This is a genomic window from Vibrio sp. T11.5, assembly GCF_027587155.1.
Classification (GTDB): domain Bacteria; phylum Pseudomonadota; class Gammaproteobacteria; order Enterobacterales; family Vibrionaceae; genus Vibrio; species Vibrio neptunius.
In genome coordinates this window covers 230,685-288,355 of sequence record NZ_JAPPTP010000004.1, presented here as the reverse complement: position 1 = coordinate 288,355, position 57,671 = coordinate 230,685, and the positions used below count along the sequence as shown (strand labels likewise).

Below are 57,671 nucleotides of genomic sequence, written 5' to 3'. Positions count from 1 at the left end.
ACAAGTGGTGCCTGATTTATCGACGATAAACCCTGGGAAATCCGTACCGTAGTTGTATTGACCCGTCTTTTCGTTACCACCCGGGCCTGTGCCTGTCGCTTGAGCGTGGTTTATGCCTTCCCAATGTTTCAGCACTTCGCCTGTAGTGGCATCAACCAAGTAAAATGGGCGTCTTGGTACTTTTGCTGCAACAAAGAAGTCTACCATGTAGACGACTTTTGCGGTTTGAGAGTCATCAAGCCACACCATCAGCTTAGTTTTAGAATTTTCGAACGGTGCATCTGAAGCGCCAAGAGAGTGCTTCTTAAACGCATTTTTCGCTGCTGCGATAGCTTGTTTCTCGTCCAGAGCGGGAGCGACTGTTGACAAGTCACCACTGATTCCCTGTGCCATCACGCCGTAAACTTCACTCTGGCTGCTTTTGGTCTGAGTGGCAACCACAGAGGTGTTAAACACTGGTAGGCCCATGTGTGTCTGTTGATAACGAACTTTGACTTTACCATTCGGCAAAACGACGCGTTTCACTTCAGCGAAGCCAGTTTCCAACGGAACGACGCTGTTTGACTGAGCTTTAAGTGCTTGTTGTAGTAATGCATCACTGTCTACTTTAACCATCTCTGCGGCCGTCACTGGTAGGCTAGCTCCTAATCCAGCGGCAATCAGCCAGAGCATTTGACGTTGTTTCATCATACTTTCCTGTTATTGGTATAAAAATCCTTCTCCCCAACGACTCAATAGGAAGTGTCACTGCGATAGCTCGCATCAATAACATGGATGATGACAGTGCAATCAAGCAAGCCACATACAAAAATAGTATCCGAGTAGTGGCAACAAAAATTCACACAAAACACTCATTAAATTCGTGAATAATGAAAAAGCGATCAATTTGTAACCAGAAAAACAATGAGATAGTGACTAATGACATTTTTGTGCAATAAAAACATGACACATTTCTATCATTATTCATACGTGACAATCAGTCACATTTTTTCTTTTTATTTCATAAATTTACAGAACGTCAGATACAATAAAGGCCCCGCCTAACGCGGAGCCCTTGTCAATAGAATTAATTATAGTCAGATTAGCGAGTTAGCGTATAGCAACACTCTAAGTCATAGTCGTCACCATTTTTCGCGGTATACTCTTTCTGCTCAGTACAGGCACGAGGTTTGCCTTTTTCATCCCCTTTGACCAAGCTGATCCAGTGTCGCATTGCAGAAATCTCACTGCTGTCTTGGGGAAACATGGTGCAGGTTTCCAGTTGGATATCTTCAATGTCTATCAGCTCGACACAGCCTGTCCCTTTGTGCTTACCAAATGTCAGCTCAACATGGCTACCTGTACCATCTCGGAATAGGATGGATTCTGGGTTCTCTTTTTCACCAGTGTAAGCAACAAAATGTTTAGGATGCTTCAAACCACTGTGGCTGCCATCTTTGAAATACGCCATCACGTGACGATAGTCGATAACGTAGGCGGTCACGTCTTTGTGTGATCCACTCTCAAGCGGGAACAAGCGATCTAACAATTGTTTCGCCTTTACTTGCTTTTCAATGGTGTGATTAGCATTCATATTTTCTACCGCGAAGACTGCTTCAGCGATAAATGGCTTGTCTTGTTTTTGGATGTCTGTTTTATCGAAAGTAAGCATATTCATAGTGTTTCCCTCGCGGATATTTCACAACTTTCCTGTCCTAGAGCAAATATTTCAAACTTGCGTTTAACTGATTGCAGTTTTGTGACTTTGCTTACTTTGTATACTAGTGAATTTTTAACTACAATTTCACAACAAAAATTTTACAATGTGAATTTTACAAAATGATGCTGTCAAAAAGTCTAATCCGTCAGTCCCACTTTTTAGGGACTAAGATTCGAAACCTGAGGAAACGCAACCATCTGACAATGGAAGATCTGTCAGCGCGATGCATTCGGGTCAACCCAGAATACGCTCCTTCCGTTTCCTACCTGTCTATGATTGAGCGGGGCAAGCGTGTACCAAGCATTGATATGTTGGAAGTCATTGCCGAAGTATTCCAGAAAGACCCGACATGGTTTCTGGATGATGAGCCCGAGCAAGCAGATATCACGCCCGATAAAGGAAACAGAGGTGGCATCAGTGGAATGGCCCTTGAACCCAGCTTTCTATTCTCGAATGAGATTTTACAAATCGCCATTCCAGAAATGCTCTCTCAGACCGGAATTACTGGACGCCAGTTTGCCCATTTATTGATCCGTGCCCATCAGGAAAGCAACCAAAACCATTTTCCTGATCTGGAACGTGCGGCAGAAGAAGTGGGATTAAAGCGGCTCAACTTATCTGCTGAAGATCTTATGGATATTGCACGTAGCATGGGGTTAACCATTCGCTGGGTGTCACGTCCACCGCAAGATATTGTCGATGAGCTTGGCATGAGCGCTAAACAAATCGTGACTTCTTTCTTCGAACCGCCTGGCTTTATCTATTTAAATGAGATTTTAAAACAATACCCAACCCGCTTAAAATACGATTTGGCTGTCTATATAGGTCACTGTGTCCTGCACAGTAAAGAGGGATTAAAGAGCGTCCTATCGGTTGGTCACACCAATAGCTGGGAAGAACATCACCAAACCGCCCCCAGCTCAGATCTGAACTCTCAGGATATATTGCAAGCTTGGCGAGATTTTGAATCCAGTTTTTTCGCTGGTGCTCTTTTGTGTCCAAAAGTTCCATTCAGGCAGCTTCTCGATCGCAGTGGCTATGAGATTGATGTTCACCTCAAGGCGGGCGTCTCCCCTTCTGTTGCCATGCGCCGCATGACTGTGGTCTCACCTTACCCACACTGGCACTACTTTGATGCCTATGGCCAGAACAAGTTAAAAGCCGTATATCGAGGTAATGGGATCCCCCTGCCGTGGGGAAACATGCGCAAAGTGAACGACCCTTGTCAGCACTGGGCAGTGTTTAGAAGACTGTCGGAGCCGCAGAGTGGTAGCTCAGCGCAAATCTCCATCCTTAACGTCGGTGATGAGCCAAGGATCTACTGCTGTGAATCCGTCAACATGACAGACCCTGCGGGGAATAACCGGGTTCTCTGTGCTGGCATCGATTTAAACCCAGCGATCGATGCTCAGGGGGGAGACTCTCGACGTATAGCTGAGGAACTCAAGTCTTTATGTGTCGATAACGGAGGCAGTGCGTCTATTCCTAGACATATACAGAAAGAGTTCACCACAATAGCAAAAATTTTGAACATTAATTGGATAGAGCGTGGTATTCAAAGTGATGCCAGAGTTATCTGCTCAAGAGGAGCGGTCTGCCCGAGAAAACCGAGCTGCTACAATGGCTGTCAGGACAAGGTGCCGATGTGATTTTCACAACCTAAAAAGAAAAAAAGCCAATCACAATGAGCGTGATTGGCTATATATGAATGTGAACAAAAATAAGGTTCACTAACAACGTCAGTTGGCTAGGTGACCCTCGGCTTATTAAGGGTCAATCTCTATAAAGCATTAAGTGTGCCAACTTTATTTATCAATAAAAACGCTTGTTTTTGCTCATTTCTGCATCAGATGCATGAAAACTACACGCATAATCCATTTTCAAATCGCATTCAATTGCAAAATGCGAATATCAAACTATTGCAATTTGCAAGTACACAACAATTTCCCCACTGAATTCAGTCGCTTTAGTCGGCGAGTATCGTCTTAATAAACCGCGGGTGTCATCGCCGATTACCCGACCTGCCCCCCTTCAGAAAATAGTAAGTTGCTAAAGATGGTATCGGTACATCAATCACATTGAATTTCGCAGTGGGATGAATAGCTAGTGCTTGATTAGGGATGTCACCTAATTCAGTTCGGTGAGAGAAATGCTATTTCTGGCGAAATACCCAGACAGGGCCAATCAGAAGAAAGAAAAGATCGTCAAAGAACGACGGTTTTTTGCCTTCGATCTTATGCCCAATGAACTGTAGCATCCACAATACGGCAAACAAGACGAGCGAGACGAGCAAAACAGGGGCCTGAAGGATCTCTAACGACCAAATCAAAGAAATACACGCGAGTGTAAAACCGAGCATCATAAGAAACACACTCAGCGACAGTTTAAAGTAGAAAACCATCACAGGTAACATAGCAACCCACACCCAGTTGAGGGTGTAACCCAACAAAGATATCGGTGGAATTGACCAAATTAAGCCGACAATGGATAGAAAAATGCCCGGTACCGCCACTTTATGGATTTTCTGATTGACTAGATTTTGATGGCTTTCGCCATAATCGCTTAACCATTGGCTCAAATCCCGCATCTTTATCCCTCTGAATCATGACCTTATAATATTGTCTATAGCACGAAACGTGAATAAGCGCCGAGACACATTCAAAGATTCGTGACTAAGATCCGCTAGGCTAAGCTTGTCGCCGTTTCTCTTCGTACATTCTGATATCAGCAAGCTTGAGCATCTCATCAACATCTTTAAACTCTGGGCGGTATAGGGCAAAACCAATGCTGACTTGAATATCGATCAGGTGCTGTTCAAAGATGACTGGCTGATGGCAAATGGCTTTCTGCAGTTCAATGTTTATCACATCAACATCTTCGCTAGAGGACATTCTTGGCAGCATAATTAAGAACTCATCGCCACCTATTCGGGCCACAACATCCGAGGCTCGGAGTACGCTTTTGATCCTCTCCGCCACGGCGATTAATACCTTGTCCCCTGCCGCGTGACCATAGGTATCATTGACTAACTTAAACTTATCAAGGTCAACATTGAGGATCGCAAATGCCTCACCTTTGAAAGAATCTGAGATGGCATCAAAATGTGCTTGGAGGGTATACATGAAATAACGTCGGTTAGGTAACGACGTTAACTCGTCATGGAGGGCAAGCCGGTCTGCTGCTTGATAGAGACGGAAAATAGCCCAAAAAGCCATCAGCAAAGCAATGACCATAGGATAACCGAGCAAGCGAACGGCATGGACTCTGTACCACTCACTGTGTTGGAGTAAATCATCCTTAGTAGAAGCCGCGATTCTCCAACTTCCGTATGGGAAATGCACGGTTTCGGTTGCGAAAGCATCATCAAATGTCTTCTGTACCCCATAGAAAACCGCTCCATTCGCCCCTGAACTATTTGTTCCGCGCATGGCAAAATTGTATTTAAAGGAAAACGCTTCAACACCTGCGTCTGCGAATAAGGTTTCTAGTGAGATGACGACGCTACAGACTCCCCAGTAATCGCGGTTATAGAGCGGATCGGTAAATATCGGTATGCGCGCTACCAATGCCCTTCCCCCCTGAACCAAATTGACAGGGCCAGCGATAAAGATTTCCTGCACCGCGCGCGCTTTTTTTATCGTCCGCCATTGGCTAGGTACGGTCCGGTAATCAAGACCGAGTGCTTTCTCATTACCCTCCAATGGATAGATGTATTTGATGACATCGTCAGGTGCTAAACCGATGACAGTCACGTGATTCGCTTTACGCATAATGCTGGATGCAAGCAAATCCCAACCTGAATATTCGAAATTCGGATTGGACGCGACCAACGCCGATATGTCGTCAACAGCAAAGATGTCGTACACGATGGCGGACTCCAGCTCTGAGCGAACGATAGACAACTCTTCCTTAGCACGGTCCAACAAGCTATCTCTCAAAAAACTCTTCTGACTGCGGTCAATCGACTCGATAAGTCCGACAGCGAAAGATAACATTGTAAAAGCCAGCAAGAACACTGACCACCGATTGCTAAAGCGATATTTCATTCCACCCCCACATAAGCTCATCAAAAAATAACGTTTGCAAGACCGATGAGCATTTCTACCTCTATACCTAGCTCGTTAGAGGTATATAATTGTCATTATGGCTGCTATTTTAGCATTTATATAAAAACTACATTAACTTAACTGAATTTTTATCGATTAAAGTTGAAATAATCAATAAGAGGATGAATATTGGATTTGTTTGACGCCTTACCTTTTGATCAGAGATGGATAGACCTGCCTAACGGTCGTTTGCTGTGGATCCAAGATTTCATGTCGCGGGCAGAAGCGGACGCTTTAATGTTAGGCCTCAAGCGAAATACGCCTTGGTCACAACAACAAATCCAACTGTTTGGTCGAGCAGTGATGCAACCACGTCTACAGGCGTGGTATGGCGACAAATCATACACTTACTCCGGCCTAACCATGCCTCCAATGCCAATGGATAGTAGGCTGAACGCGATCAAATCTCGATGTGAAAAAATAGCCAACCAAACGTTCAACTCAGTGCTGATCAACTTGTACCGTGACGGACAAGACTCCATGGGTGCACATCAAGACAATGAGCCCGAGCTCGGATCCAACCCTACTATCGCATCACTTAGCTTAGGTGCCACACGCAGATTTATACTCAAACATAACCAAACAGGTCAAAACCATAAACTAGAGCTATCCCACGGTAGCTTGCTGATCATGGCCGGTGAAATGCAGCACTACTGGAAACACAGTATACCTAAAACACGCCAACAAAAAGATGAGAGGATTAACCTGACTTTCAGGATGCTTTACTGATTATTCAGGCAACTTTAAAGCTTTTGCTTTGTAACCACTTAGGTAGCAGTACACAGACAATGTTGGCCACAATAATCAAGCTCAAGCCAAGAACTTGGTATGCACTGTATCGTTCGTCATAAAACATCACCTGCCAAACTGCGGTGAAGAGTAAGTTGGTAAAAATCAAAGGCGCTAGTTGGGAGCCTGATTCAGCAAGCTTATAAGCTTTGGAGCGAAACACTTGCGTATTAATAATCAGTAAGGCCAAAATCCCTAGAACAGTAACGATAAGCCAAGGACTTGTGTTTGACGCCTGGTACATAACATGATCGTTCACCAAACTAAACGCGAGCAAAGGCATGATAACAACTGAGGCGAAAAGAAACGTCCACAAATTGATTTCAAATGCATTCAGCCGACTTTTACTAATACGATAGAGGCTGAGTTGAGAGCCGGCATTAAAAACACCAGCGGCAAGACCCACTAACAATTCCCCCCTGAAACTAAAACCACTGACGTCCCCAGCGAGCAAAACTACACCAACAAACGTACTTAACAGTCCGAGAACGTTTACCGGGCGAATTCGAGTTGAAAATATTAGCTTTTCTAACACGGGAATAAACAGTGGCCCCGTACCAAACAACACCACACTTTCTACCAGTGTCAGATGTTGAAGTGAGTAGATAAAACAGACCTGGCACGCACCGATACACAGAGCTCTTATCCACAAAGGCACTTGTTCGCTTCGATCAGGCCATCTTACTTCCTTGCCAATAAACATCAAAATAAGCACCATAGCAGGCAGAATAAAGCGCAGAAAGCTGAGCAAGTTAGCATCAAAATGCTCGCTGAGAAATTTGGAAAACAGTCCCGTTAGTGACAAACTGAATGTTGAAGACAACATGAATAAAACTGGGTACAACTGATTTGGCATAACTCCTCCCTATTTGTCACTCAGTGTAGGAGTTCGACGCTGAAATAAAAAACGAGTAATATTTACAGGTTGAGTAAGAAAAACTTACATATGAAGAAACTAGCACCACTCAAATCCATCTACTCCTTCATTGCTGTCGCCGAAACAGGCAGTATGACGGAAGCCGCCCATCAGTTGAGCGTCAGTCACTCCGCTGTTAGCCAAGCGATTAAATCACTCGAAACCCAAATTGGTCAGGCTCTGTTTCTACGAGCTGGACGTAACGTCGTTCTTAACGCTGCAGGCCGAAGGTATTACAAACAAGTGGCTCCAGCGATAGAACAAATCGTCACAGCAACACAACAGCTCATTGATGAGAAACAAAGCCAGCGATTAACTCTCAACATGGTCAACTCATTGGCGATGCATTGGTGGATACCGCGAGTGAATCGCTTCAATCTATTTGCGCCTCATCTGGATATTCGAATTTCGAATTTGATTGGCAGTTTTGTGATGGAAAGCGAAGGAGTCGATGTGGCCATTATTCATGGTAGAACCGATGACTGGCCAGACTACTATTGTGAACTGTTGGCGCGTGATGAACTCGTGATGGTGGCTAGCCCAGAGCTGGTGGATACAGACACCACACCAGAGTATCTTCTCGAACACTATCCCGCCATTATTGCCGCCAATGACAGGCGAAAGTACGATTGGCAGGTTTGGTGTCAGAGCCTCCAATTGCCAGAACCCAACTCGGTAAACAATCTGCGTTTTTCAGCCTCTATACAGGCAGTCCAAGCCACTATCCGCAAACTGGGTGTTTTTGTCACTCACCGCCAGTTCATCCGTGACGATGTATTGCATGGGTCATTGGTCGAAGTTGGTGAACCCGTCCTGAATCCACATCAAGATTTTTATTTCGCGTGTCAGCGAGAAAAACTCAAAAATGAACACGTTCTTACTCTGCGAAACTGGCTACGCAAAGAGTTCAGCTGTTAGTCGTTTTATAGAACGTTTTATTATAAGGAGTGCTTGAGATACATTATTTTTGTCAAATTACTCATAAGGTTAAAATGATAAAACCATTAACAAGAACAAGGTTTGATTATTAATTACAGTAACTTATCTAAGCACCTACGTTCAAACACAGCGATTTGCCGTTGCTCACATGAGCAACAGAATACATATAATTGATTGATATTGCTAAATTTCTTTTTCTAATACCTTAGTCCAGCCTGTATTTTTTCTTCTAGACTTTAATAGCCTAATTATAAATCTTGAGGCAAAGGGATAAATGGCGGGATTTGCAGGACAACATTTAGAAGAGATGGCCGACCTACGCTCAGCTCGGAAGAGCAAAGCGGTACTTCTATGTTCGCTCATTTCGTTGGTTGTGCTGGTCTACTACGGGGTCGTCCATATTGCTGACCAAAACTACTGGTTCGCTGCGCTAAACCTACTGTGTGTGGGTATTTTGAGCGTCAATCTGTGGTATTTGAAACTTAATCCGACAACAAATGCCTCTGAACTGATACTTTCAGGTGTTTTATTGTTTCACGCCACGATGCTACTGCTGTACGGAGCTAACATATCAGATCGCCTTCTCTGGCTTTATCCCATTTTAACTGCAGTGATTTTTGTCTGCGAGTTCCGCGCAGGCCTATTACTCAGCGGAACGTTTTACGTCCTGACGGCGTTAGCCTGCCTGTTCACCAACGTTATCCCAATACCCGTAAATCTATCGGTCGATCGGTTTCTGCTTAGCCTGTTTGCGCTGTGCTTGCTTTGCAATACATCGTCATATTTTTACGCCAAAGTAGTCAATTACATTCAATCTCTTTACAAAGAAGGGATCGAAGACCTTGCTTATCGTGATCAACTGACTGGCCTTGCGAATCGCTGGAGCTTCGAAAACTGGGCTTTGGAAAAACTGGCTGAAGTGAGTGATAGCCAAGCAATTACCGCAATGGTGTTTCTTGATATCGACAACTTCAAAACCATCAATGATACCTATGGGCATGAGGTGGGCGATCGTGTGCTTCAACACTTTGCCAAGCGATTAAAAAACAACATCCGCTCTAAGGATAGAAAAACAAAGAAACATGATTATTCTATCGCTCGCTACGCTGGCGATGAATTCGTTTTGTTACTTTATGATGTGCGTAGCACTAAAGACCTTAACGGTATATTAGATCGTATCTGCCATCTGTTCGAAGATAGCTATCAGAGCACAGAAAGGATCAATAAACTGACAGTTAGCGTCGGCGTAGCCATTTTCCCTGAGGATGGTGATTCACTGCCAGAATTAACGCGCTGTGCCGATAAAGCCATGTACGCAGCGAAACACGGTGGAAAAAACCAATACCGCTATTATCAAGGTGAACATTCTGGTGCGGGCGCAGTCACCTCGCTCGACGTTTCCGACACGGAGAAGGTGACACCGATAAATAAGTTTAGCGGGTCATAAACATTAGCCACAAACAGAAAGCCATCACAACTAACATCCAAGCAGCATAACGAGCAGAGTTTGGTTTGTCTTTCTTGGGCACAACAATAGGTTTCATCGCCGTGTCTTTTGCTGCTTTTGCAGCGGTGGACAGTGTTCGGCGCTGTGCCATTTGGTCACGCCGAGCTTGCGCTTTATTCGCTACTTTACCAAATCGGTGTAACTGCTCAGCAGTAAGCTCTTGATTTGGATCGTAACGAGCATTTGGGTCTCTCTGTTTGGGTACAACAGCCATCATCGACCTCCTCTCGAAGCGGTTCTGCCATAATTTAAGTATAGTCAACCATGTAAATGATAAATTTATTTATTACTTAGCAATCATTCGGGATTTCCGAACCGTTTATCTACTAAGCTATAAAATTAGCTGAGATTTACAGCATTTCAATGATTAATTTAAGCAAAGTGTTTGCCAAGTTTTTAGGGTTGGCTAACCAGTTTTCAGGGAAAATGGTACTCAATGAAAAAAGACGCTGTAAACGAGAGCAGTAACGATCCGAGCCCAATTCACATCTCATTTAGCGATGGTAGCTATGACGTGTACACCCTGTACACGCCACAGTAGGCTGAAATCGGGGGTCTATAAATACTCACACAGATACGCAGTAGCGACCGATACTTGGAGATCAAAAGACGAGTCTCCTGCGACGTCAAACGACTCTCCTTGCGAATAGGTCGTCCAAACCTCATCGCCTGCACGTTTAACCGTCAAACTGCCTTTCACTACCGTCATACATTCTGGTGCAGCGGTTTCAAAAGTGTACTCTCCAGGGGCCATCACACCTACACTTGATTTATCGCCTTGCTGCTCAAAACCTAACGACTGAACATTTCCTTCAAAATAGCAGTTTGCTTGAATCATGTATCCTCCATGAAAATTGCGCGTTGTTTTCGTTATCTAGTTGTTGTTTTTATCGGATTGATTCGGCCCAATCAAGTCCTGAACGGTTTTACATGCTAGGCGATGCATTTACAAAGTGATATAAAAACAGTGGGTTGCCGTATAAACATCCAAAAGCTAGGAGAATGCTCGATGTCTAAGGAAGAATCCAAGATCCCTACCAACAGAATATCTCGTTTTGGTCAGATAGCTTCACTGGCAACAAAAGTTGGTTCCAATGTCGTTGCCGAGGGAACAAAACAATGGTTGAAAGGCAATAAGCTCACCAAACAGGAGCTGCTGCTGACACCTAAAAATATTAAGCGCTTGGCCGATCAACTTGCCCATCTCCGCGGTGCCGCAATGAAAGTAGGCCAAATGTTGTCAATGGATGCTGGTGATATTCTGTCACCCGAATTGGCTGATATTCTAGCTCGTCTGCGTTCAGACGCGAATCCCATGTTGGCAAAACAACTCGGTCAAGTCATGACTGACGGCTTAGGTAGCGATTGGAAATCTCGATTTCTCTCTTTCAATTTCAAACCTATAGCCAGTGCCTCCATCGGACAAGTTCACTTTGCACATACAGACGCAGGTGAGCCGCTGGCTGTCAAAGTTCAGTACCCAGGCATTAAACAAAGTATTGATAGCGATGTCGATAATGTCGCCACACTGCTCAACGTGGTCGGCCTAATACCCAAAAATGTCGATATAGGTGGCCTATTAACCCAAGCAAAAGCCCAGCTGCACGACGAAGCCAATTATACTCGGGAGGCAACGCTGCTCGAAACGTATCGACATCATCTCGCCGATGATTGCCGTTTTGTTGTCCCTAGGGTTTACCAAGACATCAGCTCCGAAACCATACTGGCGATGTCGTACCTTGAGGGTCAGCCTATCGAGACACTCTCTGAACACAACCAAACCACTCGCGACGAAGTCATGACCGCTTTGCTGTCTCTCTTGTTTCGTGAGCTGTTTGAGTTCAAACTTGTTCAAACCGACCCCAATTTCGCTAACTACTTGTATCTCTCTGAGAGTAAGCAAATTGCCTTACTGGACTTTGGGGCAACCAGAACATACAGCAACGTCATCAGCGAGGGATACCGTCACGCCTTTAAAGCCGTGATCCAAGGAGACAATCAAGCGCTGGACTCCGCACTGGCACAAATTGGCTTCTTTAGCCAAGACATCAAAGCCGAACAAAAAAACGCCATTCTGAATTTAGTCACACAGGCTTGCGAGCCGATGTTATACGAGGGTGATTACGATTTTGGCAATAGTGATTTATCAACGCGATTGAGGGAAGCTGGAACCGTGTTAAGCATGGAAGAAAACTACTGGCATACCCCTCCAGCAGACGCACTGTTTCTCCATCGTAAGATTGGCGGGCTATACTTACTAGCGGCAAGATTGAATACGAGAGTGAATGTTAAGGCACTGGTGAAACCTTACATTGACTCAAATTGACCGTGCATTTTTTGGGCTGAAGATCAAATTTATCATTGATAATGAAGATCAATAACTAAACTCTTACACCATAGCGGACGAAATAAAGGTAAACTTTAGTATTGGTTTCGCTGATCAGAGCAGTTTAATGTGGCGTTAAATAAAACGACCAATGCACCTAAGTTGAGAAAGCGCTCTTACATGCAAAAAGAAGCTTTTCTAAAACTGTCCTTCGCAACGCTATTCGTGACATTGGCGGTCGCTTTCGCGGCCCTTCTTTTCTTCAGCTATAACGATTACGTTCATCCGAAAAATGTCTATGGACGCTGGATAGAGATAGGCACGCCCGGATACAATACTGAGGTTCTTACCTTTAACGAACGAGGCGTCTATCGCAATGACCGTCTGATCACGACCACTTTCGATTTTGATGGCAAGGTCATCACTGTAACCACTGGCGGGGGTATTTCGATTTACCAAATCGCTGGTACGTTTAAATCACCGCAACTTCGCCGCTTGGAGCCTAACAGCCCAACTCAGCGCTTTATCAAAGCAGGTTACGAAGACACCGTAGATATGGGTGGTGGCGGCTCCGCCAAAAATCGTCGAGCTGCGTTGTCTGAACACTTCAGTAACAAAAAATAAACAGGCCACTGTTTGATTAACGACTTTGTAGTCATCTAGTCGTGAAGACAAATCAAGCTTATACGACAATGTCGGTAGTTTGCATGCCGACAAGCCCTTATACTTATCTCCATAATTTTAACAGTAAGACCCAATAAATGAATGAGTTAGTTGCTTTACTGCCACAGAACCTTGTCACTGCCCTGCAAAGCTGGGATACCAACGTTCTGTTCATCACTGCCGCAAGTTTGGTTGCTTGGATCGCATGGCGCATTATCTACGGCCGGCTAGAGATTCTCGTCAACAAAACCCAGTTCTACTGGGACGATCTGACTTTACACGCCCTCAAAACACCCATCAGTACATTGATTTGGTGTTGGCCTGCGACAATTTCGCTCGGGTTCATCTTACAAGACTACATGGGCTCAAAGCAGAACTGGCTGGGTACGCTAAAACTTCTGTTAGTGATCGCGATCTTTGTCTGGATCACTATGCGACTGATTAACAATGTGGAAGAGTATGTTTTAAAACAGAAATCTCGTGATGAAACCACCGTTCAGGCCATCGCTAAAGTCTCAAGATTATTCTTTATCATCATAGGTGTTCTGACCATCATGCAGGCCTTTGGCCTCAGTCTATCAGGCTTACTCACCTTTGGTGGTGTTGGCGGCTTGGTTGTCGGTTTAGCCGCCAAAGACCTTCTCTCCAACTTCTTTGGCGGTATGATGATTTACTTCGACCGCCCGTTTAAAGTCGGAGACTGGATCCGCTCTCCAGATCGCCAGATAGAAGGCACAGTAGAACGTATCGGGTGGCGAATGACGATTATCCGTACGTTTGACAAACGTCCGTTATATGTCCCTAACTCCGTCTTTAGTAGCATAGTCGTTGAAAACCCATCACGAATGCTAAACCGAAGAATTAAAGAGACCATTGGCGTTCGCTACGATGATGGCGAAAAGGTTGCTCAAATCGTAAAAGAGATCAAAGCAATGTTGAGAAATCACCCAGATATTGACACCAAACAAACGCTTATCGTCAATTTCAATGCATTTGGCCCATCATCACTGCAAATGCTGGTGTATACCTTTACCAAAACTGTTAACTGGATTCGCTACCATGAAGTCAAAGAAGATGTTCTATTAAAAATAATGTCTATCATCCACCAGCATGACGCTGACATCGCCTACCCGACTCAAACTCTAAAGTTTGAGCCACCAATTGCAGGCGAAGATTCACACACTGATGTTTAACCTATGACTTGATAACCTAAGTTATACAAATCACTGTGGTCACCATTTACTAGAGACGATCATGACTAAGACGATAACCGAGCAGATCAATGCTTCATTGGGTATTGAGGACATTTATATTTCTATTCGAATTAATGATAGCAACACTAGTGATGTCATATCGAATATGCCGGATAAATATAAAGAAATTTATTACTCTAAGGAATATCAACATATAGACGATACCTTTGACTATGCAGAGGTTGAACAGACAAAGGTTCGTTTCCCTAATTTCCTTGGTGATTATTATTCAAAGTATATTGCGAAAATGGAATCACACGGATTTTACAATTTATTTTGTTTTTCTTTTGTATCTGACAGTAAGCTTATTTCCTGTATTATTACAGTTCCTTGGAAGCCTGTTGACAATCAAAAGCATTTTGAACAGTTTCGAGAGGTAACTCTCAATGGCATACAAAGTATATTAGAAGATTTCAAAAAGATTAAAGTGGTTAAAAAGATAGACCTAGATAGACACTAAGATATCCAACCCAAGCTTATTGCTTTCACGGCGGCGTCAATAGTCTTGTTAGCAATAAGTTTTTCTCTTACATTCTTTAGGTTACTATGAACTGTTGATAGCTTGTATCCTGTTAGCTTTGATATTTCCTCTGCACTCAGTCCATCTTTAGCCAACGACAAGCATGCTAACTCACCATAGTTCGGCTTTTGAATCTGTTTGTCGCTAAAAAGTGTCTTTTGAACCGCCATTGGGTTCAAAACCATGCCTGAAAATTTTATATCATCGTTGGTTAATGATAAATCTGATATATATTTATTAATCATTTCCTTCGAAAAACCAATTACTTTATCATCAATAGCATTGCGATATATAAAAGTATCTCTTTGACTAAAGCTGCCCACCACATAGGATATTTTCACTGACCCGAGTGTAGACGCTCTTGCATACAAATTATTAATACCAAACTTATCATTAATTACATCATTAAAAGCAGTTTCTTTGTCATTTCTTGTTTCTCTACACATGAAAAGGCCGTGATGATGATTGTTAATCATTGGATCTAAATCTGACCAACCTTCATTGCGATAACTCTCTTTGACGTAGTAAGGTAAATTTGACATCACTGAAACACTTGAACGAGTTTCAATATATAAGCTAAACAGGTCGATATTGACCGTTCTCTTCAAATACTCAAAATCGGATTTTATATCTGAGTCTCTTTTAATTGAGAGGTCATTATTTGAACTCGATAACATTTTCTCAATCCACTTACTGTTTACGTCACTAGTTATCTAAATCAACCCTAATTATAGGGTAACCATTAAGCCATTATTTTTGTATTGTTATTGGACAGCAGCTCTCGTAAGGCGTTGTATTTAAGCCAATTAGTATTCTCGTTAATGATGACGGCTACCCCTCACACAGTGAGGGGTATTTTTTCATCATGATTGAACTATGGGCTCCCTTTCGATGGGATCGTTAGCATGCTCCGCATGCCAATAGAGCCAGATCATTGAGATACATACGATAAAACAGAAGCTAAACAACCAATTAGCGCCTAACCATTCGATCATCATACCACCAAGCAAAGGCCCAAAAGCAAAACCTAATGTATACAGGGCGGTTGCACCAAAATACGAGCCACGTAAATGTGATGGCGCAAGGCGGTCAATTTGAACGTTGATGGTTGGAAAGGTTACCACTTCTCCTAAACTGATGATAAAACTAGCGACAGCCCAACCCATAGCGACATCTTTTGGTGACACAATGAAAGCCAATTGCCCAATCGCTATCAGAATCATCCCTATACGAGTACGTGTAAAAAGCGGTAGTTTCTCCATCAGTTTAAGCAAAGGAAACTGAAACAGAACAATCGTTGCTGTATTGATAAACAGCAGCATAGCGATCAAAGTAGCCGAATCCTCAATGCCACTTCTCACTATCACTTGAGGTACTGACGATTCTAGCTGTGCGTATACAAACATCAACATCAGATTCGCTACCATCAGTAACACAAAGATTCTATCCTGGCTGATCACTTTAAGGGTTTGACGAAAGTTAGGTAGCTGAGAACGATCCGGTTGTTTAAATTTACCTTTTCTTTCAATACCGAATAGAATCCAAAAACAGTAAACTAGATGAGTAAACCCCGTCACCATAAACAGGTTTTGAGGATTGGAGAGCGCTAAAGTAACTCCGGCAAGCGGCCCTATCGCACCACCAATATTGAGTAAGAAATAACGCGCATTGAGCGCAAGTTCTCTGTCTTTTAAATCATCCAGAGAATCCCCCAATACTGCTTTAGCAGGTCCATCAATCAGCGGCTGCATTAGACCTGTGAACAGAATCAAAATGTAGAAATGCCAAACGTCACTGGCTAACGCAATGCCATTGTATGCAAAAAAAGCAATGATACAGCCAATCGACATCAACCACTTTCGACCAAACTTATCTGAAAGATACCCTGAATAGAGGCCAGTAATCGAACCTATTAAAGCTGAAGCCGCAAGCATTGAGCCTACCTCGATTGCGGACGTTCCATAATCCCGATAAAGGAAAACAATCAAAAATGGCCAAGCCATAAAGTAACTGGTTCTCGCGATAAGTACACCAATCAGTACCGTCCATACAGAAAAGTTGAAACGCTTAACCCTTTGCCATTGAAATAAACTCTGTTCTTTGTCCATTGGCACACTCCTTAACTGATCGGCTTGTTGCATATGCGTTCGATCGAGTATATTAATTTTCAGCCCAAAAGACAGTGTTAGTTATACAATTAATAAAAAAGCCCATAATCAGTGGGCTCTCATGTAAATAGCAATAAAATTTAGATAGTTATAGCGTGTTATTTTGCAAACTAAAGCCCCTTTTAGCGACCCTTTCTTCAAAGTTTTCCCACCAGAATGATGTACTGATGTCGTGATTAAGCTCTAATGTCTCTCCAACCATGGGAGTGACTAAATTTGCGCCTTGACCATTCGCTTCTTCGATAAGATCCATCATAGGTTCATCCCACTTGTGAGCAAACAGTTCAAAAGTAGACCAATGCACTGGGAAGAGCTTTTCCGCTCCTAAATCAATAAAGGCTTGCATCGTATGACGAGCTTGCATGTGACCCCAGTTCTCAACTGGGAAACCGCTGCCATTCTTCACATTCGCCGCAACTTCAATAAATGCCATGTCAAAAGGCCCCAGTCTGTCACCTATTTCTTTAAAATGTGAATCATAAGCAGAATCTCCACTGTAAAAAAGCGATCCAGATTGCCCCTTAATAGACCAAGAAGCCCAAAGCGTGCTATTTGAATCAAAGCCTGTTCTTCCGGAGTTATGATTAGCAGGAGTTGCAGTTAATATCACACCATTGATAGATGTCGATTCCCACCAATCAAGTTCTTTAATTTTATCTGGGCTCACTCCCCAGCGTTCAAGGTGCCTACCGACTGCGAGTGGCACCATAAACACCACCTCTTTATCGGCATAATAGCGGATAGTCGATTCTTCCAAATGATCGTAGTGATCATGAGAGATAACGATGGCATCTGGAAGAGGCAATTCATTACGCTCGATCGGCGCTTTGACGTTGCGAGAAAATAGTTTCTTCGCAATCCAAGGTGAAGCATATTCAAACACAGGATCAATCAGAATTCGTGTACGATCGATATCAATGAAAAGGCTTGAATGGCCTAGCCAGGTCACCCGTATTTCTTCGCTACGCCGAGCCAACTTCTCAGTATCAATAGACGCATGAGGCAAGCTAGAACTGGGCTTTAATGATTTTCTTTCAAAGAAAAACTTCCACATGACCGCAGACATACTTTCGGGGCTTGGCACGTTAGGCATTCGAACTATGGCCTTACCATCCTGAAACTGTTTTGAGTTTACAATGCGTTCAGCTCTTAAGCTTTCGCTTTGTTGCAACTCAACGTCACTCTTTGCTTTAAGGAGTTGACTGAACCCCATAACACCGAGTGCTGAAATTACCGATGCTTTGATCATATTGCTCATTTTCATGACCTACTGGCTACCCAAGAAAGTAAACGATGGTGTATACTTTAGTCACTGCAGCATTAAAAGTAAACACCATCGTTTACTTTAAGTACTTTGAGATACGTGCATGATTAAACGAAGCGATATAAAACAAGAAGATATCATCAGATCCGCCATTGAAGTTTTTTCTCAAAAAGGCTTTGAGCAAGCCAGTATGGAAGGTATTTCCAAACACGCGGGAGTTTCCAAACGCACGTTATACAAATACTACCCAAACAAGGATGCGCTATTTGAAGTCATTGTAGGAAAGCTAATGTGTCGCTTTGATGAACAATGTGAGCTTAAATTTGAACCTTCTGTTTCAGTTATAGAGCAGCTCGTTGACATCACAGTCAATAAAATGTGTTACATCAACACAGAAGATTTCCAAATGACTGCGCGCTTGGTTATGGCCGAGTGCATTCGTTGTTCTCATACGTCACAACTGTTGATGAAGCAGTTTGCAGCTATCGAAGATTCCTACGGTTTGAATCAATGGGCTCAAGAAGGAATTGATGCCGGTGTGCTTGAAATCGACGATATACCGATGGCCATCGAGCAATTTATAGGCAGCATCAAGGCGATCGTATTTTGGCCACAATTGTTAGGTCACCAACCACCGGCAAGTAGCGAACAACTAAAATCCACTGTTGAATATGCTGCTCACACCTTTGTGGCCAGACATCAAAAATAATAGCTTTCCTTCAGACAAGGGCACTCACAAGAGCTCTTGTCTACCTAACCTCTTCTCAGACTCATGTCAGCCACCTCAAAGCCAACTCACAAGAATAAAATAAAGTAAATAGCAAAAGCTGAGCGTTCTTATATATAAGAAACCCAAAACCGACAACTGTTTCTATTTTGAGAAAACCAGATAAATAGAAAATATAAATGAGATAAATCTATTCAATAGTACAAAGAGTACGCGCTCAAACAAACAATCCAATCACTATCTAAGTCGCTATTTATTAGGAATAATTTAGAAATTTTCTTGTTCACAGAAAATACGCCACCAGTCTTAATATTGAGCCACCTTATATCATTGCAACCTATATAAAGATGTTATAAAAATGCGCCTTGCTATTTTCAAATAAAACCCTACGGAAATTACATGTATTTCAGGAGCTCACAATGAGTGAACGAGGAAGGATACGTATTACCAATTATCACGGTAAAATCTTTTATCGTTTGATTGACTGTTTGGTAATATTAGGTGCGTTGTATATTGCGATAAAAGCTAACGCCCATACTGTTACCTTAGGTTACGTCTCTGCGGGATTGATGGGGGTCATCATCTACTCTTTCATCGCTGAAAGCTTAGATATATACAGCCACTGGCGCACCGCAAAACTTCGTTCACTTGCGCTTTACACTTCGTTCTGTTGGTTCTCGACCGTTGGCGGGCTTACGTTACTCAGTTATTTTTCAAAAACGGGTCCAGACTTCTCAAGACTGATCATAGGGTGTTGGATCGTTTCCACTTTTGCCGCCTTACTTATATGGCGGGCTTTTGCGTTTACGGCCCTTTATTATCTTCATCAACGCGGTGTGCATACAAAGAAAGCAGCCATCATTGGCTTAACTCCTCAAGGTTTAGAATTATCGAAAAACTTGAATAGCCATCCAGAGTTGGGGATACAACTCACTGGTTTTTATGATGATAGAGAACCGAAAAGACTGTCCAGCGACCTACCTATATTGGGCACAATTAAAGATGCAATCGCGTTGGCCAAAAACGGTGAAGTACAAAACATCTATATCGCGTTACCTATGCAGGCACAAAAGCGTATTTCAGATATCTTAGAAGCCTTTTCGGACAGCACTGTTAATACCTACGTTGTACCAGACTTTTTTACCTTTAACTTGCTTCATTCTCGCTGGTATACCATTGGTGATGTAAACGCTTTCAGCATATTCGACACGCCATTTAATGGTTTATCTACCTGGCTTAAGCGTTTAGAAGACCTTGTTCTAAGCAGCCTGATACTCATCTTGATAAGCCCGATACTTCTTGCTGTTGCTATCGGAGTTAAAATCTCTTCTCCAGGACCGATTGTATTCAAACAGCTCAGATATGGCTTGGATGGCAAGCCAATCAAAGTGTGGAAGTTTCGCAGTATGAAGGTGATGGACAACGGTGAAAAAGTTGCTCAAGCCACAAAGAATGACCCTAGAGTGACCAAATTTGGTGCCTTTATACGCCGAACATCACTGGATGAATTGCCACAGTTTATTAATGTACTCCAAGGCCGAATGTCTATCGTTGGGCCGCGCCCTCACGCAGTGGCGCACAACGAAGAATACCGAACAATTGTTAACCGTTACATGTTACGTCACAAGGTAAAACCTGGCATCACAGGCTGGGCTCAGGTTAACGGTTGGCGTGGTGAAACTAATACCATCGACAAGATGGAAAAGCGTGTCCAATTCGATCTCGACTATATCCACAGATGGTCACTATGGTTCGACCTTAAGATCGTTTTCCTCACTGTTTTCAAAGGTTTTGTTGGCAAAAACGCCTATTAAGTCATGGACATGATTTTATTATGAATAGATTCAACACATTCATCTCATCCACTAGCTCAGTGCTGACGCTTGTGGTTGCTTATTCAGCCCATGCGGCCCCAACACCAGTGCCGATTGAAACCGAATCAGGCATCGCAATCGTACCTTATCTGAACCTCTACAGCGGCCATAACAACAACGTCGCTAAAGAAGAGTTCAATGAAACCAGCTCTTGGTTTGCAGTCTATGAACCTGGCGTGGGCTTTGAACTGGAAAATGGCAAGCAAAAACACAACTTAGGCTATCGCATTCAACGCGGTGAATTCTTCAGCTCTCAACGTGACAACTATACCGATCATTTTCTTGATCTTACGAGTTATTGGGAAGTCAATTCGAGAAATGCACTCGACCTACGCTATAGCGTAGCCAAAACGCACGAAAATCGTGGTGATAATGATACGACGACCAACCTAGACTACAACAAATATGTCTCAAACTCGTTCAATATTGGCTATCGCTATGGCAGCACTGAAGCAAAAGGCCAAATTGAGACCAATTTGGGCTGGGGTGATTTGTCGTACAAAAATAACCGAGACGTCACTCGCTATCAGGATTGGGATGAAGGTCGATTCAGCACCGCATTCTTCTACAAGGCGTTGCCAAAAACTGCTTTATTAGCTCAATACGCCGTCAATGACCGAAGCTACAACGAAGTCGCATTGGGCTCTAGCGAACGTGATAGCCTGCACCATTTCATTTATCTAGGTACATCATGGGATGCGACAGGTAAACTTCGTGGGAGCGTTAAACTGGGCTATCAGAACAAGGATTTTGACGCACCACAACGAGAGAGTTTTAACTCATTCTCTTGGGATATTGACGTTGCTTATATGTTGAGAAGCTATTCAGCTGTGGAGTTTAAAACCAGTCGTAAGTCGACAGACCCGAATGGCTTGGGCGGTGCGATCGACAACTCCATTTACAATGCAAATTGGTCACATAACTGGTCACAAATTGTCTCTACCCACGCAGAACTTTCCTATCTGTCTGAGGACTATACAGACAGCGTGCGAAAAGACGACACGTCGAAAGCCAGTGTTTACCTCGATTATGACTTTCGCCGCTGGCTGACATTCAAAGGCGGTGTGTCTTACGAATCACGTGATTCAAATCTAACCAACTTTAGCTATAACCAATCCGTGTATTATTTCTCGGTCGAAGGTGTGATGTAAGCTCATGAAGTGTCTATTTTCAATTCTTCTGCTGTGCCTTTCATTTCAAGTTATCGCTAATGATGATCTGTATCATCTTGGTGTTGGCGATCTGATCAAAGTTCAGGTTTATGATGAACCTGAACTGTCACTCGAAACTCGCGTTAGCGACAGCGGTTCAATGGATTATCCTTTCTTAGGCAGTATTGCACTCAAGGGCCGTACGCTTCGAGAGGTAAAGGAATCGATCCATGATGGTTTACTGGATGGCTATTTGGTCAATCCAAATGTTTACGTCAGTGTGGTTGAGTATCGTCCTTACTTTATCAATGGTGAAGTCATGACTTCAGGCGGCTATCCATTTCATCCCGGGCTAACGGTCAATCAAGCGATTACCATAGCTGGAGGTTTTACTGAGCGCGCTTCAAAAACCAAAATTTTTGTTTCGTCCAGCGATCAGCCTAACGCAAAACCGGCCCGTGTTTCCCTACTTCATCGAATCCAACCAGGTGACATCATCACCGTGGAAGAAAGCTTCTTTTAATTGAATATTATGGAAAATACCCAGAATCCTCCGGTGAGCAAAGAAGAGCTCATTGATATCCGCCAATATTTCAAAGTGCTACTTAACTATAAGTGGCGCATTGCTATTTTCGCTTTATTGGTAACGGCCATCACAGTGCTGGTTGTCTTGTCTCTGCCGTCAAAATATACCGCCAGAGCGACTTTGTTGATTGAGTCCCAACAAGCCAATATTATCTCGATAGAAGACTTTTACGGCTTGGATACCAAAAGCCAAGAATATTATTTAACACAGATTGAGATTCTCAAATCTGATCGCGTCTCTGAAGAAGTCATCCGTCGTTTGGACCTCGCCAACCATCCAGAATTTGATCCTCGCTCTAAAGAGAAGACTGAAGCTTCTTTAAAAGACCGTTTGATTGAGTGGTTTCCTGTGTTACAAGCATTTAGGAAGTCCCTTCCAGAACAAGATATTGGCAAGTCTGAGTACGCGCGAAACAAGCTGGTTTTATACAAATTCAAACGTGGTTTGGCCATCAATCCAATTCGAAAAACTCAGCTAGTACAAATCTCTTATACCAGCAAAGACCCTGAGCTATCTGCGCAAATTGCGAATGAAATCGGACGCGTTTTCATGGACAGCAATATTGAAGCGAAAATTGAGGTCACTCAGCAGGCGTCAAGCTGGCTAAATGAGCGTATTGGCGATTTACGCGAAAAATTACGTCAATCCGAAGCACAACTGCAAGCTTTCTTACAAGCCGAAGGATTGGTTGATATTCAAGGCGTTGAAAGCCTTGCTTCTCAAGAGCTGGCAGAACTCACCTCTCAGCTTAACAAAGCCCGTGATAGACGTGTCGCCTCGGAAACCTTGTATCAGGTTGCCAGAAACTATAAATCTGACTCCAGTCAACTATCTGCCCTCGCTTCCGTCCCAGAGATTTCCAATCACCCGACGATTCGTGATGTTAAAGTAGCGGAAGTTCAAGCAGAGCGGAAAGTCTCCGAGCTTTCGAAACGTTACGGCCCTAAGCACCCAAAACTCAAAGCGGCGATGGCTGAGTTAGAGTCCGTGAAGAAAAATCTCAGTTCGGAGTTAAACCAGCTTCTAAATGGCATCAACAATGAACTCAAAGCAGCAAAACAAGCCGAAAAGACGATCCGCAGCGAACTCGAAAACCGCAAAGTTGAATTTCAGGACCTGACGGTTAAAAACGCCAAGTATTCAGAGCTTAAACGGGAAGTACAAACCAACCGAGAGCTGTTTGATTTATTCTTAAGTCGTCAGAAAGAAACCAGTGCATCAAGTGATTTTAATGCCAATATTGCGCGCTTTACTGACTATGCTAGCCCTCCACTTGCGCCAAGTAAGCCAAATCGCAAGATGATTGTAATCCTAGCATTTTTGGCATCGCTAAGTTTTGGTTGTGTGATGGCGTTTGTCGCTGATGCGGTCAACGATACGTTCACAGATATTAAGCAAGTCTCCAAACAACTCTCTCTGGAGATCCTTGGTATTGTACCGTCACTAAAAACTAAGCGACCGTTAGATGGCAAAGCCTATTTCGATGAGCGCAATCGCCAGTTAACAGAAGCCATACGAACAGTCCGTACTGGGTACTTGCTGGCAAACTCGAATAAATCGAGCTCTGTCCTCATGGTGACTTCATCACAACCTGACGAAGGCAAAACAACATCGGCGCTCAACCTTGCTCTTTCTCTTGCCCAGATGGAAAAGACATTGTTAATCGACTGCGATTTGAGGAAACCCGCTGTTGCTCGCCGCTTTGGTCTACCGTCAGCACAACCTGGAGTCACAAATATCCTAACCAAAACTCACGTCATAGAGGATTGCATATATAGGGATGAAGAATCAGAGCTGAATGTACTTGCTGCTGGCACATACACCAATAATCCTCTTGAACTGATTTCCTCTTCAGGGTTTACCGATTTTATTGAGCAGCTAAAAACGAAATACGATCGTATCATCATTGATACCCCTCCTTGTCTCGCGGTTAGCGACGCATTTATGCTGTCTCGCTATGTTGATTCTGCGGTTATCGTGATTAATGCGTCTCATACTCGAACCAAGACGGTACGCGATGTGGTAGGAAAGCTGGCCCAGCAAGGGACTAGAATCGACGGTGTCATTCTCAACAAACTTAACGTAAAGAAGGCATCAGCGTACAGCGGATACAAACAATATCAGTCTTATTACGGGGTCGAGAACGTGTAATGAGAAAGCGAGCAGCAGCTTCATTATTCAAACTAGGACTGGCATTTTCCGCCATCTGTGTTCTTTACCTATCCTATCACTTTGGCGTAGCGTCACTCTACGCCAAAGCGGTATCGAACCAGATTGAGCAATGGAATGCGTCCAACAAAAAGCCCTCATTCAGCGACATAAAAAGTGCTGAAAAACTTATCAGCGCAGGCCTCACACATCATCCATCGCATCCGCACTATTTCGACTTACAAGGAAAAGTGTACGAGTGGAAAGCTTACATCAGTGATAGCCTTGATAAAGAGGCTTACTTGAAGTTAGCGAAAAGCGCCTATCTTAACAGCGCAGAACTGAGGCCAAACTGGCCGAACACTTGGGTCAACTTGGCAACGCTAGAAACTCAAATGCAAGGTGAAAGCCGTGAACTCTACCTACGCAAAGCTGATCAAAAAGGCCCTTTTGTACCTCAGGTCAACTTGAAAATCGCGACTTTGGCCTTATCCCATTGGCAACAGTTTACGCCCCAAGAACGTAAGCTTGCGATGCCCCACATTTACAGAGCGATCAAGCATAAAGATGTCCGACAATCATTCCGTGACTACCTAACAAAAAGCAGTAAATTTCGTTTCGCTTGTATCATAATGAAGCAAATGCCCGATATCGATTACGCTTCTATCGGCTCATGTCGCTACCTCAAGGTATAAGTGTTTCAGATATGAGCGCAGCGTTGAATCATTTTTAAGAAAAACAGAATGTTAAGATAATATTTATCGATAAATCTAAACCAGTCCATATACTGGCAGTACTATGGGCTCATTAAGAGTATTCGGGAACTAACATAATGAATTACAAAGCATGGGTATTGATAACCAGCATAGTGTTTTCAGCACACAGTATGGCTGAGAAAGCACCTGATGTTACTTGTTCAGATGCAGATGCCATTCAAGCATCAATAGAAAACGCTACTGACGTCACGTCGACACTAGTCAGCTTACTTTCTAGCTGTCCTGATCAGTCAACCGATATACTCTCTATCGCATCACAAGCACATTCCAATGAGAGCCTCGCTGTACTCGACGCTGCCAGTCAAGTATTGGCACCGGAGCAAATGGCTAAAGCAACCGCTATTGTCGTCAGCCACGCAAATCCCGAGGCCTACGATCAGCTTATCCAACAAGCGGTTCTCGCTGCTCCAGAGCACGCGCAAGATATTGTTGATGAAGTTGCAAAGCTCGGCCTTCTGGATCCGACCGATATTCTGATTGCAGCTATTTCAGGCGGCGCTGACCCGGCATTAATCAGTGAACCAACCGCTGCGGGTATTGCCACTGCTCCACCTTTAGCGGTTAACCCAGGCGCAACGACCGCATTGGGAACTGGCAGTGGTAGTGGCGGTGGTACAGCCTCTCCGAATTAAGTTGTGGATATTTGACTAAGGCAGGCCTTGAGCCTGCCCTTTTTTTTGTGCTTTTTATGACAAGTTTGCTTGAAAGACTGATTTACCCTTTTTTCCTTCTGTTTGTGTTTTGGCTCCCTATCCCTTTAGGCGGAAACCGTCCGTGGGCCTGGTCGATCAATGAATTCCTTATCGCTGCGTTGTTGCTTCTCTGCGTGATTAGTTACTCCAGTGATCATTGGCTGCATTATTTAAAACGGACCCGATGGGTGATAGTGCCATTAGCTCTTTTTACTCTGTGGAGTTTTATCCAGCCTCTACTTCCTTTTGGCTCTTTTGAGGACACTGGACTGGCGATCGTCTCATCGGTTAAAACGCTACATTATTTACAGTTGTGTTTAGTTGCATCGGTTGTCATAACTAGTATGTCGCGACTCAAAGCCCTGACTCTAGTCATGGTGAGCAGTGGTGTATGTCAGGGTTTTTACGCGGGTGTTATTCAACTGCTCGATCTCCCTCTTTCTCCTATACTAGATTTACCCGTCGGTCACAGAGCTTCGGGGAGCTTTGTTTACCATAACCACTTGGCCAACTTCCTGCTGATCAACCTATGCATTGGCTTTGGACTACTGATCTCACAATTGCAAGATAATCAGAAACAAAGTATTCGTCTTTCTGCGCAACGGTTTTTTGCCGTGTTCTTATCTGACAAAGCTTTCATTCGTTTGGGCTTGATCATTATGGTTATCGCTCTGGTTTTAACCCGCTCTCGGATGGGAAATGTGGCATTTTTTATCGCTCTGACTACGGGCTGCTTGCTTCTACTGCTGCTTTTTAAAAACAAACCCAAAAGCATGTATGTACTTATTGCCAGCCTGTTTGCGATTGATACTTTGATTGTCAGCACATGGTTTGGCTTAGACAAAGTGAAACAACGTTTAGTCGAGACCAGTCTGAGTAATGAATCAAGAGATGATGTGATATATGCAGCTTTTGAAGCCATCCAACAACAGCCCTGGGTTGGCTTAGGTGGTGGCAGTTTTTACTCGTCGTTTCAGGCCTACAATAATGGAAAAATTCAACTCTTTTACGATCACGCCCACAACGACTATATCCAGTTTGTCTTCGAGTATGGTCTGATTGGTACATCAATACTGGCAGTGGCTGTTGTCGCCGCTCTGCTTAAGTCAATGCAAGCTTTTCGAAATCGACGCAGCCGCCAGATGAAAGGAGCGGGGCTCGGAGCTTTTATGGCTATATTAGGGATGCTGATCCACATGAGCGTTGATTTCCCACTACAAGCACCAGCAACGACTATCTATTTCTTACTTTGTCTACTCATCGCTCACTGGGCTTTTGCTATCCCTGCCGTAAAACGTAAACGCTCAGATGACTAGCGAGTAAGCGAACACTCCCTCACAATGAGGGAGTGTTCCTTTTTCATTACAATTGTTTTTCGACGATTTCTTCCAGTTTATCGTAAGGCACATAACCTGGGATCACGCTCTCACCAACAATCAATGCAGGCGTTCCACGCAAACCGAAGCCATTGAACAACGCGTAATTGTTTTCCAACTGCTTTGCAATATCTTCAGGGTTATTCAGGTACTGTTCTGTACCTGTTTTCTTGGCAATTTTAGCCAGAGAAATCGCATCATGGGTCCCTGGTTTCGCCACTAACAACTCGTGAACTTGAGGATATTTGTCACGTGCATTTTGCCACACATTCAAAGCATAACCGGCCGAGTTAACACTCGAAGAACCTTCTTTCAGCGGAACATACAAGTTAACGACTTTGATTTGCGGGTAGTCCTTTACCAATTTCTGCAATTCAAGATCTAGCTTCTTACAATAAGGGCAGCTGTAATCCGTCACGTTAACCAAGGTTAATTCCGCATTTTCTGCCCCTATAGAGGTGTGCTTAGGGTCGTTGATATACGCTTGGCTGCTCGATAGCAACTGATCAAATTGTTGCTGTTGCTTAACGTACATGCCCAAACTTTCATGAAGTCCGTCGACGACACTCGGATTGGCTTTTAGCATCTCGACAATTTCGTTGATTTTCTCGTCCTGATTTTGAGCTTGGGCCAAAGGCGATAACGCCATAACGCCCATCGCCAATGCTATTGTTAATTTCTTAATCACTGTATCTTTCCTACTGATTTAACCAAAGTCTGGCTAACATACCAGGTGGTGTGATGATGCCTGTTGTAATGCTTTCCACCTTGCCATCTTTGATTATGAAAATGGTTGGGGTTACGGAGATATTCCAACGATTGAATATCTCCCCTCTTTCATCATTAATATTGCTAAATTGATACTCTTGAGCCTGCATAAACTGGCGAACTCGAGCGGAAGTTCCTGACGAGCCAGCGACACCGATGACCGGATAGTACTGACTCAACCAGTCAACCGTTGGGCTGACAAACTTACACGCAGGACACCAAGTCGCCCAGAAATAGACCATCACTGGCTGCTCATAGCTCATGGCAATCACATCTACCGACTCTCCATCCAGAGTGACACCCGTGATAGGTGGCGCCGATTCAGTCGGTAAGCTCTGGCTACGAAACCAATCCATCGCCACAGAAATCGCAATGGCCAATATCGCCAGAATCAAAATCTCTTTAAGCCAGTAACGCAGAGAACGTTTCACTAACTGTTCCCTCCCCTAGCGGTTGCAATAGCTTCCATCACAGCCTCACTTGATAAGATGATAGGCAATGGAATGCCTTCAGGAGCACTTGGCCCATAGACAATATTAAACGGCACACCAAATCGGCCATTAGCGCGCAGGTAATCCGTGACTAAGCCATCTGGATGCGTCCAGTCCCCTTCAATCAGAGTGACCGATGGGGGCTTCAGTGCCGAATAGACAGGATCCTGAAGAATGACGCCAATTTTGTTCGCTTTACAAGTGACACACCAATCTGCCGTCACGTTAACAAACACCGTTTGGCCTTGACTCATGGCTTGCTCAATGCGCTCATTAGATAAGCGCTCCCAAACCAAATCATCTGGCAAGGGGGTTGCCCAGTGATCTGTCGTCATGCTCGCTAAAACAAAACCACCCGCTATCAAGAGCACAGTTCCACCACCTGAAATCGCCATGGCTTTATCGCCATACACCTTTTTCACACGAGTCAGTAGGGCAACAAATGCCACTAAGGCAATAAGTAGCGTCCAGAAGGGAGGAATGTGATTATTGAGTAATGTGAGTAGCCAAATACTAGTCGCCAGCATCATGACGCCAAATAAGAGTTTGAGCTTATTCATCCATGCGCCTGGTTTCGGCAACCGTTTTGCAATACCTGGGAAAAGTGCCACACCAATCCAAGGAAACGCCATCCCTACAGCTAAGGCAGTAAAGATCGTAAATAGCTCCAGTGAGCTAGCGGCCAATGCAAAAGCAACTGCCGTTCCTAAGAACGGGGCAGAACACGGAGTGGCAAGCAAGGTAGCAAACATGCCTTGGGTAAAGTGTCCGGCATAGGAATTGTCGCCTTTTGATGCAGCCCAAGTATTGGTTTTTGAAGACAGGCGGATCTCAAACAGTCCCAGCATATTTGCACCGAACAGACTGGTGACCAGCACCATAATGGCAATAAACCAACCGCTTTGGAACTGAATCCCCCAACCCACCGCATTTCCGGTCAGTTTAAGTATTAGCAGGAAACCAGCCAGCAACCAGAATGAAGTAAGAATACCGGCCGAAGACGCGAGAAATTGCCAGCGAATTTGGCGTCGTTCAACACCTTGAACTGCCACAATACTGCTGAGCTTCATCCCCAAGACAGGTAGAACACACGGCATGACGTTGAGAATCAAACCGCCAAAAAGAGCAAAGCCAATCATCTGCAATAAAGATATATTGGTCTTGGTCACTATCCCATTTGAGACCGTAACATCCTGTTCAGCCAGAAAGTTGTTGTCTTGAGCCGTGACGAAAATACTCTGATCAATGAAGCTGATGTCGCCTAACCAACTCGACACATCAAAGGTTGCCGTAACTGTATCTCCATCGACACTATAGCCAGTCAGTTTGTAGCTGTATTCCTTTGCATCATCCGAATGCCCATCGACAATAAATTCTGGTTCCTGCCAACCAAGCGCTTTGGTCAACTGAACTTGAAGAACATTGGCATTCGCATCCCAAGTTGCTTTTACATTCGACAACAAAGGCGAAGACTTAGGCACCTGACTGATGGCTTGAGCATGGGTATAAAGTGCGTCTTGATTGATCACCAACTCACTTGGGGTGAAAGTGAGTAAAAATGGGTAATCCGTGAGCACGCAAATCGTGGTACAGGACGACATCGTTAGCTTGGCATCCAATACCACTGGTTGAGCAAAATCCTTGACTGCCAACGTCATAGGAATCACGGTTTTATCTTTATAGCCCAGTGTATGAATGCCAAGCAAACTGAACTGTTCCGGGTAAGGCCAATGCCACTCTACGTTTTCAAGATTGGTCGACTCACCCCAATCAATAGAGGGGGCAATACCACCTTCTCCTGGGCTGCGCCAGTAGGTCTTCCAGTCGTCATCCAGTTCAACTCCTAGATAACCTTCAACGGTTTTACTCGCTGCATCAGCCTGACCCGTTAGAACAAAGCGAGTTTTGAGCGGCGGATGTTCCTGTTTGGTCATCCAGCCAGTATCGACTTCTGCAAAGGCTTGGCTTGTAAATAGCAAGGTACTCAATGCAAACCATAGAGAGATTGCACTCATGGCCATGCCTTTTAATAAACTTCTCATGTGTATTTCCAAAATAGTCACCATTTTTTAAATGGTTGATATAAAAGACGTATTAAATCCTCTGACCGAAGTCAGAAACACATAACTGAATTTATTCTCTGAAAACACACAATGTGAGGTGAACCCTAGATTTGGGGACGATAGGTTCGGTAAAGGATGGGGCTTCTGGTCGAATTCGAACCAGCCAGGCAACGATGACCACGATGAACAAAAACATCGGTACCATCATGTTATCAAGATTCACCTTGGCACTGCTGAGCAGTTTTTCTGTCAGGTCACATTGTTTTTGAATGCCACCACTGTTGTCGGTGAGCTGAATTGTGTCGCTAAGAGCAGACTGCTTAAACGAACAGATGCTAATGATGCTGGTGTTCTGCATAAAGCAGACAGCAAAAACCCATCCAACTAAAAGTAGGGTAATTCTCGCCATCACTGCAGATTTTAAACGCTTGATCATTAACTCTGTAAAACCCGAGGATTAAAACCGCTCCATTATGGGTATGCGGCTAAAGTAAATGTTAGTGTAATGTCAGAACTTCACGATACAATTTTCTTTTGTAAAAAAATCTTATCAACGCCTGCCGTGGGGAAACCTTGGTAGCGTCCAACTTCTTTAAAACCAAGCTTGAGATAAAATTCCGCAGCCTGAAACGAGTAGGTATCCAAATAAATATCCGTTACACCATAAGCTTTGGCTTCTTGTTCGACTCTGGCCATTAAACTAGAACCTGTGCCTGCAGAGCGATTGGCTTCATCTACCCATAAAAATTCAACAAAAAGTGTGTTGGTAAAAATTTCACCCGTTAATCCACCGACAAAATCACCTTGTTGATTCTCAGCAATGCACGCCAGCGACACGATTTCTTCATCAGGGAAATGCTTGAGATTAAATGATTTCAGACCATTGTAGATAACATCTTTAATGTTCTTTGGTGGGTTCAACATAAAAATTATGTGCATCGGTTTCCTTTCCTCCTAACAAATAAGGCCAGCAATGGCTGGCCTCACGTTACAACTCCGCGACAAACGAGCTTAGCATCCACAATGCCAGAATGGCAAATACCAGCCCCATAAACTTATGCTGATAAGTCCGGAATTTGGCGTTTTCAAGCAGTGGTTTACCCAAGGTACCCACCAATGCCACCAACAGGAAGTTGAAAGCTAGCCCTAGCACATTGAGCAGCAACCCCAATGCCAACATTTGTTCTCCAGATGATGCGTCTATATTTACCGAGACAAACTGAGGTAAGAACATAACAAAAAAGACCAAAGCTTTAGGGTTAAGCAGATTACTGACCAGTGCTCTCTGATAGAAAGTCCCAGCCATTTTGTTTGACGGGTCCAAATCAGGATTCCCACTGTCACTCGCTCGTAGGCAATCCCAGCCCATTTTTAACAAGTACGTGCCGCCAAGAAGATGAAGCGCTTTGAGCGCTAAAGGGCTCATAGCCACCAAGGCTGAGACGCCTGCGGCAGCAAGCAGCGTTAAAATCACACCGGATGTCGCATTACCTAAACTGGCAAAAACACCTACTCTACGGCCATAACTCATACTTGAGCTGGCGATCAGAAGCATATCCGGGCCAGGCAACAATAAAAGTGCCACCACCGCTGTCAGATAAACAGGAAGCACCGAAATATCAATCATATTTATTATATTAAACAAATGAGAAAGCGCGGGATTTTATAGCAATTGGAGATCTATAACTAGATGTATCAGTCAAATAAAGGGTAATAAATCAAAAGATATAACTAAGTGACATTCATTCCTGCGTCTCAAAGAGAAAGCAATTTTGTACAAAAATAATTGAAACTAATAAGCTAGACTGCTGAGAGTGTTTACAACAGGACGTCGCAACAGTGACAAAGAAAAGCAAAGAATCGGTACATTTTCATCTGGCGTCTGAGCTCGGTGGTCTAGAGTTACTCGACGCCAAATACACTCACCAAAACTTTTCTCGCCACAGCCATGAAGGCTTTACCATTGGTGTTATAGAAAAAGGCGCTCAAAAGTTCTATCGCACCGGAGGCAATCATATTGCACCTCAAGACAGCATTATTTTAGTCAATGCGGATGAAGTGCATAATGGCCAGACAGCGACTGAAGGTGGATGGGAATACAAGGCCATGTACCCTCTTCCAGAACAATTCTCTCAGATAACCTCAGGCTTAACCCCTGCGTTATCTGTCCCTTACTTCCCAGAGCCTGTTGTATACGACCCTGAAATGGCACAACAGTTAAGGTTGGTGTTTGAAGTACTAGAAAAATCAGACAATAAACTACTTAGAGAAACCTTGGTTTACGGCACACTGGTTAAACTTATCGCTCGCCATAGCAAGAGCCGACAATCTAGCGATTTGCTAACGTCTGGCTCTACACAAATTGGTATCGTTAAGGAGTTTCTCGATGACTTTCCACAGGCGAATGTGTCGTTGGAAGATCTGTCCAAGCTTGCTGGATTAAGCCCATTCCACCTTGTGAGAAGCTTTCAGAAAACATATGGGTTGCCACCACATTCCTATCAAATCCAATCTCGACTTCGATTCGCGAAACGACTCTTGCGTAAGGGAATGAAAATCTCCGATGTTGCCCAAGAATCCGGATTTCACGATCAAAGCCACTTTCATCGCCACTTCAAACGAGCGATAGGAGTCACACCCAAGCAGTATGCCAAAGGCATTTAACAGCGCAATTTTATACAAGGCACACGATTTGACATGTGTATTAATGATGACAAATTTAACAACCAATCAAATTTTTATGAGTAGCACAACTTTGAATTCGACTGACATACCAAGTAAACAACGTTTATTCATGCAAGGAGTATTCGCGATGATGCCTCTGAGCATTGCCGTTATTCCTTGGGGCCTACTTGCAGGATCGTTTGCCATTGATGCAGGGCTAAGCATTACTGAAAGCCAAGCACTATCAGCCATTCTTTTCGCAGGATCAGCGCAGCTTGTGGCTACTGGTATGTTAAAAGCAGGAGCAGGACTCACCACCATGCTCCTGGCCACCTTCTTTATTACTTCACGCCATTTCTTATATAGCGTTTCTATGCGCAGTAAAGTCAGTGTATTGCCACTCAAATGGCGATTAGGGTTAGGTTTTCTGCTCACGGATGAGTTATTCGCGTTATGTGGGCAACAATCTGAACAGCAGTTCAACCGCTGGTACGCACTCGGTGCTGGTCTCAGCTTTTACCTTTGCTGGAACCTCGCCACCTTGGCGGGTATCATTGCTGGCAGTCAAATCCCAGCAATGAATGAGCTCGGATTGGAATTTGCGGTCGCCGCGACATTCATTGCCATTGTCACACCAAACATCAAAAACTTACCTACATTAATGGCGGTGCTAACTTCGCTTTTCGTCTCAGTAGTCTGCAGCTATTTGAACATTGAATCAGGGCTAATGATTGCCAGCCTATGCGGAATGGTGGCGGGCTATATTTGCGAAACAATCAAAGGAGCGAAATAATGGTTATGCTCTCTATTCTAGCGATGACAGTACTGGTTTTTCTAAGTCGGTATGTATTTCTTGAGCCTAAACTACCGTTGCGATTAAGCCCTAAAACGCATCGACTGCTCAACTATTCAAGCCCTGCGGTCCTGACTGCAATCTGGGCTCCTATTGTATTTATGCCTGAGAAACAGCTTTGGCTTACGCCAGATAACCCGTACCTACTTTCTGCAATATTGGCGGCAATCTTGGCTTGGAAAACTAACAATGTGTTACTGACGACCTTAACCAGTATGTTGGTATTTGTTGGCCTACGGCTGTTTTAGCCAAATATCCAAGCTAAAAACAAAACACCGCATCCGAGTATCATGACCCATTTGACCAGTGCACTTAGCTTGGTAGTACCGCCTTTTGGTGCTTGATTACAACACCCCATAATAATGACCTCTGAGTTAACCAAAATTCAGAGGTTACTCCTTTCCCTAAGGGAAAGGTAAAGGGTTATTGAGCTAACCATTCAATTTCGATCAGCGTTTTACCTTCAGCTTTTAGTCGCCCAAGGAACACATCACCAGTATGCACTTCACCAACACCTTGCGGGGTGCCAGTCATCACGATATCGCCATCATTTAAAGTGGTATACGTTCTGAGCTCTTCAAGAATGGTATAGGGCGGATACATCATTTGGGTGACAGCACCCTTTTGAACACGAACACAGTTAATAAACAGTTCAATCTCCAGAGATTCAATGGCAATACCATCTAAAGAAATAAAGCGGCTAAATACCGCTGAGCCATCAAACGATTTCGCGCGCTCCCATGGCAACCCTTTATTCTTAAGTTTGGATTGCAACTCGCGTTTGGTTAGGTCCAATCCGAGCCCAACTGCACTCAGTTGACCTTCACGAACAATAAAGCAGATCTCACCCTCGTAATGTAAGGTTTCACCGTGGTGAGATATTAATTGAGAAGAGATCGAAGAAGACGGTTTGTTGAACACAACCATTTCATCCGGTACTGCATTATTGAGCTCTTTGATGTGTTCAAGATAATTGCGCCCTACGCAAATCACTTTGCTTGGATAGATACTATTATCACCAACTTTAACCGAATTCATGCCTCTTTCCCTGATCATTGATAAAGATTCCAATATTAATTCAACAGGTTGATGAGTTAACCCATCGTCTATCGAAACTAAGATCTAATCCCCATATTTGATACGCTCAAAGCCTAAAGAACAGAAAAACGCCTATTCAATACTGGATAGGCGCTAACACAAGTACGTGTTGAGGCAGTAGATTTTATTGATTTACAGGAAGTATCGCGCACCTATAGTCCACTTATCTTCCTCTTTAACACTAATGTCATTACCTAAATCAAACTGATAACCTGCGAAACCCATAAACTTAGGAGTAAAGGTGTATTCAGCTTGTAAAGCCGACTGACTGTATTGGGTTTTACTTGCTTTATCATCAACCACTGCTTCGTAGTTAGCACTCAAGTTCCAACCATTCCCAAGAGCGTATGCAAGTAAAATCTCATACTGATCGCTTTCCGCAAGTGGCGAACTACTTGGGTTCATATTTTCGTTCATCGCATAAACAACTGCAGAGTACAGGCCGTCACCATAAGATCCTGAACTAAAAGCGAATACGTGAGAATGACTGTCTACATTTGCAACATCACCACCATTGTATGAATAGCCAAGATTAAAACCATAAACATTCATTGATAGAGCAATCTGGCCGCGTGCGTCATACAGCTTGCTATTTGCAGAATCTGTGTGCTCACCTTGCCAAGCCAAACCAAGATTTAGGCTGCCCATGTCACCAAGCTCAATCGCTTTTCGGTAACTGACCATGTCTTCGCCACGTGCTGTGCCAAGATTGTTATGATCCTCATACAAGAAGTCGTTGGCAAATGCGATAGGTAAATCTGCAACGCCAGCGATATCATAATATGGAGACCATTGCGTACCAACAACAAATCGCCCAAATTGCTCGTGTGTTGCACCAATGTAGCCCAGACGGGTTGTGAAAGAAGTGTCACCACCATCAAGGTAGTTCAACGCCCATTCACCTTTGGCATCAACAGTGAAACCATGACCGATATCTTGTGTACCTGCGATATTGATTCGAGGTGATACGTCATGTACCTCAACTTCATCCGCCGAGTCATACTCACCGATACCTACATCTACGTAGCCACCGAGAGAAATTGTTGATCCTTCACCGCTATAGATTTCTGCAGCGAAAGCGTTAGTACCACATGCTGTTGCCGCAATAGCTGCGACTAATAATTTAATTTTCATAACTTAACGTCCGTTTAGGGTTGTAACCTTTTGTTCGTGCATGGCCACTGCAGCCAACGCTTCACGAACAATTAAAACGTAGTACGAAATATTTAAAAATGAAGTGCAACCAAACGCTTAGCGATACAATTTATTAGGAATTGCTCAAACAACAAAAATATGAACAAATTTTAACCCTATGAAAGTGCTACTATTTTCAATAGCAATCGAGGCATTAATTATAGGCACGATCAATGTCACAATTTTTGAAATTTAAAGGGAACTATTTTGAAAAACGTAAAAACACCTCTATCAATAGAGTGTTTTTGAAGTCAATTCCAGTTGAATTGACAGGATAAACACTAGTAAAAATGCAACATACAACCAATCCAATGGAAAGCACACTCCATTTACCTGAATATCGTTTCCGCCCAACGAGCGAGACCAGCAGTCACTGAGCCGAAATGATTTCCACTGGCTAAAGGGGTTTCAGGCAATACTGACCTAACGGCGTCCACCAAAATCGGTGAGCGGGCAGATCCCCCTGTCATGTAGATCACATCAGGCTTGATGCTGCTTTGCTGAATCGCTTCGATGACCAGCGCTTTGATTTTCTCAGTTGGGTTGAAAATGGCCTCTTCCATCTGCTCACGAGTCACAGATAGTGGAAACACTTCAGAAAGCAGATCCAAGTTTGCTTCATAAACCTCCGCATCAGCCAATGCTATCTTAGTTTTCTCCGCTTCCCGGATCACAGAGTAACCAAGAGTTTCTAGGTGTATCTGCACGAGTCGAGACAGTTTTTCTGGCTCACGAGCTTCCTTCAGCAATAGTCGGAGCTGCTTAAGGTTTTCATGTGCGTAGAACTTGCGCTGCGCCTGAACATCATTGATTGCAATCGGGTTCCAAAATTGAGTGGTTGGTATATCTAAGCCTGAATGGTTGGTTGACCCCATACCAAACTCCTGCATAAAGCATTTAAAGGCAGTGAAAATGTCTAGGTCATTCCCGCCAATTCGTTGTCCAGAGTGCGCAATCAAAGAGCCACTTCTATCTTGTTTTCCACGCCAACTTGGGCCCATCTGAACAAACGAGCAATCTGTTGTACCACCACCAATATCCACCACCAGCACATTTTTGTTTTGTTTGAGGCTAGCTTCATAGTCTAAGCCTGCCGCCAGAGGCTCAAACTGAAACTCAATGTCTTTGAAACCAGCTCGGCGAGCAGCACGGCGCAAAATACCTTCAGCTTGTATATTCGAATCATTTCCCCCTCGCCCAAGAAAATTAATCGGGCGACCGATGACCGTCTGCGACACCTCTTTTTTAAGTGTAATTTCTGCTCGAGCCCTAATATTGGCCATCATGGCACAGACCAAATCTTCGAAGAAAGCTAACTGCATATCACGTAAGCCAGTCACACCAAGAAACGATTTTGGTGATTTAACGTAATATACATCCTTCGGGTCTTCCAGATATGACTCTAAAGCTTGCTGCCCAAATCGAACGTCATCAGAACAAACTTCTAGCCCTTCATCTCGGTTAAGCTTAATCGCCCGGCGCAAAACACTTTCACTGATATCACTTCCTGGAGCAACATCAAGACAGCGAAATAAATATTCAGAAACGACTTCCGCAGTCGGGGCAGATAACGTTGAAGCAACATAATAGCTTTCACCGTCCAGAGGAATTTGTCTAATCGCACCATTGTTCAACTCCGCTACCGAACAATTTGCCGTTCCATAATCGAATCCAATCGCCATCAATCACCTCTTTATTGTCTGCCAAAATCGGGCCGCACAGTAAAGCCTAGACAAATAAGCAGGTCAACCCTGTTAGGTTAATTCTTTTTAACTTCAGCTATTTGCTTTAAAGTAGTCGCTATCTGTTCATTTACTCAGGTAAGCAAGGAAGTGAATCTACGCCAGATAGAAGTGTTTTATGCCATCATGCAGGCAGGCACAGTGTCGGGGGCAGCCAAGCAACTTCATGTTTCACAGCCCAATATCACCCGAGTATTGGCTCATACTGAACAGCAATTGGGTTTCATGCTATTTGATCGAGTCAAAGGTCGACTGGTTCCAACTCAGGAAGCGCAGTCACTCATAGCGGAAGCAGAAAAGATATACCAGCAGCTCGGTCAGTTTCGCAGTTTAACCAGTAAACTCAAACATGGTCAGTACCACCTTCGTATTGGATCGCCGCCGATACTTGCTTCTGGTTTCCTTGCTCCGATCATAGCGCAGGTGTGCAATAATACCGACTATACCTTAGAAGTATGCACCGCAAATCGAGATGAGCTGATTGATGGTCTAATAAAAAACGAGCTGGATGTGGCGGTTTGTTTTGGAGAAGAGAGCGTTTCGTCCATTATCCAAGAAACTATACTCAATACTGAAATGAAAGTACTGCTCCCTGCAGAGACGACGATTCAGCACTCGGTTACCATTGAGGAATTACTAGAGAGCCCGCTACCACTGGTTGGACTCGATACCCGAGACCCACTTGGATTTCAACTGCATCAGTCCATTCACTCCGTCGCCCCAGACTTTCTCCCTAAAGTGAGCGTTAGAAGCTATAACGTGGCTGCAGAAATGGTCGTGCATGGTGCCGCAAATGCGATTATCGACCCTTGGACTGCCATGCATTACCAATCGTATCCGCAAATCCAATGCACATCATTAATTCCATCGATCCCGGTCAATGTCTCCCTGATTTACTGTCAGCATCATCCGCTTTCTGTTTCTGCCAAGTGGTTCGCTGACCGTCTTCAACAGGCAGCCCAACAAGGGGTATAGCTTAACGTTATACCTTAACAACAAATAGATATTCGGCAACGGGCATTGAGTTCAATAGAGTGTATTTATCTGCTCACTCTAATATTCAAGGATGCTTATGTCGATTGCTCAACCTTACTTACTCTTTCTGGGCGACGTTACTGACCCTATTTCAGCCAAAACGGGCCGAGGTATTGCACTTTGGCGACCTGAACACTGTATTGGTGAATTGCGCTTATCATGTGACGCCGTCACTCTTAATTTAACGAACCTCACGCTAGAAGAAGCCAAAAACAGGGGAGCAAAAACACTTGTCATTGGCACAGCCAATGCCGGCGGCCTCATACCTGAGAACTGGCGGGCTTGTCTGATTCAGGCGGCAGAGCTGGGATTTGAAATAGCATCCGGCATGCATCAACGACTGAAAGATATCCCTAAGCTGGCTGAGCTGGAAAAACAAGGTATCACTAAACTTCACGATGTTCGCCACTTTGACCAAAACCTAGAAGTTGGCAATGGTACCCCACGCAAAGGCAAACGTCTCTTAACCGTTGGTACGGATTGCTCTGTCGGTAAAATGTTTACCGCATTGGCTTTGGAGAGAGCACTACACAAAATTGATGTCTCGGCACAATTTAAAGCAACAGGCCAAACCGGTATCTTGATCGACGGAAAAGGTATCTCGATTGATGCAGTTGTAGCAGATTTCATTTCCGGCGCAGTAGAGAAAATCAGTCCTGAATTTACCGATCACGAATGGGATATCATCGAAGGACAAGGGTCACTGTTCAATCCTTCTTTTGCAGGGGTTAGCCTCGGCTTACTGCACGGCGCGCAGGCAGATGCTTTGGTGCTATGCCACGAAATTGGCCGCCCTCACATTCGCCATCTACCCCATTGTGAATTACCGACCATTGAAGCAACTATAAAAGCTAACCTCGCGGCTGCACGACTGACCAATCCCAATACTCAACTGGCTGGTATTAGCCTAAATACCGCTGCAATTAGTGAAGAAGATGCCATGGCACTTTGTGCTGATTGGCAAGAGCAATATCAGGTTCCGGTCACTGACCCAGTCAGATTCGGTATTGACGCCATTGCAACACATATTAAAGCTCTGTGAGGCCAAACATGGACATAATAGCATTCAGCCAGTCTATTCCGCTCGCTAGGCCTTTTGCCATTTCGCGAGGAGTAAGGACACATTGTGACGTGGTTCGAGTCGAAATTCGCCATCTTTGCCATGTTGCGATCGGAGAATGTACACCTTATCCAAGATATGGCGAAAGTGTAGAATCGGTATTGGAACAAATCGCTCAAATGGTTCCTACACTGCAGGCGCTTACTCCCTCGGAAGCAAAAATGACGCTGCAAGCAATGCCCGCTGGAGCAGCGAGAAACGCGCTAGATTGTGCTTTGTGGGAAATGATCGCCAAGACGGACGGATTACTCTTTCCATACCCCTACTTTGATATTCGCTCAAAAATAGAGACTGCAATGACGGTCTCGATCGACACAACTGCAAGGATGGCTCAACAAGCTTCTGATTATGTGGCTCAGGGTGCGACTCTGCTCAAGGTTAAACTGGATCACGAAGATATTGTATCTAGAGTGACTGGCGTCAGAGCTGCCGTTCCTGGTTGCAAAATTGTCCTAGATGCCAATGAAGCCTGGCACAATGAAGATCTAGACGAGCTTTTTTCATCGTTAGACCAGCTTGATATTACTATGATAGAGCAGCCCGTACCCAAAGGTTACGATGCTCTACTGAAGAAGGTTTCACATCCGATTCCTATCTGCGCCGACGAAAGCTGCCACGTTCGTAGTGACCTACCCAACCTAGATGGGTGCTACGAGATGATAAATATTAAACTTGATAAATCGGGCGGCCTAACAGAAGCACTGGCGTTGGAGCAAGAAGCCAGAGCGAAAGGATTTTCTATTATGGTGGGCTGTATGCTCGGAACCTCGTTGGCAATGAAGGCTGCCTTACCCATCGCAACGAGAGCAGAGATTGTTGACTTGGACGGACCAATACTGCTCGGCTCAGACACTCCCGATGGCTTAATTTACCAATCTGGTACTTTAGGCTTAACCAATCATAAAAAATAATATATTCCTTCCAAATATATAATCTCGCTTTAAATAAACTCAACATTAAAGCGAGCATTTTTGCCTACCTATCAATCAAAATAGTCACAATTAACTATGCTGGCAATAGTAATAAAGTGCTAGAACAAATAATAAGAAAAGCATCTATAATAAGCCCTCTCTTAAGCCACAACCCGAATTAACAAAATATTATTCTAAAGTTCATGGAACAGCTGTCGATACCAGTGAAAAAGTCATTTCTTTTTTAATAGATATACCCAAAAACTTAGAATCTAAAAATTCCTTAGTAATATATCTAATACTATAAGGTTAAAATGACTCTACTTTGTTAGTGGAGGTACTCACTGCATGACTAGCCCATTACCTAGAAGGCTAAGAGACATAAGAAAGAAAAGAGGTATCACTCAGGAAGAGCTGGGGCAAAAACTAGGGATGGAATCAGGAAGCGCAAGCGCTAGAATTAGTCAATACGAAACTGGTAAACATGCTCCTGATTACACGACTGTAAAACGCATATCTGCGGCACTAGAGATAACCGTCGCTTACTTCTACTGTGATGACGACACATTGGCAAATATCATAATAGAAGCTTCCAGCCACAGTGAAACAACAAAGCTTGATATTCTTAAAATACTAGAAGGAATTCAAAAACAATAAGTTAGCATCTTTGCTGTTTTGGATAGACATGACAATGATTTCTGAACTCGACCTCGCCATACAACTGACAAAAATAATAATTCTTCTCTACATATCCTATCTGTTATTGCGCCACCAAGTGAGCAATAAAATACTGTATGGATGTTTATTAGCTATGATTTCGATGATCATTGAGCTACTTATCAACTATTGTCAGCTATCATGGCCAGCTATTAGTTCTGCTCATAAAGATGAAGTTTTGCTAATTTCGTCGACAACGCTGCTAATTGCTCATATTTTGATGCTATCTGGCGTATCATCGTTATATTTCAAACTCAAAGAAGAATCAGAAAAAGATCATCTGACTCAACTTCACAATCGAAAGTTCATGCGCAAGATTCCAGAAAAAGATTACGACGTTATCTATCTGGATATTGATAATTTTAAATCGATCAACGATACACTTGGCCATGATTATGGTGACGCATTACTCGTCCTATTTGCACGATATTTGTCACATTGTATTCTCAAAAACGAATATTTAGTTCGATACGGAGGTGATGAATTTATCGCCTATGTACAACCAGGACGAAGCAGTGATTTTATTGAACGTTTACTCTCTTACGTTGCAAACTCAGAAATTGAATTTAGCTATGGTGTTTCAGGAAGTGCCAAAGGTGAACTGTTTTCCGCGATTACCCGTGCGGATAAAAACATGTATTTGATGAAGCGGCGCAGATCGACATCAAGAGGGCGTAAACCAGCAAAGGCCAATTAAGACCATGCAGGCTGTGCCATGACTGGACACATTCAGTGTCGCCTGTACGCCGCAGAGGCCCTTTACTAAATGCGCTTTTTAAACTTTTATTAATAGAATGTGAGAAAGGATTCTCTAGGTAGCTTATGCTGGTATTGATTTGGTCTATCGTGAAACACGTCTTCGTCGTATCGGTGTTGATGTTCACGGCTAGCTGCCTTCCACGCCAACCCAATATAAAACTCGGTGTTATTTTACCTTTAACAGGGACCTTTGCCGTTTATGGACAGCAGGCACTTAAAGGCGTTCAGCTTGCTGTCGATCAAATTAATGCTGATGGAGGGGTGCTGAATAGGCAGATTGAACTCATCATCCGTGACAATCAGACCGACCCAGCGAAAACCGTAAAGTACAGCCGTGAGTTAGTCCAGCAAAATGACGTATTCGCGCTGTTTGGCCCAGTGAGTAGTGCCGCTCGTTATGCCATGGCAGAAGTCGCGGAAACATTCCAGACTCCATTGTTTTACGGTATCGATTATGAAGGCCACCATTTTAATCGCTACCTGATATGTTACAGCGCTATTCCAGAACATTACATTGAACCTATTGTCCCCTACCTAATCGATAACGTGGGTAAGAGCTTTTATATCTTCGGCTATGACTATATATGGCCTCATCGTATGGCTGACAGCATAGCTGAGTCTGTTAAGCTCAATCAGGGAACCGTCACCGATATTGAATTCACTCCATTTGGCGTCAAAGACTACACCTCCGTATTCGAGCATATAAAAAACTCCGGTGCTGAGACATTGATGCTCATCTTGCCGGGTGTCGATGGCTTTACTTTCTTGTCACAGATGACATCTTTTGACTTTGGCCGACCTATTCAAATCGTCGCTTTTGCCGCTGATGAAACCTATTTGTCCAATCTGGACAATGAGGCTTTGGAGGGTGTACTCACTGCTCTTCACTTCTTTAGTCAGAACGATGAGCCTGTTTTACAAAAATTCGTTAACGATTACAAAACCTTTCACGGCTCTGAGTCAGTGGTAACCTATTCGAGTAAATCTCACTATGACCTTATCTATTTACTGAAAGCTGCGATAGAAAAATCAGGCTCGGTTGATAAAGAAGCTGTCATCAACCAACTCCCAGGGCTAACTTTGTACGAAAGAGAATTGGCGATAAAACTCAGAGACGACCACCACTTTGAATTACCTATGTATCTAGGCCAATTCAGTCAAGGACAACTGAAAGTGGTGAAGCGATTAGGAATAATTAAACCAGAGGATCAAAGACCTTAGGTAATGAATAAACTTAGCGTAAAAATTTTCATCATTCTTCTGCCTCTTGCGATCTCTTTGCTGATCTTTAGCTACGTCTATTACAAAGCGCGAGAGAAGCTCACCATTGACCATATTTACCAGTCTATCCAGCTTTCCGTTTTACTCGGAGCTAATGAAATTAGCCATTATGTCCAAGGTCAGTTCACCGAGTTTGATCGTCTCAGTAGTGAAATCAACGCCTGCGAGGATGAAAATATACCTTTATCTCTATCTGCCGCCGACGCTTTAAGCTTCACCAGCGGCTTCTCTGCACTGGCTATTTCTGATTTGTCAGGCCGTGTCACTCACTTTAGCTTGTCTTCGAATAGCAGCAATCGCTACGTACTGCGTAAGAATACACAAGAGCTTATACTTCTTCCTGAACATGTTCTGGCCCTGTTACACACCTCTTATCAAGAGTGGAAAAAGACTTACCCAGAAAACCTTAGGAGGGAAAAAGATACGCTAAATCAGCTGTTAGAGCTTAATAAACGGGGCGAAGTGAACTCACAGGCCAGCCGAGAACTGACCAATTTACTCGTTAACATCCGAGAAGGTCGAAGCCTGCCTCGACAAGTGATCAGCCTAGCTAATGCTGAAACCATCTCAAAACTCGGCCTGATATTCGACACCGAGAGTTACCTATACTCTCGCCCTCTGCTTGGATGCAATAAAAAAATCGTCGGATTTTATACCGCCATCCTCGACCGTACTATTGTTGAAGACCACCTGTATCAAATAAAAAGCACGTTAATGCAAAGTAACCTTCAACACGTAGATGTGCTGATGATACGGAACCAAGGCCTACGTTCATTGTCCGCTGCGAACCATTTGTCGCTCGAGGCGCTCTCTAGTAATGGCCTCAATACCACCAATAAACCGCAAATGCGGCAAGATCTCAACGGGATACTTATCAATCAACCGATAGAGTTGGATATTCAGAGCCATCTTATCTCATTGGACAATACCCACCCTTCTATTCCAGATCATCAAAAAGGCATTAACCTAGTGGTCTATGTATCGATGGACGAACTCGAGTCGAACAACTTGATGCTGATGCGCGAAGTTTTTCTCTATCTGTGTATTGCTCTATTTTTGTTTGTCTCGTTGACTCTTTATCTTTCCCACTATATTGCCTCACCAATTATCGATCTGCGCCAGCGAATTTCAATCCTCTCCAAAACGGGCAAAGCCAAAACTGATTTCTCTGTCAGAGATGATGAAATTGGCCAGCTCTTTAGTGCGTTTTCCGATATGGCTTACAGTATAAAAGCTAAAGAGTCTCAGTTGGTTAAGCTAGTTCGCGAAGATCCATTAACTGGCATTCTCAATCGTCGTGCATTAGTTAATCATGCCCAAGATATTCAACGCCTCAACAGCGTCTCATGCATATGTATGATGGACCTAGATCACTTCAAACAGATTAACGATAACTACGGCCACGCCATTGGGGATTCGGTACTGAAAACTTTCTGTACCTTAGTTACTAGTGAAATTCGGGACTCCGATATCTTTGGTCGTCTCGGTGGCGAAGAATTTGCTCTAATCTTGCCAGAGACTCAATTGGAAGAGGCCGTCGGCTTAGCGGAGAATATTCGCAGCCGAGTTGAAGCTCAGTTGGTTGCCAGTCTCAACTCAATCGTCAGTTCCAAAATAACAGTAAGTATTGGTGTCGTGGAATGGCTAGATGATGATTTTGCCAAAGCCCTGTCTAGAGCAGACAAACACCTATACATAGCGAAAGAAAGTGGACGTAATCAGGTCAATGCACAGTCATCAAAAAGCCCGCTGTAATGCGGGCTGACGTGTAACAATACTTTCCACTGACTCAAATCTTCATTCGAGCGACATTCCTACCTGACCAACTCGAGTTTTGAACTCTTCAATACTGTCAGCCTGATAAGTGGGCGAGCCATTAAAATATCTTGGTTTTTCAGGCAGCATGGCATTTTTCAACGCGTTTTCCTGATCAATGTCGTCATGGTAGACAGTAACGCGATGTGGAATGTCCTGTTTAAATGTCGCCATTTTCTCTTCTCCTTTTCATCTTACGTATACACGACTATGAGCGTAGAAAAGGATCGCTGACTGTCAACGCAACTCATAGGCCATAACAAGCAAATTAGAAGTGCGTTAAGCCAGACACTTTCTTGTTTGTCACCCTTTTTAGCTGCGGCTAATTCATTTGATAGAAATTCTGTTTATGTGAGCTTACATCCAGATCCAGATTTGAAGCTAAATTAGACGGAACTTTGGCAAGGTGATAACAAATGCCAGACCTGGTTCTTGAGATCTGACATCAATTTTTCCATGATGGAGGGCAATAACACGCTCTACAATTGCCATCCCCAAACCTGCTCCTTGAGCTTTGTTCTGGGTTTCTTTGCCACGGAAAAAGCGCTCAAAGATGCGGTCAATATCAATCTGACTCATTCCCCGACCGCTATCGGCAATGACGATCTGTATATGCTCTTCATGCTCAGTCACTTCAGCCCAAATTCGGGTCCCTTCTCCGGAGTAGCGAATCGCGTTGTCCATCAGATTGCGAAACAGACAATTAAGGAATATCTCATTGCCTTGAATAGCATAGGCCTCCTCAGCAGCTTCTAATGTGATGTCTTGTTGTTGCTTCAATGCAAGGGGGACCAGCTCAGCAATCACACTACGTAGTATCTCAGCAACATCAACGGTTTGACTTAAATCCACCATCAAGCCGCTCTCGACTTTTGCCAATGTCAACAACTGCTCAATGGTTCGCTCAGAACGTGTGATGCTCTTTTCAATCTGTTTGAGGTCATGGTCTTTTTCCTGAGCATTTTGCGTTTCAAGGGCATTCTGCGCATTGAGCTTGATCACGGCCAGAGGTGTTCGCAGTTCATGGGCAGCGTCTTGATTAAATCGTTTTTCTCTTTGCCAAGCTGCATCGACTTGATCAAACAGGTAGTTCAAGCGTTTCACTAAGCTATCCAACTCAGTGGGAACATCTGTAATACTGAGTGGTGAGAGGTTATCAATCGACTTCTCTGACACTTGCTTTTCCAAACGACTGATCGGTGCAAACAAATGATAGGTAAACAGCACCAATAGCAAACATAAGAGCGGCGTTGCCACTAGCATGGGTACAATGGCTGGGATCGCAATCTTGTTTTCGACTTCGCTGCGCAGGTGCTTGTCTTCGCCGAGCCAGAGCCACATTGGCTCACCCGTTTTCGGTTGCGTTAATAGCATGGTTACGCCACGCCACATGTTGGACTGCTGCTGATCATGAATGTCGTTCAGACCCGGATGGCGCATCATTTTTAAGTCGACAGGTGGCGCATTCGGAGAGCTCGCCAATACCGCGCCCTTAGAGTCGAGCAGTAAATAGGCGAAGTTATCCTCAAGCAGCTTGGCTCGCGACCATTTTTCTAGGTTGTCTTTGGGGGATGTTTTACTGGTGAGGTTAGCGAAAACGGTTTCTGGGTCTGAGTTTCGGTCTTCGCCAATCACAGAGGGATCGGTCAATAACAACACCTTCAAGAAACTCTCACTAAGGTCCTGAAGCCGTGCATCATCAACGTCTGTAATCGCCTGACGCGTATCAAGGTAAACCCAGATTGTGGAAGCGGTAATAACCGCGAGGCATAGCAGTACGCTCGATAATGCGACACGGCGTTTAACAGAATTCAGTCTCATACTAGTGTTGGATGATGTATCCGACTCCTCTGATGTTTTCGATGGTACCTTTAGGCATTTTTTTGCGCAGATTATGGATGTGCACTTCAATCGAATTAAGTCCGGCACTTTCATCCCAACCATGCATGTTTTGCAATATCTGTGTTTTGCTTAGCACCCGACCAGCGTTCGTCACCAGATAGAGGAGAATTTTAAATTCATTTGGCGTCAGATTAATACACTCACCTGCAACCGTGACTTTATGCGAATTGACCGACACAGAGACATCGCCCACCACGATAGTGTCATCTGCCATACCCGCCGATCGGCGAATCAATGCCCCCATACGCGCCAACAGTTCTTCCAGTTGAAACGGCTTAACCAGATAATCGTCTGCACCATGATTGAGCCCATAAACACGGTCATTAAGTTCGTCACGAGCGCTGAGAATCAAAACGGGCGTCTTGTCTCCTTTGCTCCTGAGCTCTTTGAGTACTTTCAAACCGCTGATACCCGGTAAAGAAATATCAAGAATGACCAGTAGGAAGCTGTCAGCTTGCAGTGCGTGAAGGGCACTTTCACCCGACGTTACCCAGTCTGCGGTATAATGATGTCTGGCGAGGGAAGCGGTAATCGCATTGCCAAGCATAGGGTCATCTTCAACTAATAATACGCGCATGTTATCTATCTCTGTTCTGTATCGTGACCCGTTCAGCAGTGATAAAAGGAAGGTCACAAGCGATGGTTTTATTTACTGAGTCTCACTGCTTTCAATCCATCTGAGTCGGCCTTCATAGCTTTGGAGAACACAGAGGCCAAACATGGAATTCATCCAAAATAACAAGCCAGACTTAAAAAACATTTAATATTCGGCGAAACATTTCATTTTTTGGCCTTACCAGCGCTAATTTGGAGTCCAAAAGTCTCTGATTATATTAATCTTGTTGAACATACTAAGTACACAAATTTTTTCCCATAGCCCATTTTGTTTCGCCCAAGAGAGCATCTATCGGGAGATAAAAGTGATGACATAGTCTGACTGCAAGGTGTAATGGCACTCAACTTCTCGAAAGCCCGTCTTAGCCACCAGCGAAGGCGATAAGGTCAGCCATATGCGCTGTTTGTACGGGTCAACGCATTTAACCTGAGCACACTCAAAGCCGAAGTATTCCCCGATATAGGGGTATAAGGCTTTGAACAGACTCTCTTTAGCGGAGAAGATGATTGTTGTGATTATATCATTGCTAAATGGCAGTGACGCCAGACGCTGCCACTCCCATACAGAACAAACGGAGCCGGATACCTCACACACCACATTGGGCGCTAACACTTTCTCGATATCCATTCCGATGTAGCGTCTGATGCTCTGAATAGCAGGGAGCACCGCACATGCTGCGATATCATCGCAGTGGGTAATGGTACCTAAAATACCGTCGGGCCATGTCGGACAGCGATTTGTACTAACCCCGACTTGTACTCCGCTGGCACCCCCCCCATCACAAGCAGATATCGCCTGCCTTGCCGCATAACGACCCGCCAGAAACTCGGCTCGTCTTGAGCTTACCGCGCGGCCAAGTCCATCAGGACATCGAATCCTGAACTGCTTGAACAAGCTGTCATGATAGAGGTTTTGGTTAAACTGACACACAAATACACTCGCGCCATTGATGAGAAACCTCTGCTCCTTGTTGATAAACTGACCACTTGTTTGTTCAGATAAATAACGCACTCCCACAGCGTCAATGTCAGGAAATAGTGTCGCCATAATTACTGCCTTGTATCTACAGTAACAACCGCAGATAACCCGTTGTCGACCTGAACAGAGTCATTGAACACAATCTTAACCGGCACACGTTGCACCACTTTAGTAAAGTTGCCCGTCGCGTTATCTGGTGGTAACAAAGCAAAGGTAGCGCCTGTGGCTGGCGATACGCTATCGATTCGTGCTGAGAATGTCTTCCCTGGATAGGCATCAATGGTGACATCAACAGACTGCCCTTTGTGCATACGCGACTTTTGCGTTTCTTTAAAGTTCGCCAGAATCCACGGTGTGCGATCGGACACTATGCTCACAACAGATTGCCCCGGTTGCACCATCATACCAACTTGCAGGTTGCGATTGCTGATCACACCATTTATTGGAGCCACAATCCGGGTGTATCCCAATTCAAGCTTCGCCTGTGACAAACTGGCTTTGGCTTGCTTGACCATAGCATCGGCCTGCTCTATCTCACTTTCCAGTACCGAGAGCTTATCTTGTTGTGTTTTCAGGCTGGCCTTCGCCTCAAGATACGCTGCTTCATCAACTTTATAGGCAGATGCGCCATTGTCACGTTCACCTTTAGACACATAGTTTTGTTTCTCTAAGGCCTGCAAGCGTTTGTATTGCTGAAGTGAGTATTGATATTTAGCCTTCGCCGACGTCACTTTACTCTGGTACTCTTCGATGGCACTTTTCTGCATTTTATAGGCTGCATCCGCGTTCGACTGTTCCGCCCGACTTTGCGCTAAGGTCGCTTCAGCAAGCTGCTCTTTAATCACGAACTCACGATCATCCAACTGCGCTAGCAAGTCGCCTTTTTTGACCTTCTGATTGTCCTTAATATTAATTTTCACCACTTCCGCATTGATGCGCGAACTGACGTTAGTAATGTCCGTTTGAACGTAAGCATTGTCGGTGGTCTGGAAAAAACGCCCGTAGTAATACCAATAGGCACCGCCAGCCAAGACCAACAACATCAGTGGAATCAAAATCTTTATTATTTTTTTCATAGCACGACCAACCAATCAAAAAAGACGAACAGTATTAAACTCGAACCAGTTGTTTACCGAAGTGCTTCCCTTCCAATAGATCGACAAAGGCCTGCGGTGCATTTTCCAATCCTTCGGTCACCGTTTCACGAAATTTGAGCTGACCACTTTCCGCTGCTGCGGTCAGCCAACTGATCGAACTTGCATAATCGTTGACCCACTCAGTCACCAGAAAGAATCGATTTTCCGGCGCACTTGGCAGTGAAGAGTAAAAGCGCGATAACGTCGAGGCATCCACATCTTTACCCTTGTTGTATAACGCTGCACTGCCACAAATTGGTACTCTGGCACCTTCATTAAGGTGACGCGCCACTAAGGAAGAAATACGTCCACCAACATTTTCAAAGTAGATATCCACACCGTCCGGACAGGCGGCTTCAATCTCCTCACCCAAATTGTCAGACTTGTAATTGACACAAGCATCGAAACCTAGTTCATCGACGACATAACGACACTTTTCCTCACTGCCCGCGATGCCGACCACTCGGCAACCCGCCATTTTGCCAAGTTGACCAGCAACCGAACCCACAGCGCCTGACGCGGCTGACACCACCATGGTTTCACCAGCTTTAGGTTTGGCAATTTTGTTCAATCCAAAGTACGCAGCTCGACCGGGAGTTCCAGCCACGCTGAGAAAGATCGTTGGCGGCAGTTCTGTATCCGGCAGTTGATAAGTCATGAAATCCGCATCGTTACCGACACAATATTTTTGCCAACCTGAAAAAGTGAACACCCTATCGCCGACCTGATATTTGGGGCTGTTACTCTCGACGACCTTGCCAATGGTTTCTCCCTGAATCACTTCACCCAGTTTGATCGGCTCTACATACGCCGTGTTTTCGTTGAGGCGAGGTCGCGTATATGGGTCCATCGAAAGCCAAGTGTTTTCAATTAAAAACTCACCCGGCTTTAACTCGCCAATTGGCAGGTTGGCGATACGGAAATTGCCCGTTGTCGCGGCACCTTGTGGGTGACTATCAAGCACAATTGATGGGTTAACTAGTTGATTCATAAAACACCTCATTGAGTTTATCGTGTTGTAATTTGATACCAAATAACTTGACGGCAAGTAGCTAGAAATTTATGCGCTTGCTTCCGATGACCATCGAAAGCTGGGCCAGTAAAAACTGAAAGCAATCATCGCCAACGTCAGTGGCCAAGCGCCAATGAAAACAAAGTAGTCAGCGTAATCTGGCATATCACTGGAGAACTTAATCACGAGCAGCGCTTTCACTGCGTAAGCGAGAATCCAACCCAGAGAAATCTCCTGCCAAACTTGGGCGTATTTTGGCGAGCCATAGACAGGCAACTGCATCAAACGAGGGAGCGCATTTTCCGCTTGAGTCCGAACCACTGGGCGGCCGATCATGGAGTAGAAACCAAACACGACAATGACGGACAGTGATCCGCCTACCGAAAGAAAGACGCTTTCTTGGTCAATTCCAAACAGGGTGTAACCATGCAGGTAAAGGTAGTGAATGCTGCCAGAAACCAAAATCAAAGCGATAATGGACAGAGAACCACTCCGTTTGCTGAATAACTCCAGCAATGCGGAGTAGCACGCTGTTACAATCAGCGCCGCTCCGGCTCCTACTCCCCAGAAAACAAGGTTGTAGATCAGAATGGGTACTATAATGGTCATTCTTGCTTCCGAAGACAGCAGATAGCTCCAGACACTCATCGATGTTTTGTCACTCATGCTGATTCCTCTTTTTTTAGTCGAAGTTGGAAATCACGGTTTGAGCACAACACCATGATGGCGGTGGCGAGCATCATGAAACCCATGATCATAAATAAGTCATTAAAAGCCATGATTTGCGATTGAATTGCCATCCTTTCGCCGAGAATGCTCACCGCGGTTTGTTGAACATTGGTGCTATCAGACGACAACCCCTGATTGACCAGCAGATTCTTTACTTCACCCAGATAGTGATAAAATGGCTGACTACCTGTCAGCAAGGTGGATTTGATGGAATCGAGATGGAAATAGATCCGAGTAGTGAAATAGGTCGACAACACCGCGGTACCCATTGATCCACCCAGACTGCGAAATACGTTGATTAAAACGGCCGATGAGGCCGCATCCTCTGCTTTAATATTTTGAGTCGCTAGCATGGAAAGTGGCACCATGATAAACGGCTGGCCTAATGCACGAACTAACATAGACGCGATCATCTGCGGGCCAGCAAAATCAGCATTCATATGGCAATCCATAAAGGCACTAATAGCCAAACCAACGAAACCGATGAAGATAAGATACTTAGGGTTATAGCGACGAATGAGAAATGGGATCATAGGTAAAATTACCAACTGCGGCAGCCCCATCCAGATAACCACATGACCAATCTCTGTCGCATTGTAATCGTGAATCATCGTCAGGTAATACGGCACTAGGAATAACGTGCCGTAAATAGCCGAACCCAACATAGCAAAGATGAGTAAGGAATAGGAGTACTGATATTCCTTAAACAGGCGAATATTAATCAGAGGGTTACGGTGTACGATTTGGTCATAGACAAAAATCACAAAGCTGATGGCAGAGAGCACCGCCAGTACGCAAATCATGCGCGAGTCGAACCAGTTTTCATCACCGCCTTTTTCCAAAATGACTTCCAGCGTACCAAGAAACATCATCACTGACACAACGCCAACAAAGTCACCCTGACGAATGATTTGCCAGTTAATGATGGGATGCTTCATTGAACGTTGAATCAGAGCCCACGCCACCACTGACGGTAAAACATTGACGTAAAAGATCGCGTGCCATGAAAAATGTTCCGTGAGCCAGCCGCCGATCGCTGGTCCTATCGCTGGGGCGAACGTGGCGATAATACTGAATAACGACATCCCCATAGGGCGTTTTTCTAGCGGCAAGATTTCAATAATCAAACGGAAAGACAAGGGGATCAATGCGCCACCACAAAAGCCCTGCAAAGCGCGGAAGACAATCATCGAGTCCAGATTCCACGCCATCGAACAAAGCAAGGATGAGCCGAGAAAACCGCCGATACACCATAAAGCGTAACGGCCCGTTCCCAGCGCTTTTGATAGCCAGCCACAAAGTGGGATCGCCACAATCTCAGCCGTAAAGTACGACGTCATCAGCCAAGAGGCGTCATCCAGGGACGCAGACAGCGCCCCCTGAATGACTTTCATCGAGGAGTTAGTGATCTGGATGTCCAGAATTGCCATAAAGCCACCGATGAGGCCGCCGATGATAGCCCACCACTCCTTCCTTGAAACGACGACTTCGCTTTCCGGTTTTGAAAGTGCGATCGTACTCAAAGCAATTCCTCCTGTAGACGACTCGTCAAATCACCAATGTGAGGCGCGTTCATCATGGAGATGTGATCGCCCTTAGTGGTCAATACGGTCAGCGGCTGCTCGCTGTATGCCTGCCAACCCAGCCCAGATTCTTTCAGTCGCGTGCGGCCAGTTAAGATCTCTTCGGCTTCCGCCACGACAATAGGACCAGAATATCGCTGTCCCTGATATTCATCAGTGGCCTTCATATGAGCCTGAAGAATGGCGAGAAAATGCTGGAAATCCTCAGCGCTGATATTATCCGGCACCAAATTCGCTTTACGAAAACCGGTCAGGAATACCTGTGTTCTTTCCGCTTGTGACATCTTCGCCAATTGCTCGCCCGAGGTACCAAAAGACGTTCCAGTTAGCCGCTCTACCTTGTAAGCGAAGTAGGCAAGGCGATCATGCTCAGCCATAGTGGCGCTGTTATCGACGTTTACTTGAGGAGCTGGTTGGTCAAAAATCAGAACCTTCGGCTGGTTTCCGGTCAAGGCCTGAACCTGACACGCCATCTCAAAAGCAAGGGTTCCTCCGAGTGACCAACCACCGATGATCAACTCTGGACGCTCTGCTAGTTCGCCGAGCTGCTTCACGTAGTACTCAGCTAGCGTCGACACTTGGCGGTTGTACTCAGCTAGCCCCTGAAAATCAGCTACCTGAACACCGTAGACCGGATGTTCTTTGCTCAGCCCCTTCACTAACTCGTCGTAACAAAGCACATTGCCGCCAGCAGGGTGAATAAGCAGTAACGTCGGCTTCTGCTGAGGATTTCCCTGATTGAGCACCACAATCGAGGAGCCATATTCAAAGCTATCGGATACCTGTTCGATCAGTGTGCTAAGTCGTGCAACACTGCTGTTTTCCAGTATCTGGCCTAGGGTCAAGGTGGTGGAGAAGGCCTTGTTCACTTCAATCAGCAGTTTCAATGCACTGATGGAATTTCCCCCAAGATTGAAGAACTCGTCATCAATACCGACCTGCTGAGTGCTCAAGGCTTGCTGAAACAGGAGCAGCAAACGAGCTTGCGTTTGATTGTTCGGATGGGAAGAAGCCGATGTCTGTGTATTCCGCTTAGCCTCAGGCAACCCCTCATAATTGATTTTTCCGCTTGCGGTGATTGGCATAGCGTCGAGCCACATCCACATTTCTGGTTGCATGTAGGCGGGTAATAGCTGTTTCAGTTCCGTCTTAATCCCTTCCTGATCGCCAGTTTCACCAACAACGACATAAGCGACCAAACGGCTAGAGTCCGCGGTTTGCTGCTGAACAACCGCTGCGCGTTCAACATTAGTAATCTGGCCCAGCGCCTGTTCAATCTCGGCTAGCTCAACTCGATAGCCACGTACTTTGACCTGACGATCCAAGCGACCAAGATATTCAAGGTTGCCATCCGCTAACAGGCGGCCTTTGTCACCAGTACGGTACAGACGCTCACCCGGTAAGTACGGGTGGGGAACAAAGTGACGCTGTGTTTGCTCATCGAGGCCAAGGTACCCTGAAGCCAACTGCGCTCCACCAATACAAATTTCACCGAGTACGCCAGCAGGAAGCAGTTGTTGGTGAGCATCGAGAACCAGTACATGACTTCCATCGAGGGCCTGACCAATAGGTGCAACCTGATAACCCAAATCCGCGATGTTGTCGGGAATCGTCAATGTCGTCACCCCCACCGTGCACTCGGTTGGCCCATAGTGATTGACTATCTGGCAGCTTGGTTTGAACACTTTGACTTTCTCAATCAGAGAAACTGGTAAACGCTCACCGCCAAGTACCAATTTGCGCTCCGGAAGCAGATGCTGTGCGTTCGGGGCGTTCAACAACGCAGACAAATGTGTCGGCGTGATCTTCATACAATCAAGAGGTCTATCTTTTAGATAATTGGCGAGTTGTTCTGGGCTTTCCAGTAGGCCATTGGTCACTATCTCCAACTCGCCTTGCCCGACCAAAGCTGGGAATAACATGGTATGCGCCAGATCCGTGGAGAAGGACGACATTAAGCCATAGCGTGCTTTGTGAGTTTGTTCGAGTACTGGAGCAATCGCTCGGCAATAGTGGCTAAGTTGGGAATGGTGAACACACACACCTTTTGGTGCCCCTGTACTGCCAGAGGTATAAATGATGTACGCTGGTCCATCGCCAAAATCATCTGGCGGATTAGTGCGTGTTGGTGAGGTGTTACTCGTTTCTGTGTTCAGAATGTCGACCCAATTTAGTGAAGATTGTGTAGCCATTGCTTTTAAAGCAATGGGTACTTCACCTACGAGTAAAACACGCTTAACTTTAGCATCGTTTAAGATGAAGCCGATTTTAGATTCCGGCAGATTGATGTCGATAGGAAGGTAACAACCACCCGCTTTCAGGGTGGCTAATATCGCTACCACACTATGCTCACTTTTTTCCATCAGTATCGCGACGGGCTCACCGTGACTCATACCTTGCGAGGCCAGTTGTGCTGCCAGCTGATTAGCGCGCTCATTAAGAGCGGCGTAGCTCAGTGTGCGGCCTTCACAACGCACTGCCACGTCTTCAGGGCAAGCTAGCGCCTGTTGCTCAAATTGCTGATGAACCGGCAACGCTTGACTTGCCTCTGCCGGTAAACATGTCTTCAGCAGAGACTGGCGCTCATCTGCCGTCACCAATGACAAGGCTTTAATCGACTGCTGTGGGTGCTCAACCAATGCCGTCAATATGGTGTGTAAATCACGCAGCATTCGCTGCACGGTGGCACGTTCAAACAGCGCTGTACTGTAGTTGAATGTGCACAATAAACCGTCGCCGTCTTCCTCTATCCATAGGTTGAGATCCAACTTAGACATACCGTAGTCTACTTTGAGTGGCGAATAGCTAAACAAGGTATTGGTTCGTGAGTGCGGATAAACCTGGTAGGTCAGCACCGCCTGATAAAGCGGGTTAACACGTGCATCTCGCGAATAGTCGACCACATCCAGAATACGATTAAACGGTACGCTCTGATAGGCAATCGCCTCTTCACTTTCGGCTTTCGCTGCTTCTATCACAGTCGAAAGAGGCAAATCATCATTGAGCGTGAAACGCAGTGGCAGCGTGTTCATGAACAATCCCATCATTTCCTGCGTCTGGGCATCACCGCGATTGGCGAAAGGCACACCAATCACAATGTCATTCTGATTACTGTATTTATGCAGGAGTAACTGGTAGGCCGCCAGCATCAGATGAAAGGTAGTCGCCCCCTGTTTTGCTGCGCAAGACTGAAGCTGATGACAGAAGCCTGCATCAAGTGGATAGCTGACATAACTTCCCTCAAAATTGATCGTATCTGGACGAGGGTGATCGGTTGCTAGTTCCAGTACACTTTGAACACCACTGAGCTTATCGCGCCAGTAGTTGAGACCCTGTTCGTACTTACCTTCTTCAAGACAGCGGCTTTCTTTTAAGGCGTAATCAGTAAACTGCGCTGCATGATCTACCGTCTGGCCAAAGTAAGTGCCCATGAATTCTTTGAAGCACAAGCTGACGGTCCAACCATCTGAAATAATATGATGGAAGGTCAGCATAATGATGTATTCACCCGGCTGAGTTTTTGCCATTCGCCAGCGAAACAGTGGTCCTTTAGTCAGGTCAAAATTCTTTCTGCCTTCTTCACGAGCGACTCGCATGACCCACTGATTTTTATCCGCTTCAGGCATGGCAGTAATGTCATCAAAACCAAAATCGAAACTGGGCTGGTTGTCGATGCACTGGTAAGGCTCGCCATCGACCACTCGGATCGTGGTGCGGAATATGT

54 protein-coding genes (2 of these 54 cut by a window edge) are annotated in these 57,671 nt (G+C 44.7%); 26 read left to right on the top strand and 28 right to left on the bottom strand.

Annotated elements, in window-relative coordinates:
- Nucleotides 1–690, bottom strand: the beginning of a protein-coding gene (locus OH455_RS07050) for a M4 family metallopeptidase (RefSeq protein WP_045975704.1). The gene continues 1,137 nt to the left of window position 1, outside the view; 690 of the gene's 1,827 nt are visible here — the first part of the coding sequence; it begins with the start codon at nt 688–690; its stop codon lies beyond the left edge, outside the window.
- 391 nt (nt 691–1,081) lie between these two features.
- Nucleotides 1,082–1,657: a hypothetical protein gene (locus OH455_RS07045; protein ID WP_206371888.1), complete on the bottom strand. Its 576-nt coding sequence runs from the start codon at nt 1,655–1,657 to the stop codon at nt 1,082–1,084.
- A 161-nt stretch (nt 1,658–1,818) separates the two neighbouring features.
- Here OH455_RS07045 and OH455_RS07040 point away from each other — a divergent pair, with 161 nt between their 5' ends.
- A complete protein-coding gene (locus OH455_RS07040; protein WP_045975706.1) occupies nt 1,819–3,348 on the top strand; it encodes a DUF3612 domain-containing protein in 1,530 nt (509 codons plus the stop codon).
- Between the two features lie 503 nt (nt 3,349–3,851).
- Here OH455_RS07040 and OH455_RS07035 read toward each other — a convergent pair.
- Together OH455_RS07035 and OH455_RS07030 are read right to left on the bottom strand one after the other, a co-directional pair.
- Nucleotides 3,852–4,286: an Mpo1 family 2-hydroxy fatty acid dioxygenase gene (locus OH455_RS07035; protein ID WP_269980870.1), complete on the bottom strand. Its 435-nt coding sequence runs from the start codon at nt 4,284–4,286 to the stop codon at nt 3,852–3,854.
- 100 nt (nt 4,287–4,386) lie between these two features.
- Nucleotides 4,387–5,745, bottom strand: a complete 1,359-nt coding sequence (locus OH455_RS07030) for a diguanylate cyclase (RefSeq protein ID WP_269980869.1) — start codon at nt 5,743–5,745, stop codon at nt 4,387–4,389.
- A gap of 189 nt (nt 5,746–5,934) precedes the next feature.
- Here OH455_RS07030 and OH455_RS07025 point away from each other — a divergent pair, with 189 nt between their 5' ends.
- Nucleotides 5,935–6,534: an alpha-ketoglutarate-dependent dioxygenase AlkB family protein gene (locus OH455_RS07025; protein ID WP_269980868.1), complete on the top strand. Its 600-nt coding sequence runs from the start codon at nt 5,935–5,937 to the stop codon at nt 6,532–6,534.
- 4 nt (nt 6,535–6,538) lie between these two features.
- On the opposite strand, the gene OH455_RS07020 is transcribed toward OH455_RS07025, so the two are convergent.
- Nucleotides 6,539–7,450: a DMT family transporter gene (locus OH455_RS07020; RefSeq protein WP_269980867.1), complete on the bottom strand. Its 912-nt coding sequence runs from the start codon at nt 7,448–7,450 to the stop codon at nt 6,539–6,541.
- A gap of 90 nt (nt 7,451–7,540) precedes the next feature.
- Between OH455_RS07020 and OH455_RS07015 the strand changes: the two genes are divergently transcribed.
- Together OH455_RS07015 and OH455_RS07010 are read left to right on the top strand one after the other, a co-directional pair.
- Nucleotides 7,541–8,428, top strand: a complete 888-nt coding sequence (locus OH455_RS07015; protein ID WP_269980866.1) for a LysR substrate-binding domain-containing protein — start codon at nt 7,541–7,543, stop codon at nt 8,426–8,428.
- A 295-nt stretch (nt 8,429–8,723) separates the two neighbouring features.
- Nucleotides 8,724–9,896 (top strand): GGDEF domain-containing protein, encoded by a 1,173-nt coding sequence (locus OH455_RS07010; RefSeq protein ID WP_269980865.1) that lies wholly within the window; start codon nt 8,724–8,726, stop codon nt 9,894–9,896.
- Here OH455_RS07010 and OH455_RS07005 read toward each other — a convergent pair.
- Both OH455_RS07005 and ppnP read right to left on the bottom strand, forming a co-directional pair.
- Nucleotides 9,883–10,170, bottom strand: coding sequence for a hypothetical protein (locus tag OH455_RS07005; RefSeq protein ID WP_269980884.1), 288 nt, complete (start codon nt 10,168–10,170; stop codon nt 9,883–9,885). The genes OH455_RS07010 and OH455_RS07005 overlap by 14 nt on opposite strands.
- 342 nt (nt 10,171–10,512) lie before the next feature.
- Nucleotides 10,513–10,794 carry a pyrimidine/purine nucleoside phosphorylase gene (gene ppnP / locus OH455_RS07000; protein WP_269980864.1) on the bottom strand — a complete coding sequence of 94 codons (282 nt, stop codon included), beginning with the start codon at nt 10,792–10,794 and terminating at the stop codon, nt 10,513–10,515.
- A 171-nt stretch (nt 10,795–10,965) separates the two neighbouring features.
- Here ppnP and OH455_RS06995 point away from each other — a divergent pair, with 171 nt between their 5' ends.
- The 4 genes from OH455_RS06995 to OH455_RS06980 all read left to right on the top strand — a co-directional run bounded on the left by OH455_RS06995 (nt 10,966) and on the right by OH455_RS06980 (nt 14,658).
- Nucleotides 10,966–12,282 carry an ABC1 kinase family protein gene (locus tag OH455_RS06995; protein ID WP_269980863.1) on the top strand — a complete coding sequence of 439 codons (1,317 nt, stop codon included), beginning with the start codon at nt 10,966–10,968 and terminating at the stop codon, nt 12,280–12,282.
- Between the two features lie 180 nt (nt 12,283–12,462).
- Nucleotides 12,463–12,906 (top strand): DUF2850 domain-containing protein, encoded by a 444-nt coding sequence (locus OH455_RS06990; protein ID WP_269980883.1) that lies wholly within the window; start codon nt 12,463–12,465, stop codon nt 12,904–12,906.
- A 137-nt stretch (nt 12,907–13,043) separates the two neighbouring features.
- Nucleotides 13,044–14,138 (top strand): mechanosensitive ion channel family protein, encoded by a 1,095-nt coding sequence (locus tag OH455_RS06985; protein ID WP_045975716.1) that lies wholly within the window; start codon nt 13,044–13,046, stop codon nt 14,136–14,138.
- Between the two features lie 61 nt (nt 14,139–14,199).
- Nucleotides 14,200–14,658 (top strand): hypothetical protein, encoded by a 459-nt coding sequence (locus OH455_RS06980; protein ID WP_269980862.1) that lies wholly within the window; start codon nt 14,200–14,202, stop codon nt 14,656–14,658.
- On the opposite strand, the gene OH455_RS06975 is transcribed toward OH455_RS06980, so the two are convergent.
- From OH455_RS06975 to OH455_RS06965, 3 genes are all read right to left on the bottom strand, one after another.
- Nucleotides 14,655–15,395 carry a helix-turn-helix transcriptional regulator gene (locus OH455_RS06975; RefSeq protein WP_269980861.1) on the bottom strand — a complete coding sequence of 247 codons (741 nt, stop codon included), beginning with the start codon at nt 15,393–15,395 and terminating at the stop codon, nt 14,655–14,657. The two genes, OH455_RS06980 and OH455_RS06975, sit on opposite strands and share 4 nt — an antisense overlap.
- A 186-nt stretch (nt 15,396–15,581) precedes the next feature.
- A complete protein-coding gene (locus tag OH455_RS06970; protein ID WP_269980860.1) occupies nt 15,582–16,826 on the bottom strand; it encodes an MDR family MFS transporter in 1,245 nt (414 codons plus the stop codon).
- Between the two features lie 148 nt (nt 16,827–16,974).
- On the bottom strand, nt 16,975–18,144 hold the full coding sequence (locus OH455_RS06965) for an MBL fold metallo-hydrolase (protein WP_269980859.1): 1,170 nt from the start codon (nt 18,142–18,144) through the stop codon (nt 16,975–16,977).
- Nucleotides 18,145–18,253: 109 nt separating this feature from the next.
- Here OH455_RS06965 and OH455_RS06960 point away from each other — a divergent pair, with 109 nt between their 5' ends.
- From OH455_RS06960 to OH455_RS06925, 8 genes are all read left to right on the top strand, one after another.
- Complete coding sequence (locus OH455_RS06960; RefSeq protein WP_045975721.1) at nt 18,254–18,859, top strand: TetR/AcrR family transcriptional regulator; 606 nt, start codon at nt 18,254–18,256, stop codon at nt 18,857–18,859.
- A gap of 437 nt (nt 18,860–19,296) precedes the next feature.
- Nucleotides 19,297–20,691 (top strand): exopolysaccharide biosynthesis glycosyltransferase VpsL, encoded by a 1,395-nt coding sequence (vpsL, locus tag OH455_RS06955; protein WP_045975722.1) that lies wholly within the window; start codon nt 19,297–19,299, stop codon nt 20,689–20,691.
- A gap of 20 nt (nt 20,692–20,711) precedes the next feature.
- Nucleotides 20,712–21,902 carry an outer membrane beta-barrel protein gene (locus OH455_RS06950; RefSeq protein ID WP_219349046.1) on the top strand — a complete coding sequence of 397 codons (1,191 nt, stop codon included), beginning with the start codon at nt 20,712–20,714 and terminating at the stop codon, nt 21,900–21,902.
- 4 nt (nt 21,903–21,906) lie between these two features.
- Complete coding sequence (gene vpsN, locus OH455_RS06945) at nt 21,907–22,425, top strand: polysaccharide biosynthesis/export family protein (RefSeq protein ID WP_206371870.1); 519 nt, start codon at nt 21,907–21,909, stop codon at nt 22,423–22,425.
- A 9-nt stretch (nt 22,426–22,434) separates the two neighbouring features.
- Nucleotides 22,435–24,639: an exopolysaccharide regulatory tyrosine autokinase VpsO gene (gene vpsO / locus OH455_RS06940; protein ID WP_269980858.1), complete on the top strand. Its 2,205-nt coding sequence runs from the start codon at nt 22,435–22,437 to the stop codon at nt 24,637–24,639.
- A complete protein-coding gene (locus tag OH455_RS06935) occupies nt 24,639–25,331 on the top strand; it encodes a VpsP family polysaccharide biosynthesis protein (RefSeq protein WP_269980857.1) in 693 nt (230 codons plus the stop codon). Before vpsO ends, OH455_RS06935 begins: the two co-directional genes overlap by 1 nt.
- A 137-nt stretch (nt 25,332–25,468) precedes the next feature.
- The gene (locus tag OH455_RS06930) at nt 25,469–26,044 is read left to right on the top strand and encodes a hypothetical protein (protein WP_269980856.1); all 576 of its coding nucleotides are present in this window, start codon (nt 25,469–25,471) and stop codon (nt 26,042–26,044) included.
- Between the two features lie 56 nt (nt 26,045–26,100).
- Complete coding sequence (locus tag OH455_RS06925; protein WP_206375014.1) at nt 26,101–27,420, top strand: O-antigen ligase family protein; 1,320 nt, start codon at nt 26,101–26,103, stop codon at nt 27,418–27,420.
- Nucleotides 27,421–27,466: 46 nt separating this feature from the next.
- Here OH455_RS06925 and OH455_RS06920 read toward each other — a convergent pair whose 3' ends face one another.
- The 6 genes from OH455_RS06920 to OH455_RS06895 all read right to left on the bottom strand — a co-directional run bounded on the left by OH455_RS06920 (nt 27,467) and on the right by OH455_RS06895 (nt 32,429).
- Nucleotides 27,467–28,168, bottom strand: coding sequence for a DsbA family protein (locus tag OH455_RS06920; protein ID WP_269980855.1), 702 nt, complete (start codon nt 28,166–28,168; stop codon nt 27,467–27,469).
- A 10-nt stretch (nt 28,169–28,178) separates the two neighbouring features.
- Entirely contained in the window at nt 28,179–28,679 is a 501-nt protein-coding gene (locus OH455_RS06915) for a protein disulfide oxidoreductase (RefSeq protein WP_269980854.1), read from the bottom strand.
- Nucleotides 28,679–30,781, bottom strand: a complete 2,103-nt coding sequence (locus tag OH455_RS06910; protein WP_269980853.1) for a protein-disulfide reductase DsbD family protein — start codon at nt 30,779–30,781, stop codon at nt 28,679–28,681. Before OH455_RS06910 ends, OH455_RS06915 begins: the two co-directional genes overlap by 1 nt.
- A gap of 91 nt (nt 30,782–30,872) precedes the next feature.
- Entirely contained in the window at nt 30,873–31,238 is a 366-nt protein-coding gene (locus OH455_RS06905; protein WP_269980852.1) for a hypothetical protein, read from the bottom strand.
- An 80-nt stretch (nt 31,239–31,318) separates the two neighbouring features.
- Entirely contained in the window at nt 31,319–31,741 is a 423-nt protein-coding gene (locus OH455_RS06900; RefSeq protein ID WP_269980851.1) for a GNAT family N-acetyltransferase, read from the bottom strand.
- Nucleotides 31,742–31,790: 49 nt separating this feature from the next.
- Nucleotides 31,791–32,429, bottom strand: coding sequence for a LysE family translocator (locus OH455_RS06895; RefSeq protein ID WP_269980850.1), 639 nt, complete (start codon nt 32,427–32,429; stop codon nt 31,791–31,793).
- Nucleotides 32,430–32,641: 212 nt separating this feature from the next.
- Here OH455_RS06895 and OH455_RS06890 point away from each other — a divergent pair, with 212 nt between their 5' ends.
- The 3 genes from OH455_RS06890 to OH455_RS06880 all read left to right on the top strand — a co-directional run bounded on the left by OH455_RS06890 (nt 32,642) and on the right by OH455_RS06880 (nt 34,567).
- Nucleotides 32,642–33,466, top strand: coding sequence for a helix-turn-helix transcriptional regulator (locus OH455_RS06890; protein ID WP_269980849.1), 825 nt, complete (start codon nt 32,642–32,644; stop codon nt 33,464–33,466).
- Between the two features lie 76 nt (nt 33,467–33,542).
- Entirely contained in the window at nt 33,543–34,259 is a 717-nt protein-coding gene (locus OH455_RS06885; protein ID WP_269980848.1) for an AzlC family ABC transporter permease, read from the top strand.
- The gene (locus tag OH455_RS06880) at nt 34,259–34,567 is read left to right on the top strand and encodes an AzlD domain-containing protein (RefSeq protein WP_269980847.1); all 309 of its coding nucleotides are present in this window, start codon (nt 34,259–34,261) and stop codon (nt 34,565–34,567) included. The genes OH455_RS06885 and OH455_RS06880 overlap by 1 nt, the downstream gene beginning before the upstream one ends.
- 175 nt (nt 34,568–34,742) lie before the next feature.
- On the opposite strand, the gene OH455_RS06875 is transcribed toward OH455_RS06880, so the two are convergent.
- The 3 genes from OH455_RS06875 to yegD all read right to left on the bottom strand — a co-directional run bounded on the left by OH455_RS06875 (nt 34,743) and on the right by yegD (nt 38,293).
- Nucleotides 34,743–35,357 carry a fumarylacetoacetate hydrolase family protein gene (locus tag OH455_RS06875; protein ID WP_269980846.1) on the bottom strand — a complete coding sequence of 205 codons (615 nt, stop codon included), beginning with the start codon at nt 35,355–35,357 and terminating at the stop codon, nt 34,743–34,745.
- Between the two features lie 192 nt (nt 35,358–35,549).
- The gene (locus tag OH455_RS06870) at nt 35,550–36,551 is read right to left on the bottom strand and encodes a porin (protein WP_269980845.1); all 1,002 of its coding nucleotides are present in this window, start codon (nt 36,549–36,551) and stop codon (nt 35,550–35,552) included.
- A 389-nt stretch (nt 36,552–36,940) separates the two neighbouring features.
- Nucleotides 36,941–38,293, bottom strand: coding sequence for a molecular chaperone (yegD, locus tag OH455_RS06865; protein WP_269980844.1), 1,353 nt, complete (start codon nt 38,291–38,293; stop codon nt 36,941–36,943).
- A 150-nt stretch (nt 38,294–38,443) separates the two neighbouring features.
- On the opposite strand from yegD, the gene OH455_RS06860 reads away from it, so the two are divergent.
- From OH455_RS06860 to OH455_RS06830, 7 genes are all read left to right on the top strand, one after another.
- On the top strand, nt 38,444–39,328 hold the full coding sequence (locus tag OH455_RS06860; protein ID WP_269980843.1) for a LysR family transcriptional regulator: 885 nt from the start codon (nt 38,444–38,446) through the stop codon (nt 39,326–39,328).
- 97 nt (nt 39,329–39,425) lie between these two features.
- The gene (gene dgcN / locus OH455_RS06855; protein WP_206370512.1) at nt 39,426–40,430 is read left to right on the top strand and encodes an N-acetyltransferase DgcN; all 1,005 of its coding nucleotides are present in this window, start codon (nt 39,426–39,428) and stop codon (nt 40,428–40,430) included.
- An 8-nt stretch (nt 40,431–40,438) separates the two neighbouring features.
- Nucleotides 40,439–41,419: an N-acetyl-D-Glu racemase DgcA gene (gene dgcA / locus OH455_RS06850; RefSeq protein ID WP_269980842.1), complete on the top strand. Its 981-nt coding sequence runs from the start codon at nt 40,439–40,441 to the stop codon at nt 41,417–41,419.
- A 348-nt stretch (nt 41,420–41,767) separates the two neighbouring features.
- The gene (locus tag OH455_RS06845) at nt 41,768–42,076 is read left to right on the top strand and encodes a helix-turn-helix domain-containing protein (protein WP_019276654.1); all 309 of its coding nucleotides are present in this window, start codon (nt 41,768–41,770) and stop codon (nt 42,074–42,076) included.
- Between the two features lie 34 nt (nt 42,077–42,110).
- On the top strand, nt 42,111–42,833 hold the full coding sequence (locus OH455_RS06840) for a GGDEF domain-containing protein (protein ID WP_045975766.1): 723 nt from the start codon (nt 42,111–42,113) through the stop codon (nt 42,831–42,833).
- Between the two features lie 179 nt (nt 42,834–43,012).
- Nucleotides 43,013–44,116, top strand: coding sequence for a substrate-binding protein (locus OH455_RS06835; protein ID WP_333482723.1), 1,104 nt, complete (start codon nt 43,013–43,015; stop codon nt 44,114–44,116).
- A 3-nt stretch (nt 44,117–44,119) separates the two neighbouring features.
- The gene (locus OH455_RS06830; RefSeq protein WP_269980840.1) at nt 44,120–45,931 is read left to right on the top strand and encodes a GGDEF domain-containing protein; all 1,812 of its coding nucleotides are present in this window, start codon (nt 44,120–44,122) and stop codon (nt 45,929–45,931) included.
- Between the two features lie 42 nt (nt 45,932–45,973).
- Here OH455_RS06830 and OH455_RS06825 read toward each other — a convergent pair whose 3' ends face one another.
- From OH455_RS06825 to OH455_RS06785, 9 genes are all read right to left on the bottom strand, one after another.
- On the bottom strand, nt 45,974–46,165 hold the full coding sequence (locus OH455_RS06825; RefSeq protein ID WP_045975745.1) for a hypothetical protein: 192 nt from the start codon (nt 46,163–46,165) through the stop codon (nt 45,974–45,976).
- A 207-nt stretch (nt 46,166–46,372) separates the two neighbouring features.
- Complete coding sequence (locus tag OH455_RS06820) at nt 46,373–47,812, bottom strand: sensor histidine kinase (protein ID WP_269980839.1); 1,440 nt, start codon at nt 47,810–47,812, stop codon at nt 46,373–46,375.
- A 1-nt stretch (nt 47,813) separates the two neighbouring features.
- Complete coding sequence (locus tag OH455_RS06815; protein ID WP_269980838.1) at nt 47,814–48,470, bottom strand: response regulator transcription factor; 657 nt, start codon at nt 48,468–48,470, stop codon at nt 47,814–47,816.
- Between the two features lie 327 nt (nt 48,471–48,797).
- Nucleotides 48,798–49,556 carry a 4'-phosphopantetheinyl transferase family protein gene (locus tag OH455_RS06810; protein WP_269980837.1) on the bottom strand — a complete coding sequence of 253 codons (759 nt, stop codon included), beginning with the start codon at nt 49,554–49,556 and terminating at the stop codon, nt 48,798–48,800.
- A gap of 2 nt (nt 49,557–49,558) precedes the next feature.
- Nucleotides 49,559–50,563 carry an HlyD family secretion protein gene (locus OH455_RS06805; protein ID WP_269980836.1) on the bottom strand — a complete coding sequence of 335 codons (1,005 nt, stop codon included), beginning with the start codon at nt 50,561–50,563 and terminating at the stop codon, nt 49,559–49,561.
- Nucleotides 50,564–50,597: 34 nt separating this feature from the next.
- The gene (locus tag OH455_RS06800; protein ID WP_219349055.1) at nt 50,598–51,614 is read right to left on the bottom strand and encodes an NADP-dependent oxidoreductase; all 1,017 of its coding nucleotides are present in this window, start codon (nt 51,612–51,614) and stop codon (nt 50,598–50,600) included.
- Between the two features lie 69 nt (nt 51,615–51,683).
- A complete protein-coding gene (locus tag OH455_RS06795) occupies nt 51,684–52,301 on the bottom strand; it encodes a hypothetical protein (protein ID WP_269980835.1) in 618 nt (205 codons plus the stop codon).
- Entirely contained in the window at nt 52,298–53,887 is a 1,590-nt protein-coding gene (locus OH455_RS06790) for an MDR family MFS transporter (protein WP_206375036.1), read from the bottom strand. The genes OH455_RS06795 and OH455_RS06790 overlap by 4 nt, the downstream gene beginning before the upstream one ends.
- A protein-coding gene (locus tag OH455_RS06785) for a non-ribosomal peptide synthetase (protein ID WP_269980834.1) crosses the window boundary here: on the bottom strand, nt 53,884–57,671 show its 3' portion. Its footprint extends 298 nt past the window's final position; only the last 3,788 of its 4,086 coding nucleotides appear in the window; its start codon lies beyond the right edge, outside the window; it ends in the stop codon at nt 53,884–53,886. The genes OH455_RS06790 and OH455_RS06785 overlap by 4 nt, the downstream gene beginning before the upstream one ends.

Bases quoted from the DNA above. Each gene is read 5' to 3' on its own strand.
- OH455_RS07045 (WP_206371888.1), bottom strand. From the start codon at position 1,657: ATGAATATGCTTACTTTCGATAAAACAGACATCCAAAAACAAGACAAG.
- OH455_RS07040 (WP_045975706.1), top strand. From the start codon at position 1,819: ATGATGCTGTCAAAAAGTCTAATCCGTCAGTCCCACTTTTTAGGGACT.
- OH455_RS07035 (WP_269980870.1), bottom strand. From the start codon at position 4,286: ATGCGGGATTTGAGCCAATGGTTAAGCGATTATGGCGAAAGCCATCAA.
- OH455_RS07030 (WP_269980869.1), bottom strand. From the start codon at position 5,745: ATGAAATATCGCTTTAGCAATCGGTGGTCAGTGTTCTTGCTGGCTTTT.
- OH455_RS07020 (WP_269980867.1), bottom strand. From the start codon at position 7,450: ATGCCAAATCAGTTGTACCCAGTTTTATTCATGTTGTCTTCAACATTC.
- OH455_RS07015 (WP_269980866.1), top strand. From the start codon at position 7,541: ATGAAGAAACTAGCACCACTCAAATCCATCTACTCCTTCATTGCTGTC.
- OH455_RS07010 (WP_269980865.1), top strand. From the start codon at position 8,724: ATGGCGGGATTTGCAGGACAACATTTAGAAGAGATGGCCGACCTACGC.
- OH455_RS07005 (WP_269980884.1), bottom strand. From the start codon at position 10,170: ATGGCTGTTGTACCCAAACAGAGAGACCCAAATGCTCGTTACGATCCA.
- ppnP (WP_269980864.1), bottom strand. From the start codon at position 10,794: ATGATTCAAGCAAACTGCTATTTTGAAGGAAATGTTCAGTCGTTAGGT.
- OH455_RS06995 (WP_269980863.1), top strand. From the start codon at position 10,966: ATGTCTAAGGAAGAATCCAAGATCCCTACCAACAGAATATCTCGTTTT.
- OH455_RS06990 (WP_269980883.1), top strand. From the start codon at position 12,463: ATGCAAAAAGAAGCTTTTCTAAAACTGTCCTTCGCAACGCTATTCGTG.
- OH455_RS06985 (WP_045975716.1), top strand. From the start codon at position 13,044: ATGAATGAGTTAGTTGCTTTACTGCCACAGAACCTTGTCACTGCCCTG.
- OH455_RS06980 (WP_269980862.1), top strand. From the start codon at position 14,200: ATGACTAAGACGATAACCGAGCAGATCAATGCTTCATTGGGTATTGAG.
- OH455_RS06975 (WP_269980861.1), bottom strand. From the start codon at position 15,395: ATGTTATCGAGTTCAAATAATGACCTCTCAATTAAAAGAGACTCAGAT.
- OH455_RS06970 (WP_269980860.1), bottom strand. From the start codon at position 16,826: ATGGACAAAGAACAGAGTTTATTTCAATGGCAAAGGGTTAAGCGTTTC.
- OH455_RS06965 (WP_269980859.1), bottom strand. From the start codon at position 18,144: ATGAGCAATATGATCAAAGCATCGGTAATTTCAGCACTCGGTGTTATG.
- OH455_RS06960 (WP_045975721.1), top strand. From the start codon at position 18,254: ATGATTAAACGAAGCGATATAAAACAAGAAGATATCATCAGATCCGCC.
- vpsL (WP_045975722.1), top strand. From the start codon at position 19,297: ATGAGTGAACGAGGAAGGATACGTATTACCAATTATCACGGTAAAATC.
- OH455_RS06950 (WP_219349046.1), top strand. From the start codon at position 20,712: ATGAATAGATTCAACACATTCATCTCATCCACTAGCTCAGTGCTGACG.
- vpsN (WP_206371870.1), top strand. From the start codon at position 21,907: ATGAAGTGTCTATTTTCAATTCTTCTGCTGTGCCTTTCATTTCAAGTT.
- vpsO (WP_269980858.1), top strand. From the start codon at position 22,435: ATGGAAAATACCCAGAATCCTCCGGTGAGCAAAGAAGAGCTCATTGAT.
- OH455_RS06935 (WP_269980857.1), top strand. From the start codon at position 24,639: ATGAGAAAGCGAGCAGCAGCTTCATTATTCAAACTAGGACTGGCATTT.
- OH455_RS06930 (WP_269980856.1), top strand. From the start codon at position 25,469: ATGAATTACAAAGCATGGGTATTGATAACCAGCATAGTGTTTTCAGCA.
- OH455_RS06925 (WP_206375014.1), top strand. From the start codon at position 26,101: ATGACAAGTTTGCTTGAAAGACTGATTTACCCTTTTTTCCTTCTGTTT.
- OH455_RS06910 (WP_269980853.1), bottom strand. From the start codon at position 30,781: ATGAGAAGTTTATTAAAAGGCATGGCCATGAGTGCAATCTCTCTATGG.
- OH455_RS06905 (WP_269980852.1), bottom strand. From the start codon at position 31,238: ATGATCAAGCGTTTAAAATCTGCAGTGATGGCGAGAATTACCCTACTT.
- OH455_RS06900 (WP_269980851.1), bottom strand. From the start codon at position 31,741: ATGCACATAATTTTTATGTTGAACCCACCAAAGAACATTAAAGATGTT.
- OH455_RS06895 (WP_269980850.1), bottom strand. From the start codon at position 32,429: ATGATTGATATTTCGGTGCTTCCTGTTTATCTGACAGCGGTGGTGGCA.
- OH455_RS06885 (WP_269980848.1), top strand. From the start codon at position 33,543: ATGAGTAGCACAACTTTGAATTCGACTGACATACCAAGTAAACAACGT.
- OH455_RS06880 (WP_269980847.1), top strand. From the start codon at position 34,259: ATGGTTATGCTCTCTATTCTAGCGATGACAGTACTGGTTTTTCTAAGT.
- OH455_RS06875 (WP_269980846.1), bottom strand. From the start codon at position 35,357: ATGAATTCGGTTAAAGTTGGTGATAATAGTATCTATCCAAGCAAAGTG.
- OH455_RS06870 (WP_269980845.1), bottom strand. From the start codon at position 36,551: ATGAAAATTAAATTATTAGTCGCAGCTATTGCGGCAACAGCATGTGGT.
- yegD (WP_269980844.1), bottom strand. From the start codon at position 38,293: ATGGCGATTGGATTCGATTATGGAACGGCAAATTGTTCGGTAGCGGAG.
- dgcN (WP_206370512.1), top strand. From the start codon at position 39,426: ATGTCGATTGCTCAACCTTACTTACTCTTTCTGGGCGACGTTACTGAC.
- dgcA (WP_269980842.1), top strand. From the start codon at position 40,439: ATGGACATAATAGCATTCAGCCAGTCTATTCCGCTCGCTAGGCCTTTT.
- OH455_RS06845 (WP_019276654.1), top strand. From the start codon at position 41,768: ATGACTAGCCCATTACCTAGAAGGCTAAGAGACATAAGAAAGAAAAGA.
- OH455_RS06840 (WP_045975766.1), top strand. From the start codon at position 42,111: ATGATTTCTGAACTCGACCTCGCCATACAACTGACAAAAATAATAATT.
- OH455_RS06835 (WP_333482723.1), top strand. From the start codon at position 43,013: ATGTTCACGGCTAGCTGCCTTCCACGCCAACCCAATATAAAACTCGGT.
- OH455_RS06830 (WP_269980840.1), top strand. From the start codon at position 44,120: ATGAATAAACTTAGCGTAAAAATTTTCATCATTCTTCTGCCTCTTGCG.
- OH455_RS06825 (WP_045975745.1), bottom strand. From the start codon at position 46,165: ATGGCGACATTTAAACAGGACATTCCACATCGCGTTACTGTCTACCAT.
- OH455_RS06820 (WP_269980839.1), bottom strand. From the start codon at position 47,812: ATGAGACTGAATTCTGTTAAACGCCGTGTCGCATTATCGAGCGTACTG.
- OH455_RS06815 (WP_269980838.1), bottom strand. From the start codon at position 48,470: ATGCGCGTATTATTAGTTGAAGATGACCCTATGCTTGGCAATGCGATT.
- OH455_RS06810 (WP_269980837.1), bottom strand. From the start codon at position 49,556: ATGGCGACACTATTTCCTGACATTGACGCTGTGGGAGTGCGTTATTTA.
- OH455_RS06805 (WP_269980836.1), bottom strand. From the start codon at position 50,563: ATGAAAAAAATAATAAAGATTTTGATTCCACTGATGTTGTTGGTCTTG.
- OH455_RS06800 (WP_219349055.1), bottom strand. From the start codon at position 51,614: ATGAATCAACTAGTTAACCCATCAATTGTGCTTGATAGTCACCCACAA.
- OH455_RS06795 (WP_269980835.1), bottom strand. From the start codon at position 52,301: ATGAGTGACAAAACATCGATGAGTGTCTGGAGCTATCTGCTGTCTTCG.